General features: G+C 42.3%; 56 protein-coding genes (2 of these 56 cut by a window edge). 14 read left to right on the top strand and 42 right to left on the bottom strand.

The features are described from left to right. From PQO05_RS03165 to PQO05_RS03145, 5 genes are all read right to left on the bottom strand, one after another. Positions 1-333 carry the 5' portion of a hypothetical protein gene (locus PQO05_RS03165; RefSeq protein WP_273631206.1) on the bottom strand. It extends 159 nt beyond the left edge of the window, so the window shows 333 of its 492 coding nt (coding positions 1-333); its start codon is at positions 331-333; the stop codon falls past the left edge of the window. Positions 334-517: 184 nt separating this feature from the next. Continuing rightward, positions 518-1,225: a head GIN domain-containing protein gene (locus PQO05_RS03160; protein WP_273631205.1), complete on the bottom strand. Its 708-nt coding sequence runs from the start codon at positions 1,223-1,225 to the stop codon at positions 518-520. A gap of 160 nt (positions 1,226-1,385) precedes the next feature. Beyond that, positions 1,386-2,075 (bottom strand): response regulator transcription factor, encoded by a 690-nt coding sequence (locus PQO05_RS03155; RefSeq protein WP_273631204.1) that lies wholly within the window; start codon positions 2,073-2,075, stop codon positions 1,386-1,388. 3 nt (positions 2,076-2,078) lie between these two features. Further along, the gene (locus PQO05_RS03150) at positions 2,079-3,728 is read right to left on the bottom strand and encodes a sensor histidine kinase (protein WP_273631203.1); all 1,650 of its coding nucleotides are present in this window, start codon (positions 3,726-3,728) and stop codon (positions 2,079-2,081) included. A 10-nt stretch (positions 3,729-3,738) separates the two neighbouring features. After that, the gene (locus tag PQO05_RS03145; RefSeq protein ID WP_273631202.1) at positions 3,739-5,547 is read right to left on the bottom strand and encodes an alpha/beta hydrolase family protein; all 1,809 of its coding nucleotides are present in this window, start codon (positions 5,545-5,547) and stop codon (positions 3,739-3,741) included. Positions 5,548-5,783: 236 nt separating this feature from the next. Here PQO05_RS03145 and PQO05_RS03140 point away from each other — a divergent pair, with 236 nt between their 5' ends. From PQO05_RS03140 to PQO05_RS03125, 4 genes are read left to right on the top strand one after another with little or no spacing between them, the layout of a single operon-like run. Next, on the top strand, positions 5,784-7,598 hold the full coding sequence (locus PQO05_RS03140; protein ID WP_273631201.1) for a tetratricopeptide repeat protein: 1,815 nt from the start codon (positions 5,784-5,786) through the stop codon (positions 7,596-7,598). Between the two features lie 17 nt (positions 7,599-7,615). Beyond that, the gene (locus PQO05_RS03135; protein ID WP_273631200.1) at positions 7,616-7,915 is read left to right on the top strand and encodes a DUF4286 family protein; all 300 of its coding nucleotides are present in this window, start codon (positions 7,616-7,618) and stop codon (positions 7,913-7,915) included. Positions 7,916-7,922: 7 nt separating this feature from the next. Next, the gene (gene rfbC / locus PQO05_RS03130) at positions 7,923-8,471 is read left to right on the top strand and encodes a dTDP-4-dehydrorhamnose 3,5-epimerase (RefSeq protein ID WP_273631199.1); all 549 of its coding nucleotides are present in this window, start codon (positions 7,923-7,925) and stop codon (positions 8,469-8,471) included. 16 nt (positions 8,472-8,487) lie between these two features. Beyond that, on the top strand, positions 8,488-8,775 hold the full coding sequence (locus PQO05_RS03125) for a hypothetical protein (protein WP_273631198.1): 288 nt from the start codon (positions 8,488-8,490) through the stop codon (positions 8,773-8,775). A 133-nt stretch (positions 8,776-8,908) separates the two neighbouring features. Here the strand turns inward: PQO05_RS03125 and PQO05_RS03120 are convergent, their stop codons facing one another. The 21 genes from PQO05_RS03120 to PQO05_RS03020 form a co-directional block, all read right to left on the bottom strand. After that, entirely contained in the window at positions 8,909-9,685 is a 777-nt protein-coding gene (locus tag PQO05_RS03120) for a metallophosphoesterase family protein (protein WP_273631197.1), read from the bottom strand. Positions 9,686-9,733: 48 nt separating this feature from the next. Next, positions 9,734-10,585: an OmpA/MotB family protein gene (locus PQO05_RS03115; protein WP_273631196.1), complete on the bottom strand. Its 852-nt coding sequence runs from the start codon at positions 10,583-10,585 to the stop codon at positions 9,734-9,736. A 12-nt stretch (positions 10,586-10,597) separates the two neighbouring features. Next, positions 10,598-11,257 (bottom strand): DUF2461 domain-containing protein, encoded by a 660-nt coding sequence (locus PQO05_RS03110; protein ID WP_273631195.1) that lies wholly within the window; start codon positions 11,255-11,257, stop codon positions 10,598-10,600. Next, entirely contained in the window at positions 11,235-11,642 is a 408-nt protein-coding gene (locus tag PQO05_RS03105) for a DUF983 domain-containing protein (protein ID WP_273631194.1), read from the bottom strand. Before PQO05_RS03105 ends, PQO05_RS03110 begins: the two co-directional genes overlap by 23 nt. A 42-nt stretch (positions 11,643-11,684) precedes the next feature. Beyond that, positions 11,685-11,963 (bottom strand): hypothetical protein, encoded by a 279-nt coding sequence (locus PQO05_RS03100; protein ID WP_273631193.1) that lies wholly within the window; start codon positions 11,961-11,963, stop codon positions 11,685-11,687. Positions 11,964-11,987: 24 nt separating this feature from the next. Further along, a complete protein-coding gene (locus tag PQO05_RS03095; protein WP_273631192.1) occupies positions 11,988-12,566 on the bottom strand; it encodes a DUF420 domain-containing protein in 579 nt (192 codons plus the stop codon). Then, a complete protein-coding gene (locus PQO05_RS03090) occupies positions 12,566-13,264 on the bottom strand; it encodes an SCO family protein (RefSeq protein ID WP_273631191.1) in 699 nt (232 codons plus the stop codon). The genes PQO05_RS03095 and PQO05_RS03090 overlap by 1 nt, the downstream gene beginning before the upstream one ends. Then, positions 13,264-13,611 carry a cytochrome C oxidase subunit IV family protein gene (locus tag PQO05_RS03085; protein ID WP_273631190.1) on the bottom strand — a complete coding sequence of 116 codons (348 nt, stop codon included), beginning with the start codon at positions 13,609-13,611 and terminating at the stop codon, positions 13,264-13,266. Before PQO05_RS03085 ends, PQO05_RS03090 begins: the two co-directional genes overlap by 1 nt. 20 nt (positions 13,612-13,631) lie before the next feature. Continuing rightward, positions 13,632-14,342 (bottom strand): cytochrome c oxidase subunit 3, encoded by a 711-nt coding sequence (locus tag PQO05_RS03080; RefSeq protein ID WP_273631189.1) that lies wholly within the window; start codon positions 14,340-14,342, stop codon positions 13,632-13,634. A gap of 20 nt (positions 14,343-14,362) precedes the next feature. Beyond that, positions 14,363-14,944 carry a cytochrome c oxidase subunit 3 gene (locus tag PQO05_RS03075; RefSeq protein ID WP_337942458.1) on the bottom strand — a complete coding sequence of 194 codons (582 nt, stop codon included), beginning with the start codon at positions 14,942-14,944 and terminating at the stop codon, positions 14,363-14,365. After that, positions 14,944-15,834 carry a heme o synthase gene (cyoE, locus tag PQO05_RS03070; RefSeq protein WP_273631188.1) on the bottom strand — a complete coding sequence of 297 codons (891 nt, stop codon included), beginning with the start codon at positions 15,832-15,834 and terminating at the stop codon, positions 14,944-14,946. The genes PQO05_RS03075 and cyoE overlap by 1 nt, the downstream gene beginning before the upstream one ends. Further along, positions 15,831-16,889 carry a COX15/CtaA family protein gene (locus PQO05_RS03065; protein ID WP_273631187.1) on the bottom strand — a complete coding sequence of 353 codons (1,059 nt, stop codon included), beginning with the start codon at positions 16,887-16,889 and terminating at the stop codon, positions 15,831-15,833. Before PQO05_RS03065 ends, cyoE begins: the two co-directional genes overlap by 4 nt. A 92-nt stretch (positions 16,890-16,981) precedes the next feature. Continuing rightward, positions 16,982-18,871: a cytochrome c oxidase subunit I gene (locus tag PQO05_RS03060; protein ID WP_273631186.1), complete on the bottom strand. Its 1,890-nt coding sequence runs from the start codon at positions 18,869-18,871 to the stop codon at positions 16,982-16,984. Positions 18,872-18,889: 18 nt separating this feature from the next. Further along, entirely contained in the window at positions 18,890-20,083 is a 1,194-nt protein-coding gene (locus tag PQO05_RS03055; RefSeq protein ID WP_273631185.1) for a cytochrome c oxidase subunit II, read from the bottom strand. A gap of 50 nt (positions 20,084-20,133) precedes the next feature. Continuing rightward, the gene (locus PQO05_RS03050; RefSeq protein ID WP_273631184.1) at positions 20,134-21,399 is read right to left on the bottom strand and encodes a quinol:cytochrome C oxidoreductase; all 1,266 of its coding nucleotides are present in this window, start codon (positions 21,397-21,399) and stop codon (positions 20,134-20,136) included. A 10-nt stretch (positions 21,400-21,409) separates the two neighbouring features. Next, entirely contained in the window at positions 21,410-21,994 is a 585-nt protein-coding gene (locus PQO05_RS03045) for a c-type cytochrome (protein WP_273631183.1), read from the bottom strand. After that, entirely contained in the window at positions 21,978-22,514 is a 537-nt protein-coding gene (locus tag PQO05_RS03040; protein ID WP_273631182.1) for a DUF3341 domain-containing protein, read from the bottom strand. Before PQO05_RS03040 ends, PQO05_RS03045 begins: the two co-directional genes overlap by 17 nt. A 3-nt stretch (positions 22,515-22,517) precedes the next feature. Continuing rightward, a complete protein-coding gene (gene nrfD / locus PQO05_RS03035) occupies positions 22,518-23,990 on the bottom strand; it encodes an NrfD/PsrC family molybdoenzyme membrane anchor subunit (RefSeq protein WP_273631181.1) in 1,473 nt (490 codons plus the stop codon). Between the two features lie 24 nt (positions 23,991-24,014). Further along, entirely contained in the window at positions 24,015-27,053 is a 3,039-nt protein-coding gene (locus PQO05_RS03030; protein WP_273631180.1) for a TAT-variant-translocated molybdopterin oxidoreductase, read from the bottom strand. A gap of 38 nt (positions 27,054-27,091) precedes the next feature. Further along, on the bottom strand, positions 27,092-28,360 hold the full coding sequence (locus PQO05_RS03025; protein WP_273631179.1) for a c-type cytochrome: 1,269 nt from the start codon (positions 28,358-28,360) through the stop codon (positions 27,092-27,094). A gap of 259 nt (positions 28,361-28,619) precedes the next feature. Continuing rightward, complete coding sequence (locus PQO05_RS03020; protein ID WP_273631178.1) at positions 28,620-29,600, bottom strand: deoxyhypusine synthase family protein; 981 nt, start codon at positions 29,598-29,600, stop codon at positions 28,620-28,622. A 1,012-nt stretch (positions 29,601-30,612) separates the two neighbouring features. Between PQO05_RS03020 and PQO05_RS03015 the strand changes: the two genes are divergently transcribed. Continuing rightward, positions 30,613-31,749 carry a BamA/TamA family outer membrane protein gene (locus tag PQO05_RS03015; protein WP_273631177.1) on the top strand — a complete coding sequence of 379 codons (1,137 nt, stop codon included), beginning with the start codon at positions 30,613-30,615 and terminating at the stop codon, positions 31,747-31,749. Between the two features lie 160 nt (positions 31,750-31,909). Here the strand turns inward: PQO05_RS03015 and PQO05_RS03010 are convergent, their stop codons facing one another. Then, on the bottom strand, positions 31,910-32,695 hold the full coding sequence (locus tag PQO05_RS03010) for an O-methyltransferase (protein ID WP_273631176.1): 786 nt from the start codon (positions 32,693-32,695) through the stop codon (positions 31,910-31,912). Between the two features lie 41 nt (positions 32,696-32,736). On the opposite strand from PQO05_RS03010, the gene PQO05_RS03005 reads away from it, so the two are divergent. The 3 genes from PQO05_RS03005 to PQO05_RS02995 all read left to right on the top strand — a co-directional run bounded on the left by PQO05_RS03005 (position 32,737) and on the right by PQO05_RS02995 (position 35,182). Then, positions 32,737-33,597, top strand: coding sequence for a transglutaminase-like domain-containing protein (locus PQO05_RS03005; RefSeq protein WP_273631175.1), 861 nt, complete (start codon positions 32,737-32,739; stop codon positions 33,595-33,597). Positions 33,598-33,705: 108 nt separating this feature from the next. After that, positions 33,706-34,422, top strand: a complete 717-nt coding sequence (locus tag PQO05_RS03000; protein WP_273631174.1) for a M23 family metallopeptidase — start codon at positions 33,706-33,708, stop codon at positions 34,420-34,422. Further along, positions 34,400-35,182 (top strand): DUF4846 domain-containing protein, encoded by a 783-nt coding sequence (locus PQO05_RS02995; protein WP_273631173.1) that lies wholly within the window; start codon positions 34,400-34,402, stop codon positions 35,180-35,182. Before PQO05_RS03000 ends, PQO05_RS02995 begins: the two co-directional genes overlap by 23 nt. A gap of 147 nt (positions 35,183-35,329) precedes the next feature. Here the strand turns inward: PQO05_RS02995 and PQO05_RS02990 are convergent, their stop codons facing one another. The 4 genes from PQO05_RS02990 to PQO05_RS02975 form a co-directional block, all read right to left on the bottom strand. Beyond that, positions 35,330-36,244, bottom strand: coding sequence for an alpha/beta hydrolase (locus tag PQO05_RS02990; protein ID WP_273631172.1), 915 nt, complete (start codon positions 36,242-36,244; stop codon positions 35,330-35,332). A gap of 103 nt (positions 36,245-36,347) precedes the next feature. Continuing rightward, a complete protein-coding gene (locus PQO05_RS02985; protein ID WP_273631171.1) occupies positions 36,348-36,632 on the bottom strand; it encodes a hypothetical protein in 285 nt (94 codons plus the stop codon). 2 nt (positions 36,633-36,634) lie between these two features. Beyond that, positions 36,635-37,730 (bottom strand): peptide chain release factor 2 gene (gene prfB / locus PQO05_RS02980; RefSeq protein ID WP_273631170.1). Its coding sequence is split into 2 segments (ribosomal slippage): positions 36,635-37,669 and positions 37,671-37,730, totalling 1,095 coding nucleotides; the frame shifts between segments, so codons are not numbered across the junction. 88 nt (positions 37,731-37,818) lie between these two features. After that, complete coding sequence (locus PQO05_RS02975; RefSeq protein WP_273631168.1) at positions 37,819-38,253, bottom strand: hypothetical protein; 435 nt, start codon at positions 38,251-38,253, stop codon at positions 37,819-37,821. Between the two features lie 225 nt (positions 38,254-38,478). Between PQO05_RS02975 and pgi the strand changes: the two genes are divergently transcribed. Beyond that, entirely contained in the window at positions 38,479-40,125 is a 1,647-nt protein-coding gene (gene pgi, locus PQO05_RS02970; protein ID WP_273631167.1) for a glucose-6-phosphate isomerase, read from the top strand. A 252-nt stretch (positions 40,126-40,377) separates the two neighbouring features. On the opposite strand, the gene PQO05_RS02965 is transcribed toward pgi, so the two are convergent. From PQO05_RS02965 to dnaG, 5 genes are all read right to left on the bottom strand, one after another. Next, positions 40,378-41,001, bottom strand: a complete 624-nt coding sequence (locus PQO05_RS02965) for a hypothetical protein (protein WP_273631166.1) — start codon at positions 40,999-41,001, stop codon at positions 40,378-40,380. After that, entirely contained in the window at positions 40,988-41,497 is a 510-nt protein-coding gene (locus PQO05_RS02960) for an RNA polymerase sigma factor (protein WP_273631165.1), read from the bottom strand. The genes PQO05_RS02965 and PQO05_RS02960 overlap by 14 nt, the downstream gene beginning before the upstream one ends. 239 nt (positions 41,498-41,736) lie before the next feature. Continuing rightward, on the bottom strand, positions 41,737-42,807 hold the full coding sequence (locus tag PQO05_RS02955; protein ID WP_273631164.1) for a glutaminyl-peptide cyclotransferase: 1,071 nt from the start codon (positions 42,805-42,807) through the stop codon (positions 41,737-41,739). Between the two features lie 13 nt (positions 42,808-42,820). Next, the gene (locus tag PQO05_RS02950) at positions 42,821-43,183 is read right to left on the bottom strand and encodes a YraN family protein (RefSeq protein ID WP_273631162.1); all 363 of its coding nucleotides are present in this window, start codon (positions 43,181-43,183) and stop codon (positions 42,821-42,823) included. 2 nt (positions 43,184-43,185) lie between these two features. After that, positions 43,186-45,153 carry a DNA primase gene (dnaG, locus tag PQO05_RS02945; RefSeq protein WP_273631161.1) on the bottom strand — a complete coding sequence of 656 codons (1,968 nt, stop codon included), beginning with the start codon at positions 45,151-45,153 and terminating at the stop codon, positions 43,186-43,188. A 147-nt stretch (positions 45,154-45,300) separates the two neighbouring features. Here dnaG and PQO05_RS02940 point away from each other — a divergent pair, with 147 nt between their 5' ends. The 4 genes from PQO05_RS02940 (at position 45,301) to PQO05_RS02925 (ending at position 48,481) form a co-directional block, all read left to right on the top strand. Then, positions 45,301-45,786 carry a DUF6252 domain-containing protein gene (locus PQO05_RS02940; RefSeq protein WP_273631160.1) on the top strand — a complete coding sequence of 162 codons (486 nt, stop codon included), beginning with the start codon at positions 45,301-45,303 and terminating at the stop codon, positions 45,784-45,786. Between the two features lie 45 nt (positions 45,787-45,831). Then, positions 45,832-46,338: a DUF6252 domain-containing protein gene (locus PQO05_RS02935; RefSeq protein WP_273631159.1), complete on the top strand. Its 507-nt coding sequence runs from the start codon at positions 45,832-45,834 to the stop codon at positions 46,336-46,338. Positions 46,339-46,412: 74 nt separating this feature from the next. Further along, on the top strand, positions 46,413-47,849 hold the full coding sequence (gene asnS / locus PQO05_RS02930; RefSeq protein WP_273631158.1) for an asparagine--tRNA ligase: 1,437 nt from the start codon (positions 46,413-46,415) through the stop codon (positions 47,847-47,849). 254 nt (positions 47,850-48,103) lie between these two features. Then, positions 48,104-48,481: a VOC family protein gene (locus tag PQO05_RS02925; RefSeq protein WP_273631157.1), complete on the top strand. Its 378-nt coding sequence runs from the start codon at positions 48,104-48,106 to the stop codon at positions 48,479-48,481. Between the two features lie 191 nt (positions 48,482-48,672). Here the strand turns inward: PQO05_RS02925 and PQO05_RS02920 are convergent, their stop codons facing one another. From PQO05_RS02920 to PQO05_RS02895, 6 genes are all read right to left on the bottom strand, one after another. Then, positions 48,673-49,602, bottom strand: a complete 930-nt coding sequence (locus PQO05_RS02920) for a hypothetical protein (protein WP_273631156.1) — start codon at positions 49,600-49,602, stop codon at positions 48,673-48,675. Between the two features lie 9 nt (positions 49,603-49,611). After that, a complete protein-coding gene (locus PQO05_RS02915) occupies positions 49,612-50,796 on the bottom strand; it encodes a M20 metallopeptidase family protein (protein WP_273631155.1) in 1,185 nt (394 codons plus the stop codon). After that, positions 50,796-51,239 (bottom strand): SPOR domain-containing protein, encoded by a 444-nt coding sequence (locus PQO05_RS02910; RefSeq protein WP_273631154.1) that lies wholly within the window; start codon positions 51,237-51,239, stop codon positions 50,796-50,798. The genes PQO05_RS02915 and PQO05_RS02910 overlap by 1 nt, the downstream gene beginning before the upstream one ends. A gap of 198 nt (positions 51,240-51,437) precedes the next feature. Next, the gene (secA, locus tag PQO05_RS02905) at positions 51,438-54,743 is read right to left on the bottom strand and encodes a preprotein translocase subunit SecA (RefSeq protein WP_273631153.1); all 3,306 of its coding nucleotides are present in this window, start codon (positions 54,741-54,743) and stop codon (positions 51,438-51,440) included. A 208-nt stretch (positions 54,744-54,951) separates the two neighbouring features. Continuing rightward, the gene (locus PQO05_RS02900; protein WP_273631152.1) at positions 54,952-55,683 is read right to left on the bottom strand and encodes a hypothetical protein; all 732 of its coding nucleotides are present in this window, start codon (positions 55,681-55,683) and stop codon (positions 54,952-54,954) included. A 21-nt stretch (positions 55,684-55,704) separates the two neighbouring features. Beyond that, the gene (locus PQO05_RS02895) at positions 55,705-56,505 is read right to left on the bottom strand and encodes a hypothetical protein (protein WP_273631151.1); all 801 of its coding nucleotides are present in this window, start codon (positions 56,503-56,505) and stop codon (positions 55,705-55,707) included. 113 nt (positions 56,506-56,618) lie between these two features. Here PQO05_RS02895 and purD point away from each other — a divergent pair, with 113 nt between their 5' ends. Further along, a protein-coding gene (gene purD, locus PQO05_RS02890) for a phosphoribosylamine--glycine ligase (protein WP_273631150.1) crosses the window boundary here: on the top strand, positions 56,619-57,671 show its 5' portion. It continues 222 nt past the right edge of the window; only the first 1,053 of its 1,275 coding nucleotides appear in the window; its start codon is at positions 56,619-56,621; its stop codon lies beyond the right edge, outside the window.

Raw genomic sequence — 57,671 nt, 5'->3', positions numbered from 1 at the left:
TTCGTTATAGAAGGTAAGCGAATTATTGAAAATAAAATCCTTCATTGAGGTATTATGCATTTTTATTTGCTCGAAAACTTCCTCAACATCGTTTTCTGTTTCGCCAAAAACCACATTAAGCAACATCTTCCCTTCGTATCTTAGAAACACTTCTTTCGATTCTCTCTCGAAAGCAAAAAAAGCTATATCATTTACTAAAGTAAAACTATTATCCTTCAACACTTTCCAGTATCTGGAACCTCTCCATTTACATTTCACCGTCGAGAACCTTTTAAAAAAATTTGCGTCCACGGTATAGTCGCTTACGTATGAATAGTTGTCGATAATTTCCATAAGGGTTAGATTGATCTAAGTAGAACAAAGCTAATTTAAAACTTTCGTTTTGTCGCTGTAGGATCTCTCGAAGAGTTCTGCTAAAACTAAAAGTTAAAAAAAGAAGAAGGCCTCAAATATATGAGGCCTTCTTCTTTACAGTCAATTGCCGAATCGACAAATTAGCTAATTAACAAATTGAACATTAGTGTCCACTTATATCGCCGCTTCCTGATTTCGATTTTGAAACGCTTTTAGGGTTACCGCTATAGCGAACATCGCCCGAGCCAGATACCGATGCATCAATCTTGGTGCTTGCATTTACCGAAGCATCACCTGAGCCCGATACGCGGACTGCTGTGCTAACGGTGATCAGGTCGCCGCCTCTGAAATCGCCTGAACCTGATACGTGTACATCTGAGCTTGCAGCGCTACCGGTAACACGAACATCGCCTGAGCCTGAAACGCTGGTTTCTAATTCTTTTACCTGCACTTTACCGTTTACATCGCCAGAACCGCTTACACGTAATTTTAAGGATGGTGTGGTAATACCGCCTTTAAAAAACACATCACCAGAGCCTGAAACGCCAATTGAGTTCAGGTCTTTGGCAACAACATAGATAACTACTTTTTTATGGCTGCCGAACAGGTTAAAATTCCAGTCGGAAGAGTTGCCTTTGTTATAGATCTTCAGTACACCGCTGTTAACTTCGGTCTTAATGCGTTCTATAATATCGCCGGGCGCTTCAACCTTTACAGATTCGTTAGCGCCCTGGGTAATATACACATCAAATGATCCTTGTACGTCAACGCCTTTAAAACCTGTTAAATGGCGGTCTTGTGTATCGGCAAATGCGCTGTTAACGCCTGCTATTAGTATCAGGGCAAATAAAATTTTGGTCAGTGCTTTCATAGTGTTTTTATCTTTATATAACAATAAGACGCTTGTTTCCACAAGAGGTTACAATCCTGACAAAAAAACATCAAACACCGAACATTGCATTTCGAATAATGAAGGATAAACTTCAATATTGGATATTCAACATTCATTATTCGATATTAACTTTCTTCTATTACTCGTGCGCAAACTTATAGCCTACCCCTCTAACGGTTTGCAGGTATTGTGGCGAATCCGGGTTATCTTCAATTTTTTTACGGAGCCTTACAATGTGCATATCCAGCGTACGGGTATTAACGTCGGCGTTGTAACCCCAAACTTCCATCATCAATTCTTCGCGGTTAATAACCTTGTTGCGGTTTTTCAGGAAGTATAATAAAATGCGGTTCTCCAAAATGGTCAACTCAATTTTTTTGCCATCCTTAATTAAAAGGTGGGTGTTTGGATGGTGCTCCATATTGGCAAAACGGTAAGTCTCAGGCTTGTCATTGTTTAACGAGAATTTGATCTTGTTATCAATCATCGCCACCAGCACATCCATATTGTATGGTTTGGTAATATAGTCTGATACGCCGAAGTTATAAGCTTCAATCTTATCCACATCCTGCGCTTTGGCAGTCATCATAATCACCAGCTTATCAAAACCGTTTTTGCGGATATTTTCACAAACTTCCGATCCTTGTTTCCCGGGCAGCATCCAGTCTAACAATACAATGTCAGGGTTTTCTTCCATAATCATCTTTTCGGCATCATCACCGTTCGATGCTTCTAAAACGCGGTAACCTTCGGTCTGTAATCTTTCTGCAACCAGAAAGCGCAGGTTCTCATCATCTTCAACCAGCGCAATTTTTATCTCTTGATTCATATATTATATTTCGTATGGCAGGGTAACCGTAAACTCCGATCCCTGGTTAAGTTCGCTTTTAACAGTAATATCTCCGTTCATAAAATTAGCCAGTTCTTTACAAAATGCCAAACCCAGGCCAACACTACCGTTCTGATTGTATTTATTCTCTATCCGGTAAAACTTCTTAAATATATTTTTGATCTCGCTTTTGGGGATCCCAATGCCTTTGTCTATAAATGTAAATACAATATCCCGTTTTTCATGTATAACCCTTATGAACAATTCTTTATGCTGAGGGTGCGAATATTTATACGCATTCTCTATCAGGTTCTGAAAAATACTGCCCAGTAAAATGGGGTCTGTATAAAAGTTATAAACGTTATCTATCTGGTAATGGATGTTAAAATCGGGATATTTAATCCGGAAGGTTTCCATGTAACCCGTTACAAATTCTTCGAGGTTTACCTCTTTGCGCTTAATATTGATCGAGCGGTTTTCGATCTGGGTAAACGAAAGCAGCTTGTTCATCAGGTCATTAAGCCTATCGGCCTCCTCATCCAGTATCCGGCCGTAATGCTTACGCTGGCGTTCGGTTAGCTCTGCTTCACTACGCAGGTTCGAGCCTGCAATTTTAATTACGCTTACAGGCGTTTTAAACTCGTGGGTAAAGTTGTTAATGAAATCGTACTGTAGCCTGAACAGTTTAAGGTTGGTGCTCAGGTTACGGTAAATTAACCAACCGATAAACACCAGGAAGAAATAGATCAAAAACACAATAGCGGCAGTAGGCATAAACCGCCTGTTGATCTCGGCCTGCAAATAATCGCCCGATGACATAAAATACAACTTATAGTCGGACAATGCCCCCGGGAAAGCCAGTTCGGTAACAAACAATTGCTTGCTCTCATCATCAAGCGGGTCATATACTACAGGTTTTATGCTGATGTTCTGATACAGTTCTGGGTGGCTATTGGTAACATGCAGCGCATAAGGATCCAAGTAAAACGTCATCATGTTTTGTTTGTAAAATGATGTTGTTTCGCCTGTTTGCTGTAGTGTGCGGTAAGCCTTAATTTCCTGCCTGCGGGGTATGTTGAGGTAACTTACCTTATCCGGTTTAATGTCATAAAAAGTCTTGAATATCTCAACAGGATTGGGTGCCCTTGACGTATCGGCATTGGCAATATAATAGCTAAACTTAGCCGCCATTTGCCTGAAATCAATATCCTCCACATCCGGTTTACGAATGCCGGTTACACGGTTATTTTTGTTCAACTTATACTCGTAAATAGATTTTACGCTGATGCCCAGGCGATGCTTTTTAGACCCCGGCTCTATCGTCTCATTGCCAATACGTACATCATAAAAGATGGTGCGTTTTACAAAAGGATAATCTTTAAATACAGTAGTTGAATATTTGCCTGCCGATGCCGAATCGAGGTAGCCCTGGTAGGATGTGATCTCGTAAACCTTGTTGAGATATAGGTCATTATAGGGCTTAATGGTTTGCTCCAGCACATCTATTTTTTTGGAAGCAAACTCATTTTCTACATAACGTTCGGTAAGGTTGTATACGATAATAAGCGCCACAACAAGCGTTATCGATATCAAAACAAAGAAAGCGATAATCAGCGAGAAGTTTTTCTGGTAACCCTGTTGCTGTGGTTTCATAAGCTAACGTTTATGGTTTTCCCCGCATATTATCATCAAGGTATTTTTCTATATCAGTATACATTTGTGTCCGGTTGTGTTCACTGCGGAAATAGGTCCGCTCGTTCTCCTTTAGCACATAAGTAACGGGTACATTATGGCGTTTTAGCTCGCGCACATATTGGTTCAGCTCACTGATATTTGCCCTCGGGTCTTTCGCTCCCTGGAATATCAGCAATGGCGCTTTTATCTTATCAGCATGAAACACCGGCGATATGGCCCGCAGCTGGTCGGCATCAGTTTCGGGATTACCCACCATCTCGTAAGTCATTTTTAAATACGGTTTTAAAAACGGCGGCGCATCCTTAATATAGGTAAAAAAGTTGATTAGCCCATATTGCACCACCCCGCAATTATACAACTCGGGGTGGAACGACATGCCATACAAAGCCGAGAAACCACCAAAACCACTCCCAAATATGCCGATCTTTTTAGGGTTAGCTATTTTTTGTTTAATTAACCAATGTACACCATCGGTAATATCCTGCTGCACTTTGCCACCCACTTGCTTAAAGCCTGCACTATGGAAAGCCTTACCATACCCCACGCAGCCCCGGTAGTTAATCTGGAAAACAGCATAGCCGCGGTTGGCCAAAAACTGGGTTTCGGCATTGTAACCCCAACTGGTGCGGCTCCATAAATTATTGCGCAGCAACAATACAACTACAGGCAGGTTAGTTTTCTTCTCGCCCTGCGGCAGGGTTAAATATCCTTTAATTGTAAGCCCGTCTGATGCTTTAAAGCTTACAGGTTTCATACTGCAAAGCTCTTCGGGTTTAATGTCCGAGTTTACATCGCCCAGCTTGGTTAATTTCTGATTGTTGCTCTCGTATAAATAAAACGAGCCAGGGTTTATATCTGTACTGGTACTGATGATAAACTTTTCCTCCGCACTATCCCTGTCGGCTACCTTTACATCATTGCCGGGCAACTGCTTAATCAGGTTGTTATAAATATGCTCTGCGCTATCGTTTAAAAAGTGGATCTGCGCTTTATCATCGTTCCAGCTTACGTACTCAATCCGTCGGCTTTTTTTCGAGTAGCCCCAGTCTTCCACGTCGCCTTTATCGGTAGCAAACAGTACTTTTTCTTCGTGGCCGGTTTCTGCATTTATTTCAACCAGTGCAGCCTTGTCGCGGTTAATGTTAGAGATGGCGTAGAAATTATTTTTATCACCGGTAAATGCAATCGGCCTTACCAGATCTTTAAAATTATTTACGATGATAGGTTTAAACGGAGAGTTATCATCCTTACGGAAAAGGATGGTTTTATTTACCCCGTCAGACGATTGCACCAGCCTGATCCTTCCGTCAGCATCCGGGAACCAATCTGTTACATTACCGGGGTTAATCAAATATGGTTTTAATTCGCCGGTGCGGATATTGAGGCGGTAAACATCGGCATTGGCAGGGTCGCGCTTATTAATGCTACAGGTCAAAATATCAGGGTTAAACCTTCCCCTGTTTAGTACGGTAAACCTCACATTGGTACCAAATGAAAGCACATCGCGCAGTTTAAGCGTAGTTAAATCAAGGGCATAGATCTTCAGCTGGTCTAAGGCAATAACATCCTGGCTTATTACAATCTGGTTATTATAGGTCCACGAATAATCGCGCACGCCGTAGTCGGTAAACGAAGTGGCCATCACCTCCTTACCATCTGCTAATGTTTTAATGAATAGATTTTGCCTTTCTTTATACGGTTTTAAGTAAGAAATATACTTACCATCTGGCGATAACTTGAAGTAGGTTTCTTCGGGCGTTTTAAAGAAATCACGCACGGGTATTTGCCTAACCTGTTGTTGATGGCACGAGCTTATTGCGACAATAAATAGGCTTAGAAAAAATAATTTACAATGGTTTATCATGTTGCACTACCGGCTCTGCTCTTATTCAATTAGGTCAAATTAGGTAAATTTAATTAATCGCTGCAAAATTGTCACTACAATTTTACCCGTTTATAACGTTATTAATTACTGGTGAATGTATTGCATTTTATTAAGTATTTTTGATTGCAATGAAGCGATTTTACGCATTAATAGCCCTCAGCCTGCTTACCTGCCTAAAGGTACTTGCACAAACCGGCGATTTACAGCTGGCCCAGCAATATAACCTTAACGGCGAACAGCAAAAAGCGTTCGATATCTATCAAAAACTTTACAAACAGGATAATGAGAACTATTACAGCTATTATGTAAACAGCCTCATCAGTTTAAAAAAGTTCGACGAGGCCGAAAATATCACCAAAAAGCTTCAAAAAAAACATCCCACAGATTATCAGTACACTGTAGTGCTCGGCCGCATTTACCGCGAACAAGGTAACACTGCTAAAGCCGATGAGGTTTATGATAATCTTATTAAAAACCTGCCGCCCGACCAGTCGCTCATCAGCAGCCTTGCCGCCGAGTTTTACCAGGCCGAGAATGCGGAGTATGCCATCAAGATATTTTTACAAGGCCGTAAACTGTTGCATAATGACCAGCTGTATACGATGGAACTTATTAACCTTTACCGCTACAAACGCGATAAGGAAGGTTTAACCAATGAGTATCTCAATTTTTTACCCGCTAACCCCGGCTACTTAAACCAGGCCGAAAACATTTTTGCCACTGTTTATGAAGGTGAAGGTGATTATAATGTGCTGAAGTTCGAACTGCTGAAACGCATCCAGAAACAACCGGAGGTTACTATTTATGCCGATTTGCTTACCTGGCAATATATGCAGCAAAAGCAATATGACCAGGCGCTTAACCAGGCACTGGCGCTCAGCCGCAGGCGCGACGATAAAGGCAGCAGTATTTACGAGCTCTGCCGAACCCTTACCGGCGATGGTGCTTATGACGAGGCCATCCGTGGATATAACTTCATCATTGAGAAAGGCACTAAGGAAGACCCTTACTACATCCCATCAAAAATTGATTTGATTGATGTTAAAAACCTGAAGATAACCTCGGGCAAATACACCAATGCCGATCTGTTAGGCCTCGAACAAGATTATGCCAACCTGTTGCAAGAATTTGGACGAAACGCCAGCACTGCTTTTGCCATGCAGCGAATGGCCAACCTGCAAGCCTTTAAACTGCATAAATATAAAGATGCACAGAAGCTGCTGCAGGAAACTATTAACCTGCCTAATCTTCGCCCGCAATTGCTGTCTGCATGCAAGCTTGATCTGGGCGATATTTATCTGATGGACAACCAACCCTGGGAAGCTACATTGGTATACAGCCAGGTTGAGAAAGCTAATCCGGGCACACCAATTGGGCAGGATGCTACCTTTAGAAATGCCAAGCTTGCTTATTACACGGGCGATTTTACCTGGGCAAAAGGCCAGCTGGATGTATTAAAAGCAGCTACCTCACAGCTGATTGCCAATGATGCGCTTAACCTGTCGCTCATGATCACGGATAATACCACTTTTGATACTACAGGTAATGCCTTACGCATGTATGCCCGTGCCGATCTGTGGATTTTTAAGGAACAGCAGGAAAAAGCATTGACGACATTAGATAGCATCGATAAAAAATATTCCGGCAATTCACTGGCCGATGATATACTGATGGCCAAAGCACGGATCTACATCCAACGAAAAGATTACCCTACCGCAGTTACTGCACTCAAGCAAATTGCCGAAGACCATAAGTTTGACCTCTGGGCCGATGACGCTGTTTACATGCTGGGCGATATTTATGAAAACCAGCTGAACGATAAAGTACAGGCCAAAACTTATTATCAGAAAATTATTACCGATTACCCCGGCAGCCTGTGGATTAACGAGGCCCGTAAACGTTTCAGATTATTACGGGGAGATAAGCCCGACAGTTCGTCTTAATTTATATTTTTGTACTGATGATCATTTATAACGAAACTTTTGTGGTTGACGAAGCTGTGCATGAGCAATGGCTGGCATGGGTAAAGGCAAACCACATTGCCAACATTATTGCCACCGGCGATTTTCAATCCTTCCAGATACTTAAAGTGCTTAATTCGCCTAACGAAGGTGTAACTTATTGCATCCAATATTTAACGGATGACGTAAGTAAGTATGAGCATTTTATGCTGTACCACATGAACCCAATTCATATTGACCATAATGCGCAATTTGAAAACAAGTTTGTGCTGTTTAACACACTAATGGAAAAAATATAACCAAGCAATGAACGTTACCACTACCCACATAGAAGGTTTACTGATATTAGAACCGCGCATTTTCCCTGATGATCGCGGCTACTTTTTTGAAAGCTACAACAAAAAGAAATTTGCAGAAGCAGGTATCGATGTTGATTTTGTACAGGATAACCAATCATTCTCGCACAAAGGGGCATTACGCGGCTTGCATGGCCAGGCCAATCCATTTGCTCAAGGCAAACTGGTGCGCGTATTACAGGGCAGGGTATTGGATGTAGCGGTTGATATCCGTAAAAGCTCACCTACCTATGGCCAGCATATCACTGCCGAATTAAGTGGCGAAAACAACAAACAGTTTTGGATCCCCCCGGGCTTTCTACACGGTTTTGTAACATTGGAAGACAATACCATTTTTACCTACAAGGTAACCAACTTCTACGATAAAGCATCAGAAATAGGTGTGATCTGGAACGACCCATCATTGGGCATCGGCTGGGGTATTGCAGATACAGAGGTATTACTTTCACCAAAAGATGAGGTATTGCCGAAATTTGAGGATTTTGTGAGTCCGTTTTAAGGAGTAGCAGTGGCGAGTGGCGGTAGCAGCAACCTTTAGAGCTAATAAATCATTTAGTATTGTTGGTATTGGCTTAGTACTTACCGGCGATATTATTAATGGCGAAATTAGTGTTGGAAACCTAATCAAAGTTGTCGACAATAATATCACTGCTATTTATGAGATTGATGCTGTAGAATATGTTGACTATTCAGGCCCACAACAGTCTGAAATAGGCTTAATAATTAAAGTTATTGATCCATCTTTAGAAATCGATCTAAACTCTATTTCAGGTAAAACGATTACAGTTTTTGATAAACTTTGATTTTGTCTGCGAGGAGAGTAACAACGTGACAATGCTTTTTGATCTGCATAGCTACTAGATTGCTTCGTACCTAGCAATGACAAATTTAAAGGCATATACTGCTACTGCAACTAAACAAACTGCCACTCCTCCTCTACTTCACTCTCAAATCCTTCGGCATCCTGCCGTGCAGTAAAAACTCGGCCCAGTTAGGGTTGCCATTACTACGGGCAGTTTCTGAGGCCGTTTTCCAATCATAGGTTACGTGTACCTGTTCTATATTAACATGAGTGCCGGTTATATCAACAATAGCGTACTTAGCATGTGGCGTCATCGATTCCATGGCGAAGCGGTGCTGGTACTTCTCTGAACCTAAATAGGCCGGTAGCCCAACACTGCCCGGGTTCAGGATAATTTTATCGTTAGAGAGATAGATGGTGCGGTTTACGTGCGAGTGGCCGCATAGGATGATGCGCTCTTTAATATCTTTTACCTTCTCAATCAAATCTTCATCATTGTAAACAAATACGCCATTAGCAGTTACTTCTTCCAGCAGGTATTCGTTATCGCATTCGGGAGTGCCGTGGCAAATAAAGAAGGTACCATCACAGGTGGCAGTTAAAGGCAGTTCTTTGATCCATTCGATAGTCTGTTGAGATAACTCGCCTTTAACCCGTTGCATTTCCGGCTTATCAGACTTCATACCATCGCGTTCCAGGCTTTCCAGTATAGCACGGTCGGTATTGCCACGGATGTTGATCATCGAGTTCTCACGTAAAACCTGCGCTACACCTTCCGGCTCCAAAGCGCCATAGAAATGATCGCCCAGGTTAATAATGGTCTCAATCTCGCGCGATTTAATATCCTTTAAAACGGCCAGCAAGGCATGCAGGTTTCCGTGTATGTCTGAAATGATGGCGTATTTCTTCATAGAAATAAATATACATAAAGCCCTCCCTTCGGGGAGGGTTGGGAGGGGTTATTTTGTAATTAAATTATACAGTTCATCCAGTTTTGGTGTCAGCACAATTTCAATCCGTCGGTTACGGGCACGGGCTTCAGGTGTGTTGGCCGGATCAATCGGTTGAAACTCGCCTTTACCTGTGGCAGTAATTCGTTTCGGGTCCATGTTTTCCGTCTCTACCATATAACGGCTTACCGATGTGGCGCGCAGTACGCTCAGGTCCCAGTTATCTTTAATCTGGCCCAGGTTCAATACACGCTTATCGTCTGTATGCCCTTCAATCGCCAGGTTAATATCCGGCTCTTTATTCAGCACTGCGGCAACTTGTTTTAGGGCAGCTTTACCTTTATCATCAATCACAATACTGCCTGACGGGAACAACAATTTATCAGTCAGCGACACATAAACCTTCCCGTTACGGATATCAACCGTTAAACCACTTTGCTGGAAACCCAATAAGGCCTGTTGCAATTTGGCTTTCAAAGCATTGGTGGCTTCATCGCGGCGTTTTAAAATATCTTCCACCTCTTTCAGGCGTGCCTCACGTTGTTGCAAATCGGTTGATAGTTTGTTTACCTGAGATGAGCTTTTATGCAGTTTACTATTGGCCTCGGTATAACTTGCATTCAGCATATCATAGCCATCCTGCAGCTCATTAAACTTTCTTTTCTGCTCGCTCAATTCACCGTGTAAGCGGGCGGTATCGGCTTTTAATTGATCTACCTGTGCTTCCAATGATGTGGTACGTGTAGATAGTGAATCGCGCTCGGCTACCATTGCTTTGTAGCTTTTAGTTGAGAGTATTTTACATGAGTGCATACTTACGCACAATACGGCAGCGGCTAATAAATACTTTAGTTTTATCATAGGTTAAAAGAATTAGGCAATAGCATTATTCAGAAAATCATTCAGCGGATATATTTTGGCCAATACATCTGCAACCACTTGAGGACTGTTGGCTTTTTGTATGGCAGCATCGGTAAAAGTATGCATGCCGATAAAATCCTTTATTTTCAGCAGACTAATATCCGGGTGAGTGGGCTCATACCCTCTCGGTAGGGTTTTTAAACTATTTTCATTTCGGATGTTGCCAAATAATTTCAGATATTCCGGATTATCAACAATTCCTTTTAATTCAGCCGCATTGTAATCAATTTCCTGGCGGATGGCTTTAATATGCTCTGCTGTTGGCTGCCAGTATCCGCCCCCGGCGAAAGAACCTCCGGGCATAATATGAATATAATAACCGGTAGTGTCCTTACTGGCATTAAGTGAAGACAGCCCAATACCAAAGTGATTCTTATAAGGCGTTTTATCTTTACTGAAACGGATGTCGCGATAAATGCGCTTTACTGCTTTCTTAGGGTCGGCATCAGCAACGCCGGGATCTGTTTTGGCCAGTTCCTTAATCATGGCAGCGGTAAAGTCGAGCACGTTTTCGCGTGCAATGTCGTACCGGTCTTTATTATCCTGAAACCATTCGCGGTTATTGTTCAGGGTTACGTCTTTTAAAAAATTAAGCGTGTCCTGGCTTATCATCTGTATCTAAATAAGGCTGATAATGTACTTTTGGCGATAACCAATATAGTAAGATTATACGTGAATAGCGATAGTTAAACGGGGCCAGCAAGAAGCAGCCCCCCAGTATTGTTGCCAGATATAACCATGGCGATGTACTGTTTTGTGTGATAATATAAGTGAGCAAACCAATGGTAACTGCCTGCGATACATTGAGCGCATAGCTCACATACATGGCGGCATAAAAGTAACCTGGCTCTATCTCAAACTTCATCCCGCAATGCGGGCAGTAAATATTGGTACTATTTTTATCAAAGCCATACATGCTGCCGCTAAACATATTGCCCCGACGGCAACGCGGACATTTGCCCGCCATCATGGCTTTGTATTTGGGTGTTTGGCTCATTTAGGTTGATGTGAAATGATGAGGCAAACCTCAGACAGAAAATTAATTCAGGTGAATTTTTTGATCACGCATGTTTAGATCAACATCCTTGCGGCGATACTTTTTGTACCAGATCCAGGCGCATAAGCCTACGGCCAGGTAAGGGGCGGCCAGCAGGTACATAATACCATGGTTTAAGCCATTAGTTTCATTATGGCCGCTTTTAGAATTACTTTCAACCGTGGCAGTACACATGGCACATTGTGCTTTTGCATGCTGTGTTGTAGTTAATAAGCTTAGCGCAACAAACACAGTGGCGATCAACAATCTTAAGCTTTTCATAACGCAAATTTACGGTTAAGTATTTTAAAAATGGTAATATGGCGAAATCATCAAATAAACAATTACCCCGGTAACTGTAACGTACAACCATATAGGAAACGTCCATCTTACCAGTTTCTTGTGTTTAGCTACCTGCATTTGCAGTCCACGGTAAAAGCTCAGCAAAATTAATGGTAAAACACCAGCAGCCAATATAATGTGTGTAATCAAAATCACATAATAAACGTAACGCACGCCTCCGGCAGCAGCTTTCTCGGCAGCATCAACCACATGGTCGCCGTTTAAATCACCAAACTTGGTTTCAGGAGCCAGCCAATGGAATGTGATATACGACACCAGGAACAATGCTGATAAACAAAATGCAACGATATTGATAGTTTTATGAACCGCTACATCACCCTTGCGGATAAAGTATAACGAGAGCAGTAATAACACGCTGCAAGTACCATTTAACAAGGCATTGAGCTTGGGCAAAAAGATGGTGAAGGCAGGCAGCGGGTGCGGTACAGGGAGTATCTTCATGCTCAATATCACCACCACCACAAATACAAATATTGAGATACCGGCTACAAACCGGAAAATCAGTTTATCATTAGTAATCATTACAAATCAGGAGCTTTAATTTTTCTTAATTCTTCGGCAATCAATACTTTGATCTCATCATTCAGACGGTTCATATCAATTATGGATGTGCCCGAGTAATAGCCGCGGATACGCTTATCAGCATCAATTAACACCAGCTTATCGTCAACCACAAATTCATTATTACCGGCATGTGCGGCATTCACCAAAAAGCCCTTGGCTGCAAGGTTGTAGATGGTTGTAGTATCGCCGGTTAAAAACTGCCATTTAGCGCTTGATACCTGTTTGCCTGCATAAGCTTTTAATATAGCAGGCGAATCATGCATCGGGTCGACAGTGATCGAAACAAAGTGCAGCATTTTGTTATGCGCATAACCTTTTACCAAACTATCCAGGTTACTGTTTACCTGGTCGCAGATGGATGGGCAGTGCGTATAAAAAAATCCGGCAACGAAGATCTTGTTATCGAACGACTTCAGGGATACCGGTTGATTGTCCTGATCAACCAAGTTAAAATCGGGCAGCTTATGGTAAATGGTATCGGGGATATACTTACCGTGAAACTTATGGCCGGTTTGGGCAACCACTTTGGGTCCGTAAAATGGTAACGGCTTATAGCGGTTTTTACCCTTTGCGGTTAGCAAATAATATAAAAATCCCGGTACTGCTAGGATGAGTACCAGGATTAAAACCTTTTTAACGGTTGTATTTTTGTTCATTACGCCCTCAGATCGATCCAGTGGTGGCTTTCGTTAGTAAGTACCAGGATCAAACCGATGATGAACAGAACAGGCACAACCACTGCATATATTAAACCTACTTTCTCGAACTTTAAGTGCATAAAGTACGCGATAATGTAGAATGCTTTAAATAGCGTTAAAATGATATATACCGGGTTAGCAGCTTTAAGTGGGATAATACCGTGAGGTACCAGGTAAAGCGCTATGATAAATTCGATAGTAGTGATACCTAAAAGGATCCAGAATACTCCCCAGATTTTCTTTTTGGTCATTGATTCGTGCTCTTCGCCTTCGTGATGAGCTGCGTGTGTGTTTTCTGCTGACATATAATTGATCAGTTAATGTTTTATACTAAATAGAAGAAAGTAAATACGAATACCCAAACAAGGTCTACAAAGTGCCAGTAAAGGCCAACTTTTTCAACCATCAGGTAGCTGCCGCGTTTTTCGTAAGTACCCATTAATACGTTAACCAAAATAATGATGTTGATGATAACACCAGTAAATACGTGGAAACCGTGGAAACCAGTTATGGTAAAGAATAAGTTTGCAAACTGTTGAGAATAAGTTTTAGACAGGATATCGCCATGGTGGAAATACTCAGTCAGGTCTTTAGGGATACGTCCCCACCAGAAACCGTCCTGGTATAAGTGGTGCCACTCTAATGCCTGGCAACCTAAGAACATAAAACCACCAATTACAGTCAATACTAACCATATAGCTACTTCCTTTTTAGCACCACGATGGCCGGCTTCTACACCTAATACCATGGTTACAGAGCTCATGATGAGGATAAACGTCATGATACCCACAAATACAAGTGGAGCACCACCCTCAATAAGGCCGGGAACTGATTGGAAAACTAAATCGGGAGCCGGCCAGCTGTTTGAGCTGAAACGTAGGGCACCGTAAGCAATTAATAATGACGAGAAAGTGAAGGCATCTGATAACAGAAAAAACCACATCATTATTTTACCATATTCAACCGAGAATGGCGAGCGGCCGCCAGACCATGGTGTGGTTTTAACTTCGTCAATTGGTGATACTGCTGTACTCATGTGTACTTAAATAGAATTGTTTAACGTTGGTTCAAAAGTAAAAAAACATAGAGATAAATCCATATAATATCAAGAAAATGCCAAAATATTGATGACATGTCCATATTATACAAGTTCAGTACCTGGGGAGTATTTTTATATAATTTCACCAGGGTATTAATTAGTAACAACAAACCCGCCAAAATGTGTAGCAAATGCATGCCGGTAAACACATAAACGAAGGATTGTGAGGCATTAGGGTTGGTAAAATAGATACCGCCCTTAATTAAAAGGCTCCAGGCATAAACCTGCAACACAAAAAATATAACGCCAAGTGCTATTGTTGCCCATAAAAACAGGCGCTGCTTCTGAAACTGCAGGCGTTTAGCCGCGTTTGAAGCCAGAAATATCGTTAAGCTGCTTAGTACAATTACACCTGTACTAACTGCAAATATGTTAGGCATGTTAAAACCAAGGCCATGCCCCTTACCGCCGCTATAAACTATAAAGCCGCTGGTAAGCGCCATAAAAAACATAAACGATGTGAAAAGGAAAATCCACATGTTAAATTTTTTAGGTGCCAGGTTAAGCCTGTCTTTGTCTTGCTGTATCTGAGCCATCATTATCGCTTCCCTATAAAATCAAATAAAAACATTAACTGCACTACAGGCAGGTATAAAAATGAACCGAACATTAACGTACGTGCGGCTTTAATTTCTAAAGTGCGCATCAGGTTAAATGCCTGGTATAAAAATATTAAGCTGCATATCAATGATACACCGCCAACGTAATAACCGCCATAACCAAAATAAGTAGGTAACAGGCTCACAGGCAATAAGATCAACGCCGTAGCAAAGGTAACTATTGCACTTGTTAAATCGCGCTTTCCGGTAGGTAAAAGTCTGAACCCGCCCAGCTTATAATCATCATCCAGCACCCATGCCAAAGCATAAAAGTGAGTAAACTGCCACATAAACTGGATACCGAAAAGTATCAGGGCAATTTCATCAATTTTTGGATGCGCAGCCACGTAACCAATAAGCGGTGGCAATGCACCCGGTATAGCACCTACAAATACTGCAATTGGCGATTTACGCTTTAACGGCGTATAAGCAAAAGCATACAGGATGATTGAGAATACAGACAGGAAACCTGTCAGCAAATTCAATCTGCCCAGTAAATAAGTACCTGCTAAGGCCATAAATAAGCCTATAACCAGTGCCTGACCTGTCGTCATCCTTTCAGATGGCAGTGGACGGTCAGAAGTACGGGTCATTAACTTATCCAAGTCCTTCTCTATAATTTCGTTAAAGCAGTTGGCCGCACCTGTTACCAGGAAACCGCCAACAATCAACATCGCCCAGTTGGTCCAGTTGATATGCCCCCAGCCTATATAATGAATCTCTTCTTCATTAGTAACCCTACTACCTATTAAAAAAGATATAGAGGCCGAGAAAACCACCAGAAGAGTTAGTCTGAGTTTAACCAGGTTCTTAAAATCTTTAAAACTCATATCTTTCCTCCCTTCACCCCTGCCGCTTTTTGCAAATTAAGCAACAGATAAAATTGCGCGCCAAAAACTAGGCTCGCCAGTAAAATGTGTGCTGCCTGTGCAAATGGTGGCAACATCCAATACGATAAAACAACGCCGGTTACAATCTGCAGCAATATCATCAGAAATGTAAAACTCATCAGTTGCTGCGGCACCGAATGTCTGTTATAGTTCTTACGGATCAAACCGTATAAGATCACATTGATCACCAAAACACCGATAGCCAATGTACGGTGGTTGGCAAATACAGCACCTACACTATTAATCCAATCTTCGCGATAGCCTTGCAAATGGTTTGATACCGCGTCAATTTCTTCACGCACATCTGTACCGATCACAATCTGCACAATACTGATGATTAGTGAAATGATCGCTATTGTAATCACCAACCCATTCACCTTGTTGCTTTGCTTATTATAAGTAAGCGCCAAATGATAGGTATAAATGCTGATAGCCAAAATAGCCAGTGCTAACAGCATGTGTACAGTAACTATCCAGCTGGTTAAGTTGGTTGATACCACAATGGATCCCAACCATCCCTGAAAACCTACCAGTATCAGGTTAATAATACTTAATACAGGAATCAGCTTTACATCATTGCGGTAGCTGAACGAATAAACCAGCGTTAATATCATTGCAAAACCTGCAATTACACCAACCAAACGGTTTGCATATTCTGTCCAGGTATTGGCGGCGTTAAAATCTTCAGGTATTAAAATAGATTTGTCTTCGCGGATGCGTTTGGCCAGGTTACTGTATCCAAATACATCTAGTGTTCTGGCAAAGCGAAGGTTCTTTTTAACCCTGCCGGCTACATAAGCCTGCTTGTAATCTTTAGGTAACTGAGAAACGTCAGTAGGCGGTACGTACCGTCCAAAACATTTAGGCCAGTCGGGGCAACCCATTCCAGATCCACTACTACGCACAATGCCACCAGCCAAAATCACAGCAAAAAGCGAAACAATTGCGATCAGATTGACCCTCTTAAATTTTGTCCGCTGCGATGATTTACTCATTTATTATCTAATTCCTCAAAAAAATTAGGGTATCCGGTCCGGTAAATGTAACGGCGCAGATACCCTAATATATATTCAGATCAACGACCCGATTATTTTACTTCTTCGTTTACTTTTTGTGTTTTTAACCACTCATTGTACTGGGTTAAACCAGTAGGGTTATCTTCAAAATCATGCGGCAAGTTCGACGTCATGGTTTGAGAATAAGGAGTAGTTTGCGGAATAAAATCTTCCTCAGCACCTGGTTTGCTGTAGTCGTACGGCCAACGGTAAACAGTTGGCAATTCGCCTGGCCAGTTACCATGGATACGCTCAACCGGGGTAGTCCACTCTAAAGTTGTAGAACCCCAAGGGTTTTGAGTAGCTTTTTTACCGAAGAATATTGAATAGAAGAAATTGAACAAGAAAGCAACCTGTGCCACAGCCGACATGATAGCCGCCCACGTGATAAATGTATTAACAGATAACCATTGTTTTAATGATTCAATTTCAGTGAATGCATAGTAACGGCGAGGTACACCATCCAAGCCCATGAAGTGCATTGGGAAGAATACCAGGTAAGCACCAATGAAAGTTAACCAGAAGTGCAGGTAACCTAATTTCTCGTCCATCATACGGCCGAACATTTTAGGGAACCAGTGGTAAACACCGGCAAGCATACCAAATATAGCCGCAGAACCCATTACTAAGTGGAAGTGGGCAACTACGAAATAAGTATCGTGTAAGTTAATATCTAACGCTGCGTTACCTAAGAAGATACCAGTGATACCGCCTGAGATAAAGAATGATACTAAACCGATAGCAAACAACATCGCAGGTGTAAAGCGGATGTTACCGCGCCATAAGGTAGCTAACCAGTTAAAGGTTTTTACTGCCGATGGAACCGCGATAATCAACGTAGTGATCATAAACACACCGCCCAGGAACGGATTCATACCCGTTACAAACATGTGGTGACCCCATACGATAAATGATAATACAGTAATACCGATCAGAGAGTAAACCATTGCATGGTAACCGAAGATTGGTTTACGTGCATTTACCGACATAACCTCTGAAGAGATACCCATTGCAGGCATAATTACGATATATACCTCTGGGTGACCAAGGAACCAGAATAAGTGCTGGAACAGGATTGGGCTACCACCTTCGAAGTTCATCACCTGGCCTTGTACAACAATTTCTGATAAGTAGAAACTGGTACCGAAGCTACGGTCAAATACTAACAATACAACACCCGCAACCAGTACAGGGAATGCAAGGATACCCAGGATAGCAGTTAAGAAGAACGCCCAGATAGTTAAAGGCATTTTCCAAAGGTCCATACCTTTTGTACGCATGTTTAATACAGTACTTACGTAGTTGATACCACCCATTAACTGAGAAGCAACAAACAGCACCATACTGATTAACCACAAGGTCATACCTTCTGCCGAACCCGGCATTGCTTTAGGTAAGGCAGATAATGGAGGATAAATTGTCCAACCACCACCGGCAGGGCCTTTTTGCACAAAGAATGATGCTAACATGATCACACTGGCAGTAAAGAACATCCAGTAAGAAAGCATATTCATAAATGGTGAAGCCATATCGCGGGCACCTAACTGGAAAGGGATAAGCAAGTTACTGAAAGTACCGCTCAAGCCTGCAGTTAACACGAAGAATACCATGATGGTACCGTGTATAGTTACCAGTGAAAGGTAAAAGTTTGGATCTAAACGTCCGCCTGGTGCAAAACGGCCTAACAAAGTTTCCAGTAAAGGAAAGCTTTTGTCCGGGTATGCTAACTGGATACGGAACAGGATAGAAAGGAGCATCGCGATAACCGCCATAATAATACCTGTGATCAGGAATTGTTTGGCGATCATTTTGTGATCCTGGCTAAATATATATTTAGTTATAAAAGTTTCTTTATGGTGATGTCCATGATCGTGATCATGATGTTCAACTCCGTGATGATCGTGAACTGCTAATGTTGACATAATAGCTACTCCTGAATATTAATTATTAAATGCTAACCTGTTTTGTACTCCACTCTGTTGCGGCTGAGTTGCGTCAGCCATTTTCAGCTCTTTTTTAAGAGCATCGTTCAGATATGGTTTTTGGTGCGAAAGCCAATCCTGGTATTCTGCCTCAGTTACAACCCTTACAATTTTTTGCATATTGTAGTGACCGCCACCGCAAATTTTGTTGCAATATAAGTGATACTCAAAATCTGACTTATCAAGTCTATTACGCATATCTGCAGTAGTAATGGTTGGTGTAAATTTGAAGAAGGTTGGTAAACCAGGTACAGCGTTCATTTGCAAACGGAAGTTTGGCATGTACACACTGTGGATCACATCCTGTGCTATAATGTTTAAGCGGATTGATTTATTAACCGGTAATACGATAGTATCAGCGTTAATATCATCCAAACTGTTACGATCTTTAAAATCAAGACCTACTTTGTTTGTACCGCTAACCAGTTTATAGTTTTTCATACCCAGTTTACCATCTTTTCCAGGGTAGCGTACTTCCCATGCAAATTGGTGACCGGTTAAGTCGATGTTAATTGAAGCTGGTTCGCCTTTAGCATCAACTGTGTTAGTGATTGATCTCCAGGTGAAGAAACCAAATATTACCAATACCGTTAAAACGATAGCCGGAGCAACAGTCCATATTTTTTCGATGGTATTGTTGTGCGGCAGGTAATAAGCTCTGCGTTTATCAGAACCACGATAAATGAAGGCAAACGTAAACAGTAATATCTGTGTACCGATAAATACAACAACGGTAATACCGAAGGTAGTCCAGAACATGGTATCGATAGTTTTACCGTGCAGTGAAGCTGCTTCCGGCAAAATCATACTGCCTTGTACAGTAAACGACCAGTATACACCCACTAAGCCAACAACAAGGAATGCTATACAAAGCACCCCCATTACGTTGTTCCACTTAATGCCTGGTTTACGTTGTAATTTTAAGGTTAAATCATAAACCTGCAGTATTTTACCAATAATGCCTACAGCAAAGCATACTACTAAAAACAGTAGCACGTAGTAAGATACGCCTGTCCATACAGACGGGGCAGAATCGCTACCTGGGGCTGCTGCAGTAGTTGCATCAGCGGCCATCACCATACTGGTTCCAGATAACATCAGAACGCCGAACAGCGATAGTATTTTATTATTTATCAGTTTTTTGAATGCCATTTTAATAGATCGTGTTTGGTATTCTCAATGAATTACAAAGTTAGCAAATATTATATTTGATGATGAAGGCTCTCGTCCATAAATGGATGTTTAGCCGGTGCCAGTGATTTAAACTTGCTTAATGCGTTAAGCATCAGGAAGCTAAATAAACCTGCGAAGCCAACAAAAATACAGATCTCCTGAACACCAAATTGTCTTAGCGGGCCTACTGTACCTGGCATAATCATCAGGTAGTAATCTAACCAGTGACCGATGATCAATACGATACATACAGTTATCATACGGGTATAGTAACGTTTTGCGTCGCGAGACATCAGCATAAATAATGGTGCGCAAAAGTTCAATATAATGTTTAACCAGAACCACCATTTGTACTCAGGCTCCCATCTTTTGTAAAAGTATACACTCTCCTCAGGCATGTTAGCATACCATGTTAAGAAGAATTGTGCAAACCATACATAAGTCCAGAAAATAGAGAAACCGAAGATCAGTTTACCTAAGCTGTGGATATGGTTCTCAGTGATCCAAGGAAAATAACCGCTTTTCTTTAATAAGATTAAGGTAAGCGCCATGATAGACAAGGTTGCAACGTGTAAGGCTGCTAAGTTATACCAACCGAACATGGTAGAGTACCAGTGTGCTTCTAATGACATGATACCATCGAAAGCAAATACAGGGTAAGTAAAGCCAAATACTACTAAGAAGATCAGTGATATTTTAAAGCTTTTGCTGTAGTTGCTCATGCCGCCCATTTCATCCTCTAACTGAGAGTATTTTACCAGCATCAAACCAAAAGCGGTATATGCCACGAGGAATACAACGATAGCGCCTACGAAAGACGGGATACTTAACACAGCAGATTTACCGGCAATAATAGCATCATAGTTCTCGCTGCCAGGGGTGGTTAAACCGTGGGTAGCCCAGTGTGCATACAAATAAGGTGCAACAACCGTTTTACCTTCTTCAACAATGTTGTGGGTAGTAAATAACCCGGCTAATACAACCAATACAAAAATCAATGCTGCAATTGGTAATACACGCACAAATGCTTGCGGTATCCTTAAAAAAGCTGCAGACCAGCCTGCTTGCGCTGCATACTGATAAGCAAGGAAAAACACACCGCCTATACAGATACATACAAAGTAGTAGCTCATCAGCAATAAGTTAGAGAATGTACGCTGTACACCCATTTCGCTATGATCTAACAAAAAGCCGTACAAAATGCCAAGTACACCTATAACAATGCCTATTAAGCTCCAGGTTTTTGCCTTACCTGCAAACTCAAATCGTTCATTAAAACTATATTCAGTTTTCATCAATTAATACTTATAAGGTTTGTAAATGGTGAACATACAATACTACTTTCCAGCGCTCCTCTGGCGATAATTGCGATGCGTAAGAACCCATTGCGTTTACTCCATAAGTAATTGTATGATAAATTTTACCGTCAGTCAGGTCTTTCATTGCGCCACCGCGAGATGATTGCCCTTTTGAATATGACGGAGGAGCAGGGAAGCCGTGCGCCACAACTGTACCATCACCCTGGCCTGTTGCGCCGTGGCATGGAGAGCAGAAGTGAGAAAACAATACTTCACCTTCTTGAAAATTAGCCGGCGTGTTTTTAAGCGGGTTTTGTACCTCGCCGCTGGCCTTCTCATAACCATCACGCGTGTTCGGATAATCAAAACGTGTAAAGCCCAATGGGATGGTACCTGCCGGAGGAACCTGAGCTGTTTTACCGTCCTTAAAATTCGGATTTTTCTGATCCGGATCGTAAGCGATATGTTCGTACATATTGGGAGCATACTCCCATCCGGTACTTTTCTTGTCTTTACAAGATGTAACCAAAATGGTAGCAGCAATAGTAATAGCTGTTAAACCCAATATTCTAAATTTATTCATAGCTAACATATTTTCTGTCGTTATGCTTTACTTCAACTGCACCAGCCTCTTGTAAGATTTTGGTGATATCATCATGCGGTATATTTCCTTTGGCGTCAATGGCAATCACAAAGCGATCGTCAGTTGCACGCAGGTCCATTACACGTGGCGCACGGCCAGGGAAAAGGTGCGATGCAAAGAAGAAGGTAAATACCATACCAAAGGCGGTCCATAAAATAGTCCACTCAAAAGTAAACGGTACAAAATCCGGCATGGCAAAGTGTGGTTTACCGCCAATGTTCATTGGCCAGTCGTGCACTAAAGTGTAATAAACAATACTGAAAATTACACTACCGCCCAAGCAACCGAAGCAAAATGCAGCATAACCCAAGCGAGATTCTTTGACACCTAATTTATCCTCAATACCGTGAATTGGCATCGGGGTATACACATCATAGATCGGAACACTGTTTTTTTGCAATTTTTCGATCCCATGCATCATTTCATCCGGGTCATCGAACAGACCCAATATCATTTTAGTGTTGCTCATGGTTTATACTTTATCGTAATCGGCCAGCTCAACGCTGTCGAATTTTTGTAATGACTCTTTATAAAATTCTACTTGTTCCGGATCAAGGTGACCTTCTTTAATCAGTTTCAGTTTAGCCTGCTCGCTTGAAGTTTTCAGTAACAGTTTCACCTCGGCAATTGCCACAGAAGGTAATACGCGGATAAACAACAGGAACATGGTAAAGAATAAACCGATTGATCCCACGAAGATACCAACGTCAACCCATGTAGGGTAAAACATTACCCAGCTTGATGGCAGGTAATCACGGTGTAATGAGGTAACGATAATTACGAAACGCTCAAACCACATACCAATGTTTACAATGATTGAAAGAACCCATGATGCAGGAATGCTTAAACGGATTTTTCTGAACCAGAATAACTGTGGGGTGATAACGTTACAAGTCATCATACTCCAGTATGCCCACCAGTATGGACCGGTTGAACGGTTAATGAAAGCGTATTGCTCATATTCAACACCAGAGTACCATGCGATGAAGAACTCAGTGATATAAGCCACACCCACGATTGAACCTGTTAAGATGATGATCTTATTCATTGATTCGATGTGGAACATGGTGATATAGTTTTCCAGGCCTAAAACTTTACGGGCAATTAATAACAGGGTTTGCACCATGGCGAAACCTGAGAAGATTGCACCCGCAACGAAGTAAGGCGGGAATATGGTAGTGTGCCATCCTGGTTCCAATGACGTAGCAAAGTCAAAAGATACGATGGTGTGTACCGAAAGTACAAGTGGTGTAGAGATACCTGCCAGGATTAATGACACGGTCTCGAAACGCTGCCATGTTTTTACCGAACCAGTCCAACCAAATGATAAGATTGAATAAATACGGCGGCGAAGGCCTTTAGCACGGTCGCGGATGGCAGCGATATCTGGTAATAAACCGGTGTACCAGAATATTAACGATACAGAGAAGTATGTAGAGATCGCAAATACGTCCATCATCAAAGCTGAGTTCCAGTTCACCCATAAAGATCCGTATTGGTTTGGCAGTGGTAAAGTCCAATATGCTAACCAGGTACGGCCCATGTGACCGAAGATGTAAGTTGCCGCACAGATAACCGCAAAGATGGTCATCGCCTCAGCAGAACGGTTGATGGAGTTACGCCAGTTTTGGCGGAACAGTAACAATACCGCCGAGATCAGGGTTCCGGCGTGACCGATACCTACCCACCACACGAAACCGGTGATGTCCCAGGCCCAGCCCACTGTTTTATTTAAACCCCACTCGCCTATACCGTACCAGAATGTCCAGCTGATGGAAAATAACCAAACCATTGCACCCAGAGAGGCTACTGTAAAGCCTATCCACCATGCTTTGTTCGGTTTGTTTTCAACCGGAAACAGTACATCATTGGTAATCTGGGCATACGTGATGTTTTTACCCGTAATTAACGGTTCCCTGATTATTGATTCACTATGAGATGACATATATTAAAATCTCTTTTGTAAAAATTAAACGCCTAATTCAGTTGTATTTCTAATTTTTGCCTGGTAACCTATACCCGGTTGAACGTTAAGTTCTTCCAGTACATAATAAGTTCTTTCGCTCTTCAGTGCTTTTGACACTTCTGAGTTAGGATCATTTGCGTTACCAAATACAATGGCATTGGTTGGGCATGATTGCTGACAAGCCATTTTGATCTCGCCATCTTTCAATGAGCGTTTCTCTAATTTAGACTTCAGTTTACCTGCTTGTATACGTTGTACACACATGCTGCATTTTTCCATTACCCCACGGAAACGTGTAGTAACATCCGGGTTTAATACCAGCTCGGTGTATTCGTTTTGTACGTAGTTCTCGAAACGTGAATCGTTCCAGTAGTTAAACCAGTTGAAACGACGCACTTTGTACGGACAGTTGTTTGCGCAATAACGGGTACCTACGCAACGGTTGTAAGTCATTTGGTTTAAGCCCTCGCTTGAGTGCGTGGTGGCCAATACCGGACAAACAGTTTCGCAAGGTGCGTGATCGCAATGCTGACAAAGCATTGGCTGGTAAGTTACTGATACGTGATCAAGATCGTCAAGTTTGTTGATCTCTTTCTCTTTGGTAACAGTTTTACCATTATCGTTAAAGCTATAGTAGCGGTCGATACGAATCCAGTGCATTTCGCGACGGTTACGTACTTCTTCGCGGCCTACAACCGGAACGTTATTTTCTGCAGTACAAGCCACAACACAGGCACCGCAACCGGTACAAGCGTTAAGGTCGATAGCCATTACCCAGTTATAGGTTGGTTTCTCGTAATCGTACCATAAATCGTAAGTCTCTTTGCTTTCTGATTTACCAACTACAGAAGCCGGATTTTTAACGTATTGCGCTAAAGTAGCTTCTTTAATTACGCTACGGCCCTCGTAAGAGTGGTGGGTTTGAGTTTGTGCGAACACATATTTCAAAGCACCTGTCTTTTTAATTTCGGCAGCAGCAGTAGTTTGGAAAGTACCGTTACGGAAAGTATGGAACGGATAAGCGTTCTGACCAACATTATCGCCTACTTTACCAGCTTTGGTACGGCCGTAACCAACGGCTACAGAGATAGTACCTTGCGCCTGGCCCGGTTGTAATAATACTGGTAAATCAATTGAGTAACCGTTAGCAGTGATCGTGATATAATCACCTTCTTCGATACCTAATTTCTCAGCAGTTTTAATTGCCATGGCAGCAAAGTTATCCCAGGTTACTTTCGAAACCGGATCAGGCAACTCTTGTAACCAAGGGTTGTTTGCTTTTTTACCATCGCCAATGTTAGGGCTTTCAAAAATTTGAAGCTCTAAGCCATTACCACCTGCAACTTGTGAGCTGTGGGTTAAAATAGTTTGTGCAACAGCATTCAGGTCGCGGTTAAAGGTGTAAGAACCTGCCGCTTTAGCCGGTGCCTGGATAAAACCGGTTTGCAATAATTTTTCCCAACCGCTTTGGCCAGATAAGCCTGCGATAGGTAAAATTGATTTTTCCCAGGTATTACGGATGTAAGTGTAATATTCTTTAACCGGGCTATCAGACCAGGTAAGCAAGCTTTGTTCTGCCTGGCGGGTGTTATAAACCGGGTTAATGGTTGGCTGTACAATAGTGTAGTAACCTGTTACAGCGTTTTCATCACCCCATGATTCAAGGTAGTGGCTGTTAGGTGCAACTATATTGCTCAATGCAGCAGTTTCATCATTATATGGTGCAAATGATACTTTCAGTTTCACTTTAGATAGTGAAGCAGCAAAGTCTTTTGCATTGTAGAAATCGTAAACAGGGTTAGCATTCAGGAAGAACACGGCATCAACCTCACCGCGTTTTACTTCGTTTGCAAATTCAACAAACTCAGCATCGTTACCAGCGTATTGTAATGATGGGTTATCTAAATCGATAGTAGTACCGTAGCTACCTAATAAAGAGTTGATCGCGTTAACTAATACTTGTGTAGCAACATCATTGCTGCCTGCTACTACTAAAGCACGGCCTTTGTTCGCTAATAATTCTTTAGCTGCAAGGGTAATTGCTTTATCGGTATTTGCATCGCTTACTTTTTTAGAACCTGGTAAGGTTGTAGCAGATAATGCATTGTATAAGCTCATGATAGCCAAACCTTCTTCAGACGGTTTGATTGGCATGCGCACGTCAGCATTACTACCGGTTAAACTCATACCGCTTTCGAACTGGATGTGGCGCGACATTTTTTTCGCTTCCAGTGCTTTAGCTGTACGGCCTGCTGCATACTGGCGGTTAAACTCAGTATGAGAGATCCAGCTGCCTAAAAAGTCGGCTCCAAAGCTTACAATGATATCGGCTTTATCAAAGTTATAGTGCGGCAATACTGCTTTACCAAAACTGTTTTGATTGGCCTGGATGATACCGGTATAAGATACCGCATCATAAGTAACATGTTTAGCTGTTGGGTATGCTGCAATAAAATCTGCAATAACAGCCAGTGTTGATGGGCTGTTAACTGTAGATGATACTAAGCGTATTTTTTTACCACCTGCTTTGATACCTGCTAACTGGCCTTTAACAAAGCTGTCAATCTGGTTCCAGCCGCTTTCGCTGCCGTCTTGCAGTGGGTTTTTTAAACGGCTCGAATCGTAAAGATCTAACACCGAAGCTTGTGCGCTTGCAGATGTACCACCTTTACCAAAAAAGTCGTTAGGGTTACCTTCTATTTTAATAGGGCGGCCTTCGCGGGTTTTAACCATGATGGCGTTTCCTTCGTAACTTGATACGTAGAAGTTGGCGATACCCGGGGTTACCTCCTCTGGTTTAATCAGGTAAGGGATTGATTTGTGAACCGGCACTTTCTGACATGCAGCCAATGATACAGCTCCAACACCAAAGCCCAACGCCTTTAAAAAGTCGCGACGAGGAGTTTTAGATTTTAGTCCGTCACCACTCAATATTTCTTCGATAGGAATAGGCTCAGCAAACTCGTGTTTATTTTTTTCAACAAACTCCGGCGTTCTGTTCAGCTCCTCTATACCCTTCCAGTATTTTTTATTGCTTTCCATTTAAGCTATATAAACTGTAATTGCTAAGTTTTAATTTATTAATAGTGACACTTACCGCACTCTAAACCACCCATTTCGGCTTCAGTAACTTTGTCGCCTTTTTTAATGCGGTCGTGAATTTTAACCATGTTTTCATAGTAAGCATTACCCTTACCATTAACACCGGTACGTTTGTGACACTGGATACACCATTTCATAGTAAGTGGTGAGTATTGGTAAACTTGTTTCATGGTTTGAATAGGGCCATGGCAACGTTGACACTCAATACCCGCAACCTTAGTATGTTGTGAGTGGTTAAAGTAAGCGAAATCTGGCAGGTTGTGGATACGTACCCACTGGATTGGCTTAGCTTTAGTACTATCATATTTCTGAGTAGCCGGATCGTAACCCAATGCATCATAAATTTTATGAATTTCTGGCGATTCGGTTTTAACTACCTTGTGGCAGTTCATACACACGTTAAGTGATGGGATCGAAGCATTCTTGCTCTTGTATGCACCGCTGTGGCAGTACTGGCAATTGATCTTCATTACACCGGCGTGTAACTCGTGCGAGTATTTAATAGGTTGCTCTGGCTGATAACCCTGGTGAACGTTAGTGTTCCACATGGTAACCCAGCTCCAGCTGCCCATTGCAATTGTACCGCAAAGGATGATAAAGAATACCAGCTTTTTGTTTTTAGCGATCTTTTTAACAGTAGCTAAACGATCAACCTTAACAGCTTCTTCTTCTGTTTCTTCCTCTACAGGTAAGTTTTGTTTTTTAAGTAACAGTTTTTCCAGTGTACCGATAACCCTGTTTAATACCAGGATAACGATAAAGGCAATTATAATAACGCCAATTAGACCGAAAATAACCATGTCGCTTGGTCCGCTATCTGCAGCCGCAGCGCCTGTTGCAGCACCCGGAGCAGGAGCAGCCTGCATTTTTTTCCAGTCGTCGCGTACATAAGCTAAGATGTTGGCCACATCGCCGTCAGATAAACTGGCGAATACAGTCATACCTTGCTGGTTGTATTCGTTGTAGATCTTTAGTGCCTGAGGATCTTTAGCTGCAATAAGCGCCTGATTGTTCTGGATCCATTTGGTTAACCATTTGTCATCTGTGTTTGACGAGATGGTCGGGCCTAAAGCCGGACCAGTCATGCGCACATCGATCTTATGGCACGCGGTACAATTAGCCTTAAATAAAGCCTCACCCTTAGCTACATCACCTTGAGCATGAGCCGTAAAACCCATAGCAGCAAAGCCAGCAACCAGTAAAACCGCCCTGGAAAATTGTTTAAAAATCAATGAGATATTTCTCATACAGTGTATTTGTGCTTAATAATTCTATTTTATATTAATGCAATAGCTTGCAGATGTACGCTGATAAGCATTTTTTGCAGTCCACAAAAGTATAACTTATTACATTATCGCTGACAAAGTAATGACACATAATTCCAATTTATAATCTTTCTAAATAAATCACAAAAACCCCTTTAACATCATGCTAAAGGGGTTTTGCTATATTACACTACTGTGTTAATACTCAATTGTAAATTGCAACAATTTGCATTTTTAATGGTTACTGCTTAAGCACCCATGCAAAAATAAGTGGTGCAACAATTGTTGCGTCAGACTCAACAATAAACTTTGGCGTATTGATATCCAGCTTACCCCAGGTAATTTTCTCGTTTGGCACAGCGCCCGAGTATGAACCATAAGAGGTAGTTGAATCAGAGATCTGGCAGAAATAGCTCCAGAACGGAATTTCAGGCATTTCCATATCCTGGTAAAGCATCGGCACAACACAAATTGGGAAATCGCCGGCAATACCACCACCAATCTGGAAAAAACCAATACCCTTGCCATCTGAGTTTTTAGGGTACCAATCAGCCAACCAGGCCATGTATTCGATACCGCTTTTCATGGTGGTAGCTTTAACTTCACCTTTAATTACGTACGATGCAAAGATGTTACCCATGGTTGAATCTTCCCAACCTGGTACAACAATCGGCAGGTTTCTTTCGGCAGCAGCCAGCATCCACGAGTTTTTAGGGTCAATCTCATAGTATTGCTCCAGCTCGCCGCTTAATAATATTTTGTACATGTACTCATGCGGAAAGTAACGCTCGCCTGCGGTATCAGCATCTTTCCATATTTTGTAAATATGTTTCTGCAAACGGCGGAAAGCTTCTTCCTCAGGGATACAAGTATCGGTAACACGGTTATAGTGGTTCTCTAATAAATCCCACTCATCCTGCGGGCTCAGGTCGCGGTAGTTAGGTACACGTTTGTAGTGCGAGTGCGCAACCAGGTTCATGATATCCTCTTCGAGGTTGGCGCCGGTACACGAAATAATGTCAACCTTACCCTGGCGAATCATTTCGGCAAGCGAAATACCCAGCTCAGCAGTGCTCATGGCACCACCCAAAGTAATCATCATTTTACCACCTTCTAACAGGTGGGTTTCGTATCCTTTGGCTGCATCAACCAAAGCCGCTGCATTAAAATGCAGGTAATTGCGCTCAATAAATTGAGATATAGGGCCTCTTGTAGTACTCATTATCAATTAAATAAATGGAGAGCAAAGGTAGCACCTCTATTTAAGAAACAACAACAGTATTTTAATAATTAATAAATGTTTAACCCTAAGTGCATGGAATTGATGAGTTTGGTGGGGTTTTGAATCAGAATTTTCAGAATTGTCTTGAACCAGAATTTTCAGAATTTAAGAATTATTAAGCTAAAGCCCATTTGTCATCTCGAACGATAGTGAGAGATCTTATGTAATTTGCAAATCAAGTGCAGAAGATTTCTCCTATCGTCGAAATGACATAATGGGAATATTGAGGGGAGTTTTATTCTATCATTCACTCCTTCTATCCTTCACTCATTATCTTCCGTAAAGCAAGTTTCGTGCTCATCGGCTCCGGCAGCCCCGCTTTCCGCTTATACGCCTGCAGGCCTTAGGCGCGGGCCGGTATCCGCTGCAATCGGGTTTAGGGATTTACTTCACTCTTGTTATATTGAGCGATAGCGAAATATCTTCTTCGCCCTGTGTTGCCAATCTGCATTTACGCAGAAGATTCTTCGCTATCGCTCTGAATGACAAAATTTAAAAATGCCGTGACAGACCATTAATACCCTAACAATTGTGGCATCTTAATTTTCGGATAGCACAGAATTGGCCACACCACACCCTTTAATAGAAAATTGAGCAGCCACGAGTTCTTTCTTGGTACTTCTTTCTTGCGAAAGAAAGAAGTACATCCACTGACGTTTCATAAATCCCTCTTACCCTACCTAATGGAAAACGGATATGCAAGCGATGCCAGCCACACCATACTTCGAGAGCCTCAGCATGACTGCATACGCGCTAATGGAAAACAGATTGTACGTTATTTAAGTCTGTGCTAATCGGTCGGAGATTGCTTCGTACCTCGCAATGACGTGCTTTATTAAAGCATTCAACGCTTAAAACTTTTTACTATTAATCTTGTCTTGTCTCCTGGCTCTTGATTCCTGGTTCTGTTCCTCAAACTATTTTCCTTTTCTTTGTACATTCAACCATCTAAATGAAACGAATACTTACGCTCCTTATACTTTTTGTTACCCTTACCCCTGCTATTGCTCAAAAGAACCTGCTGCCTGGCTTTGTGAGGCGAATGCTTTTTGAGAAAGATACTACCCGTAAAAGCAGCTTCTTTCTGCTGCCTGTGTTAAGTTCGGCACCGGAGACAGGGGTAGAAATAGGCGGATCTGCTCTATATTCTTTTTATACAGATACCGGCCGTACCAATACACGGGTATCTAATATATTCGGCTATGCCACAATTACTACCAAGGGGCAAGAGCGAACCAGCCTGAGCACCAGTTACTGGGCACCTAACAATGCCTGGCATTATATAGGTGCGGTTAGCTTTATCAATTTCCCGGCTGATTTTTACGGCATTGGCGATAACACCCTTAAAGCCAACCAGGATCATATTGGCCAAAAACGATTTAAGGTAAACTTTGAAGCCGATAAAAATTTGGGCAACGGTATATACCTGGGTGTAGTTGCCGGTGGTTTTAACTATAGCTTTAACGACAAAGAGCCCGGCGGCATATTTGATACCGACCCGCGTGTTGAATTTAAGAACGGCGGCGCAACGGCCTTTATCGGCCCAAGTTTAATTTATGACACCCGGAATAATAATACCTATACCACCAAGGGTATCATTGTTACCAGCTACTTTAATTTAATGAAGGGCATGTTTGGTAACAACAATTACCAGGGTGGTTTCTTTAATATCGAATATTCACAGTTCTTTAAACTGAACAAACGTTTTGTACTGGGCCTCGATGTGCAGGACCAGAACCTCACAGGTGCACAATCGCCCTTCTATTTATTACCGGCTTTGGGTAGTGATGAAATGATGCGTGGTTACTATAACGGCCGTTACCGCGACCGCAACCTTATAGCCGGACAAACCGAACTGCGCTACCGCCTAAGCGACCGCATTGGCATGGTGGGTTTTGTAGGTACAGGTACAGTATTCAATAAATCATTCAGTTTCAACAACCTGAAGCCTAATTATGGCGGAGGGCTACGCTATTTCTTCGATGTACAAAAAGGCTTATCTGTACGTGTAGATTACGGCTTCGGCGAAAAACCTGCAGGTGAGCAAAGACAGAGCGGGTTGTATGTGGGATTGGGGGAATCTTTCTAACAATTTGTCAATTCGGCAATTTGTTAATTTGTCAATGGAGAACGAATTTGTCAATTTGTTCATGAGGTAATTTGTCAATGCTAAGCAAAGCATTAACTAATCGACAAATTACCAAATTGGCTTTTGTATTGACAAATTACCGAATTGACAAATCGACAAATTAAAACCTTATCTTAAAGTCTTCCTTCGGCTTTCCTTTTCTAAAGAATACTAACCCAATCCAAAACAAATCAACCGTGATGGTAACATCTGGGTGGGCTTTAATTTCGGCCCAGGCTTGTTTCATGCCTTCGCTCCAGTAAATATCGTCGAAGATGAGCATGGTGTTTTCATGCACTTTGGGTAGCGCCCAGTGGAAATAATCAAGCGTAGCCTGCTTTTGATGGTTACCGTCGATGAATACAAAATCCAGCTTGGGGAGTTTATCTATTAGGCCCGGCAGGGTGTCGTTAAAGTTGCCCACCATCAGCGTAATATCTTTGGCACCGGCATTGTTAAAACCTTGCTGGGCAACACCTGCAGTTTCGGGGCAGCCTTCCAGGGTATAAATTTTAGCTTGCGGGGCAGCATATTGCAGGTAGAGCGAAGTGATGCCTAAACAAGTACCGAGTTCAATAATGGTTTCAGGCTTGGCATCAGCCGCCAGTCGATATAATAACTGCGCCAGTTTGGGTGGTTTCAGTGCGTTTTTGGCAATCTGGGCTACCTGTTTTTGTTTGTTATTATTAACGTGCGAACCTGCGCCCAGGTCAGTTACGGTAATACTTCTATCGTCATTTAAAAGTTGTTTTCTGAAATTTTCGATTTCGGAGTATACTTTTTTAGGTTGAAAATCGTAAATTACTTCATCAACCAAACGGTAAACAAAGGGCGAATGCAGGCCGTGCCTGGTTTTAGCGCTGACGCGGTGCAGCAGGTAGTCTTTCGCGAATTGCCATCTAAACATGGTGGTAAAATTATATAAAGGATTAATATTTTATGTCATCAATGATTAAGCCTTCAGAAATTAACTCACTCATAAAATTACTGGACGACCCGGATAACGGAATCTTCAACCACGTACATGATAAATTGTTTGAATACGGCGACACTGCGATCTCTTACCTCGAATCGGCCTGGGAAGAAGCATTTGACCCTATTTTGCAGGAACGCATTGCCAACCTGGTGCACGAGATCCAGTTCAGCAATGTAAAAACCGATCTGATGCTCTGGTATCAAAGCGGCAGTTTTGATCTGTTGCAGGGCGCACTTATTATCAACAAATACCAGTACCCCGACCTCGATGAGCAAAAGATCATCAACCAAATTGAGGCTATTAAGCGTGATATATGGCTGCAACTCCACAACGAAGCCAGCCCGGTTGAACAGATAAAACTGATGAACCATGTGTTTTACAACATGCACGGTTTCAGCGGTAATAAAACCAGCCACCAGGATCCGCAGAATAGTTATTTGAGCCAGGTGCTCGAATCGCACAAAGGGAACCAGATTTCGCTGGCCATTATTTATTCAATCGTGGCCCAAAAGTTGGATATCCCGGTTTACGGTGTAAACCTGCCCCAACATTTTATATTGGCCTACGTAGACGAAAGCAAGGACACCGAATTTGAAAGCGGCATACTCTTTTATATCAACGCCTTTAACAAAGGCTTCGTTTTCGGTCGCCGCGATGTAGATATGTTTCTGAAACAGCTGGGTGTAAAACCCGACAAGCAGTTCTATGAGCCATGTAGCAATGCGGATATAGTTCGCCGAATACTGCGCAACCTCATCAGTGCTTATGAAACTTTAGGATCAACCGATAAGGTGAATGAGTTGACCGCATTACTAGAGATAGTTTTAGAATAATGGGTGAATGATAGAGGGAGTGAATGAGAGAATATCGCTGCTTCAATAAATTTCAATCAGCGTAAGTTTTTAAATCTTAATACCTAACTTTAGGCATATACCTAACCAATGCCTAAAGTTTCTCTGCTCTTTTTTCTGCTTATTTCATTTGTCCATTTATCGGCGCAAACACCCGAATTACGGTCCGCCTGTAAAGAACTCGATCAATTAAATACTGCTATTATCAATGGCTCTGTTAATAAACAACAGGCAGCGGTAAAGTTCAATCAACTTATCCTCAGCATAAAAAATACCGGTGCTATCTCGGGTAACGATACCTGGGTATTCCCTTTGGCTGGCTATCACGCTAATGCGATAGGTGGCACACATGGTAATGGCTACAGCGACAAGGGTTACAAATACCTTGACGGCAACAAGCACCTGGCACACCCCGCCCATGATATATTTATCACCGACCGTAACCAGGACGGCTTAGACGACCGCACCCTAAAACCCGTTAACGTTTTGGCCGTAACAGATGGTATTGTAATAGCCTGTACCAATGAGTGGCCAACAGCAAGCGCCTTGCGCGGTGGCAAGTACATCTGGATCTATCATCCCCAACTCAATATGCTCACTTATTATGCCCATAATAAAGCCATTTTTGTTGAGCCGGGTGATGTTGTAAAACAGGGACAAAGAATTGCCGAGGTTGGCCGCACAGGTTATAATGCTTATAAGAAACGGTCGCCAACGCATTTGCATTTCTCGGCATTCCATTTCATTAATGGGCTTCCTGCCCCGTTCAACTGTTATCAAAACCTTGTTAAAGCCCAAGCCTTATGAAGTTGTAACTTTAATATTGGCTGTAGTATGCATCTCGTTTACAAAGCCAGCCGAAACCGTTACCACAAGGTTTCATACACCGGCAGGATATCAGCAAATCACTACTTCGCCTGGCAGCTTTGGTGCCTGGTTGCAACAACTTTCGCTTAAACCAGCCGGTACACATACGCTTACCTACCGCGGCACTATTGCCAATACTGATAAATATACCGCAGCCGTTATTGATATGAGTGTTGGCAACCAGGATTTGCAGCAATGTGCAGATGCCGTAATGCGGCTGAGGGGCGAATACCTGTTTCAGAAAAAAGCTTATGATAAAATCAGCTTTAAATTTACCAGTGGCTTTAATTGCGATTTTGTACACTTTGCAGATGGCTACCGTTACCAACAATCGGGCAAATGGAGATTAGCTGCAAAGAAAGATTATAGCTATGCCAATTTCTTACGTTATATGAACCTCGTGTTTTCGTACGCAGGCACATTATCGCTGGATAAAGAATTAAAGAAGGTTGAAAGTGAAAACGACTTAAAAACCGGCGATATATTTATTAAAGGTGGTTCGCCGGGGCATTGCTTTATTATTATGGATGTAGCTAAAAACAAAGCGGGCAAAAAATGTTTCCTTTTAGCGCAAAGCTTTATGCCTGCACAAAACATACAGATATTGCAAAGTGGTGGGCCGTGGTTTAGGTTAGATGAACCGGCTAATATCCCTTATGGCAATTTAGTGCAGCTTATGTATTTGAAGCGGTTTGAATGAGGGTTGGTATTCCCGATGAAAAGGATTTGTATTGGATTAAAGCATAGAGCAAGTGCAGAAGATTTCTCCTATCGTCGAAATGACAAAAAGGAGAAACCATGCTGTTTCCGTCTCGATTCTTGATTCCCGATTCTTGATTCTCTTAAATTACTTCACCAATCCTTTTGCTTGAAACCAACCCGTTAAATCAATAAACCAGTCCTCGTGCGAGCGTGGGTTATGCAGTCCAAAACCGTGACCACCACTTTGATAAACATGGATTTCGGCATTGACATGATTATCTGTTAAGGCCTGGTAAAACATCAACGAGTTTTGAATAGGCACCACATCATCATCCTGGCAATGAACGATAAAGGTTGGCGGGATATCTTTGGTTACGTGTTTTTCATTCGAGTACAGGTCGATCATTTCTTGTGATGGTGTTTTGCCAAGCAAATTTTCTTTAGAGCCCTTGTGGCTAACCTCGGTCATGGTGATTACAGGGTATATCAATATCGCAAAATCGGGACGCAGGTTAGTGTTATCAGTATTGGCAATCACTGCTTTGCCATAGTGTGTAGCTTCTGTTGATGCCAGGTGCCCGCCTGCCGAGAAACCCATAATGCCAACCTTTGTTGGGTCTATTCCCCACTTGGCTGCATTTTGCCTTACCATTTGTATAGCTCGTTGGGCATCCTGCAACGGGCCGATGGTTTTATCAACCATAATATAATCACTCGGTAAACGGTATTTGAGTACAAAGGCGGTTATGCCCAACTCGTTCAGCTTTTCGGCAATTTTGTATCCTTCTTTATCCATTGACAAGTGTTGATACCCACCACCCGGACAAATTACAACTGCCGTACCATTAGCTTTATCTTTAGCCGGAAAAAACGGTATCAACTGCGGATCTGTTACATAACCAATACCACCGTTACTGTCTGTCGATCTTTCCCGATATACACCCGGTGCCGGTTTGCTGTTAGGCACACCGTTAGGATATAGTGCAATTGGGGTGCTTTGCTGTGCGTATGTAAATGTTGCGGTGGTTAATAACATCAGGGCGGCTAATAGTTTTCTCATAACAAGGCCTTATAATAAAAAATGTCTGTTGCCAAGATAACGAATTTAGATTCGTCCTGACAACAGACATTTTATCTACTTCTACAGTCTTTACGTTATCTCATCACGTATGTTTCAATAACAGGGATCCTATTATCAAATAACCCCACCAGCCTAATGCTGCAATAGAATTAATAATAAGCATTGATTTATTAGGCTCTTTTGCAACCAACTTTATCAAACTTATTAAGAATAACAAAGTTGCCGCCGCCCCAAATAAAAAGAAGGAAAAAAAATCCAGATTTGGCGTACACGGGCCACTTTTAAAACTTGGGGAATGATTGAAATAAACAATCATTCCCAGTGATAGCAAATAAAACCCAGACAGGTAAGATGCTTTCTTATCCATTTTTACTTGCCCCGGCCTCCGCCAAACTCCATCAGGTAAGCTTTCAGGAATTCATCCAGATCACCATCGAGCACTGCTGCTGCATTTGATGTTTCGTAGTCGGTACGTAAATCTTTTACCAGTTTATATGGATGTAAAACGTAGTTGCGGATCTGCGAGCCCCACTCAATCTTTTTCTTGTTGCCTTCAATGGCGTTGCTGGTTTCCTGGCGTTTGCGCATCTCGATCTCGTACAACTGTGATTTCAATAAACGGATAGCGTTTTCCTTATTCTGCAATTGCGAGCGCGACTCCTGGTTTTTGATAATAATACCAGAAGGTTTGTGATATAAACGTACCGCGGTTTCTACCTTGTTCACGTTCTGCCCACCTGCACCGCCCGAACGGAAGGTTTCGAACTCGATCTCAGACGGGTTAACATCAATCTCGATGGTATCATCAACCAATGGGTACACATATACCGATGCAAACGAGGTATGGCGCTTGGCATTGGCATCAAACGGAGATACACGCACCAAACGGTGTACGCCATTCTCGCCTTTCAGGTATCCGTAAGCAAAATCGCCTTCAAACTGCAGCGTTACGGTTTTTATACCCGCCACGTCGCCCTCCTGCGAATCCTGTTCGGTAACCTTATAGCCATTCTTTTCGCCCCACATAATGTACATACGCATCAGCATGCTGGCCCAGTCGCAGCTTTCGGTACCACCGGCACCTGCTGTAATTTGTAGTACGGCATTCAGCTGATCCTCTTCGCTCGAGAGCATATTCTTAAACTCCAGCTCTTCCATAGCTTTGGTGGCCAGGTTAAACTGCTCGTCAAGTTCAGCCTCGGTAGCGTCGCCGCTCTGATAAAATTCAAAGAGTACGCCGGTATCCTCAACAACAGACTCTACTTTCTTAAAAGCGTCTGTCCATACTTTCTTGGTTTTGATTGAAGCGAGTACCTTCTCAGCTTCTTTAGGATGGTCCCAAAAATGCGGGCCGATGGTTATTTCCTGCTCTGCGTCGAGCTCGGCTAATTTCTTGTCGATGTCAAAGATGCCTCCTCAGGGAAGCTGTTCTATCCCTTAAATCCTGAATCTGTTCTTTAGTCATAATAGCAAAGATATAAAATGTAAACGCAGCAATAACAAAAAAGGCCCGCCTAATGGCAAGCCCTTTTCAATATTATGTTGCGGTTGGCTTATGCGGCCAGGTAGTTGTTTACTAACAGGCTTAAATCGGCGCCACCGCTTAATTTGGATACAAAGTTTTGCACACCAAACTCACCATTTTTATCGGCGTTTGATTGTTGTACCATTTGCTGCATTACCGGCATAATTAAATTAGTGGCGGTAGTGAACGCAGCTTTAGGATCTATGCTGTAAAACTTATTGAGCTTATTGGCAAACCTGTTGATAATGCTGGTCACCAATGCGCTGTTTTTAATATCCGGAAACTGGAACATTTTTACAAGGTCTTTAAGCTTGCCGTTTTCCAGCTGGCCTTTAAGTACCTCGATGATTGAACTTGAAGCTTCGTTAATAACGGCTTCGCTTTTACCGGCTGGTATAACCGGGTTGTTGATAACGGCTGTGCCGGCGTTACTTTTTACAAGTAAGAATAATTTTTCGAACATAATATTAAGTGTTAACTGGTTACAAAAGCGTAATCGGTAAAGTAAATGTCGGCACTTTTTAGCGGCGATAACAGGGCTAAAAACAGCCTGTTATAAATAATTGCATTGAAATGAATTTTTAGGCCGCACAAGTTGCGTAATTGCGTGTTCTTTGTGCAAAACAGTAACGTTATTTAAACGCTGTTTTAAACATTTACTTCTATTTTTGATAAAAATTATTCAAATATGTTGCCAAACGTAAATTTCACCGAAACCAACGCTTACAAATACTTAGCAGACCATTACATTGATATTACTGCTACGCATTTAAAAGATTTATTTAAATCTGATAATCAAAGATTTGAGAATTTTTCGATCAGGTTTAACGATATTTTATTCGACTACTCGAAGAACCGTGTAGACGAAAAAACTATCGCTTTACTGATTCAATTAGCAAACGAGTGTAGCCTAAACAAGGCAATTGAAGCCATGTTTGCAGGCGAAAAAATTAACGTTACCGAAGACCGCTCGGTACTGCACACTGCCCTGCGCAACGTAAGCAATACGCCAGTTTACTCAGACGGTAAAGACGTAATGCCCGAAGTTAACGCGGTATTAGACCACATGAAAACCTTTAGCGAAGCCGTAATTAGCGGTGAGTGGAAAGGTTATACCGGCAAAGAAATTACAGACGTAGTAAACATCGGCATCGGTGGTTCTGACTTAGGCCCGGTGATGGTTACCGAAGCTTTAAAGGCTTATAAAACCCGTTTGAACGCCCACTTCGTTTCTAACGTTGACGGTACACATATTGTTGAAACTTTAAAACACCTCGATCCCGAAACTACCCTGTTTCTGATCGCTTCTAAAACCTTTACCACGCAGGAAACCATGGCGAACGCGCACAGCGCCCGCGACTGGTTCATTAAATCTGGCGCTAAGGATGCTGATGTGGCTAAACACTTCGCAGCTTTATCAACCAACTCAAAAGGTGTATCAGAATTTGGGATCGATACAGCCAACATGTTTGAGTTTTGGGATTGGGTTGGCGGCCGTTACTCTTTATGGAGTGCCATTGGTTTATCAATTGTGTTAAATATTGGCTTTGATAACTTTAAGGCTTTATTAACCGGTGCACATAAAATGGATGAGCATTTCCGCACCACACCATTTGAGCAAAATATCCCGGTTATTATGGGCTTGATCGGCGTTTGGTATAACAACTTCTTTGAGGCCGAAACCAATGTTATCTTACCTTACGACCAATACATGAGCCGCTTTGCTGCCTACTTCCAGCAGGGAGATATGGAAAGTAACGGTAAATCTGTAGATCGTAATGGTAATGCGATAGACTACTCAACTGGTCCGATCATCTGGGGCGAGCCAGGCACTAACGGTCAGCACGCATTTTACCAGTTGATTCACCAGGGTACCAAAATGATCCCTGCCGATTTTATCGCGCCAGCTATTTCGCATAACCCACTGGGCGAGCACCATCAAATGCTGCTATCGAACTTCTTTGCACAAACCCAAGCTCTAATGAATGGCAAAACGCTGGAAGAAGCAACTGCTGAACTGAAGAAAGCAGGTAAAACAGATGAGGAGATTGCCAAAATTGCACCGTTTAAAGTGTTTGAAGGTAACCGCCCTACAAACTCTTTCTTGCTGAAAGAAATTACGCCGGAAAGCTTAGGGTCATTAATTGCAGCTTACGAGCACAAAATATTTACACAGGGTATTATCTGGAACATCTACAGCTTTGACCAATGGGGTGTTGAGTTGGGCAAGCAATTGGCCGGCAACATTTTACCTGAGCTTAGAAACGACGATAAAATCACTTCTCATGATTCATCAACCAACGGTTTGATCAATCAATATAAAGAGTGGAAGTAATCTTAAGAGAGTCAAGAATCGAGAAACAAGAATCAAGACAGAAAATAAGAAAGGCGATTGCTGTGCAATCGCCTTTCTTATTAAACATAACCGTCATTGCGAGGTACGAAGACAACCGACCGGGAGCTCATTAATACCTTTATAAACAAAACTCAAATTAATAATCGCGAACTATGCAGAGCGGCTCTGTAAGTCGGGGATTGCTTCGTTCCTCGCAATGACGGTGTTTATTGTCTCGATTCCTGTTTCCTTTTATGCTTCTAAATCACAAATAATAGCTTTCAGCTCTTTGAGGTATTTCCCATATTTAAGCCTGATATGCAGGTTGATAAAAATAAAAGCCCCTATAAAACTGATCAATAAAATACCGAACATAATTAATAGATGAGAAGTAGCGCTGTGTGATGAATCGGTTAAACCTTGTAATATATAAGCTGATGTTTGTTTACCACAGAGCAAGCCAATGGCTATCATAATTGCAATGGGTGTAATGCAAAAACTATGTGCTTTATATATCTCGGTATTAAGTTCTAACTCATAAGCAACCTTGGTAATGCTACTTTTCATACTCACATCATAATTGCTTATAGAACGGTAGAATACATAGAATTTAAAAAAGTAATAAGCATTTAAAATTGCCATGCTAAAAAACAGTAAACTGGTGATATTAAATAAAAATGGATCTGTTTGTCTAAAAAATAAGAACCAGATAAAAATAGGGTAAGAGCATAATGTACCAATAAACTCAGATTTCATGTTTTTACGAATACGGGTAACAGCCGATGTGGTTTTACCCTGCATAGCAACACTTATTGGTGAATGGGTAAACGCCCGATCATCATTTTTCCAGGCATCTTTTAAATCATCTATATTCATAATTAATGCTTTTAATAATGTCCTTTAATTTGTTTTTTGTGCGGTTGAGGCGTACCCGCACATTCACCTCGCTAATGCCCAGGTTAAGCGCTATATCCTCGTAAGGCTGGTCTTCCATGTATAGAAATATCAAAGCCTTCTCTACTTTATTTAATTGCTTAAGGGCTTTATAAAACAGCGCCAGTTGTTCGTCCTTTTCAGTGTCGAGTTCCTGTGCTTCTAAATATTCAAGCTGATCTGGCAATTGCTCACTATCGGGCCTGCGTTTCTGTTTTTTGAAGAACAGGATCGCCGTGTTTAAAGCCACTCTGTACATCCATGAACTGAATTTGCTTTTCCCCTGAAATGAATCGAAAGCCAGCCATAGTTGTAAAATCATTTCCTGCATCAGGTCGTCGCGGTCGGCATTATCATCCTGGTAAATACGGCAGATCTTAAAGAGCATGCCTTTGTGCTCTTCAATCAATTGCATAAACCGGGTTTCTTTATTTTCCAATCGCTTAATGGTTATTACACACAGTTAGTATCGGTAATGGAGATTTGTTACAAGGGAAGTTAGGAAAATATTGCTAGGATTATTAGTTGAGCTCCCAAACAAAAGCGGCTGCATTTTCATGCAGCCGCTTTTCGATCTTACCGTCATTGCGAGGAACGAAGCAATCGCGCACTATACAGAGCCGCTCTGTAAGTCGGGGATTGCTTCGTTCCTCGCAATGACGGGCTTTATATCTATTCTTACTTAATCGGAACAAACTTCACCTGGAATAATTTATCCCATTTCTTACCGGTAACAAACAGGCGCTTACCTTCTGCATCCCAGGCAATACCGTTTAATACTTCGGCGCTTTGGTTATGATCTTTTCTGTCAGGATAAAGATTTTTTAAATCAATACGTTGTGTAACTGCGCCGGTTTTAGGGTCAATTACTACAATGGTATCCGTTGTATAAACGTTAGCATATATTTTGCCGTCGATGTATTCCAGCTCATTGATCTGGTTAACCGGGCCTTTATCATCATATACATCAACATAACCAATTTGCTGGTAGGTGTGAGGGTCTAAAAACCATAGGCGATTGGTACTATCATCCATGTAAATCTTTTTACCATCATAAGTTACACCCCAACCTTCAACACCTACATTGTTTTGGAAGGTTTTTAATAATTTGAACGAGTTCAGATCATATACATAACCTATTTTCTCGGTCCAGGTTAGTTGCATAATTTTATCATCTACAATGGCTATACCTTCTGCAAATATCTTAGGGTCAACATCTACTTTTTGCAATACTTTACCGTTAATATCGGTTTTACGCAAGCTCGATTGCCCTTCCTCATCAGCAACCCTGCCACCATCACTTTCATAGAAATATCCGTTGTGGTAAATTAACCCCTCAGTATAACTACTCGTATCATGAGGAAACGATTTTTCAACCTTAAAAGTTAAAGCTTCTGGTTCTTTAGGCGCCAGCACAACTATATTAGTTGCTGCATCCTCATCCTTACCACCCTGATAAACCTTTACCGTAATGGCTTTAATACCCATTTTCAACGTATCAGTTTTAAGGGTTACTACCGACGAATCTTTCTTTACTGCCAGGTGTTTATCATCCAACATATAAACCACTGAATCGGGTTTTACATCAGCACTATAGCTTACTTTAATGGGCACATCGGTACCGGCTTTGTAGCTTGCTCCAGCTTCGGGACTAACATGTACATTAAAGCCGCTTTCGGCAGTCTTATTTTTACAGCTTACTATTACAGATACCGCTGCAGCAAGTATTAAAGTTTTGTGGAATTTCATAAGGTGTAATTGTTCAGGCCGTGGGCCAGAATGCATCTTCTATATGTTTTAAAGTATATTGCTCACCACGGAAAAGTACCGATATGATATCGAACCTCACTTCGCCCTGGTGATTCATCAGGTAAATATATTCATCTGCGGCATCAGCCAGTAATTTTTGTTTACGATTATCAACAAAATCTTCGGGCTGGCCAAAACCGGTGCCGCTACGGGCCTTCACTTCGGTAAATACAATAACGCTGTTTTTGTATGCGATGATATCTACCTCGGCTTTTCCGTAGGTCCAGTTCTCGTCCAGAATTTCATAACCCAAATTAAGCAAATGTGTTTTGGCGATGAGCTCACCTTTTCGGCCTAAATCGAGGTGTTTGGCCATGCTTATTTGATGATAACAGAGCCTAAATAATCGGAGATGTGTTTTTCTACCTTTTTCAGTTGCAGGTAGCGGGTCATCAGGATGTCCTGGTCAACCGGGCTTTCGGTGGTTTGGAGTTCCTTACGTAAACCTTCCAATATCTTACCCACTTTTTGTTTTTTAAGGTGGAAGATGGCACCGAGTATAGCTGCACGTAAATGATCCAGCTCGTCGGTGATCAAAATTTTATGCATCTCGTACCAGTTCTCGCTCAGCGTGTATTTGGTAGCCAGCATGTCAACCGCAAGATTTACTATTTCTTTATCGTCATAATGGATAAAGAATTTATCATCCGGCAGGTCGCCGTTCTCTACCTGGGTACGGTAAATATCAGTAAAGCGTTTGCACACCGGGTTATCGAAGGTAACGTCACTCAGCTCGGCAATCATAAACGGACCGATATAAGTGTTGGTGATGCCATCCCAGTCGATCATCCGGTTGCCATACAATAACAGCAAACGTATAATTTCGCGCTCCTGGTTAAGGCCAGATTCTGATTCTTTTGCAGTTTCAACTGCCGCCTCCGCCGCTTCTATCGAATAATAATCAAAATCGGGCGGCGGCCCTTCGCTGTATTGTTGCTGCTGCTGATGATTTCGGTCCGATTGCTGATTATTCTTTTTGGCCTTAGTAAGGCGCATTTTATTCAGCTCAGAAAGCAGTACCCGCTCCTCGATCTGCATCTGGTAGCTACACTCTTTAATAAAGACGGAAGCTTTAATGTGATCGGGAATTTTGGCGATACTTTCTACCACCTCGCGGATCACCTCTGCACGGCGCAGCGGATCGTTACCGGCATCTTGTAACAGGATGCTGGTTTTATAGAGAATAAAGTCTTTTTTATTTTGCTCGATGTGCTGCTTAAAGGCAGTACTGCCCACCTTGCGCACATACGAATCGGGATCGTCTCCGTTAGGAAAAGATACCACCTTTACGTTAAGGCCTTCTTCGAGGATCAAATCCAATCCACGCAATGAAGCTTTGATACCTGCAGCATCACCATCGTACAAAATGGTAATGTTTTGGGTAAGGCGACCGATCAACCTGATCTGTTCTACCGTTAACGAAGTACCTGATGAGGCCACCACGTTTTCAATCCCTGCCTGGTGAACCGAGAGTACATCGGCATAACCTTCTACCAGGAAACAGTTATCCAGGTCGCGGATAGCCTTTTTGGCGAAGAACAAACCATAAAGCACGTTCGATTTATGGTAAATCTCCGACTCGGGCGAGTTTACATACTTGGGTACATTTTTATCACTCTTTAATGTACGTCCGCCAAAGGCAATTACCCGGCCCGTATAATTATGGATCGGGAACATTACCCGGCCACGGTAACGGTCGTATAAGTTTCCGTTATCGCGTTTTACGGATAAACCGCTTTCTACCAGAAATTCTTCCTGATAACCTGCTGTAAGTGCTGCTCCGGTAAAGGCCTCCCATTGATCGGGCGAGTAACCGAGCTCGAACTTGCGCATAATCTCGGGCGTAAAACCACGCTCTTTAAAATAGCTAAGGCCAATGCTTTTCCCCTCGTCGGTATCCCACATGCTCTCCTGGAAAAACTTGGCCGCAAAGCCCGACACGATCATTAAACTCTCGCGGCGGCTGTCGGCTTCCTTGTTCTCGCTGCTTTCTACCGTTTCTTCAACATCGATGCCGTACTTTTTAGCCAGCCATTTCAGTGCTTCCGGATAAGTAAACTTCTCCAGCTCCATAATGAAGGTAACGGCCGAGCCACCTTTGCCTGATGAGAAGTCTTTAAAGATTCCTTTGGCAGGTGATACGGTAAACGAAGGTGTCTTCTCGTTCACAAAAGGCGACAGACCAACGTAGTTGGCACCACGTTTTTTCAAATTTACAAACTCACCAACTACTTCGACAATGTCGGTAGCCTCCATAATTTTATCAACGGTGAGTTTGGTGATCATGCTTTAATTAGAAACGCTTATTTTAAGGGACAACAAAAATAGACAATTACAGATTGATACCCTGCGTACAATTTAACAAAAATTTGCCTACTGTAGCAAACGGTTAACTGCTAACGTATTGTATTTAGTAACCTTACTTATACACCGATGAAAAACCTAACCGTTAGCCTTTTGGCTTTGTTTGCTGTTTTAATGTTTAGCTGTAAAAAAGATAAACAAGCCGACACGCCAAATATTTACTACATCAAAGCCAGTAAAAATGGGGTGTCGTGGAGCACCAAATCGTATTCTATTTTTAATGCTCAAAAAACTAAGCCAGATACCATAGTTGTTGGCGGTTCCCTGGGCGAAGAGCATATCAGCATTCTTGCTAAATTAAACAGCCAGGGCAATTATATACCCGACCCTGCCAAAACAACATTTTATACCACTATTGGGCAGGATGTAATTATGAGTACATATACTTTAGATACCACAAAAGACAATACAATTAGTGTAACCAAACCCAGCAGCAGCGAAATACAAGGCACCTTTACCCTAACTTTTAAAAAGACGGGCGTAGCCGACTCTAACCCTGCTACAGTAACTTTTAACCAGGGCGAATTTAAATCGGCTTTAAGTATTGCTTTATAAATTACAGCAATCTGGTAACGCTAATTAAAATCTAAATTACCTATCATGAAAAAACTCATTTTGCTACCATTAGTGCTGATATACGTGTTAGGTGCCTGCAAAAAAGATGATTCGCCGGCCGAAGCAGCATATACCGTTTCTGCAAAGAAAAATGGTGTGATGTGGATAGGCACAAATCCTTTACCGCTTTCTACAGATAACAACCCAAATGATGCTATTTTAATTAATGCCCAAAATGGCGGCGAAACTTTAAACTTTATATTTAAAAGCAAAGGGGTTGGCAAATATAAACAGAGCGATTTAACTACCTATTATGGCAATAGCGGCACAACTCTAAATAAGCCTTTCAGTTCATACAGGTTAAGTAATGATGCCACAAACCAATTAACTATTACCCGTTACGATGAAGGTAAAAACATCATGACCGGTAATTTTGACCTTACTTTCGAAAAATATCCTGCTGATAACAATAGCACACCCAATAAAATAGTGTTTACTTACGGTGCTTTTAAAGCCCCGATTAACCACGTCGGCGTATACATAGTTAATTAGTGCATGTTTAATAATGTATTGATTGCCTCCGTATTTAATAAATTGTATTTTTGCCATTCACATTTTTATTGGATATGAGTAAGCGCATTAAAATTAAAGCACTGCTGGAAAGCACAGAAACAAACATTGAGGTTACAGTTAAGGGTTGGGTACGTACATTCCGTAACAACCAGTTTATCGCTTTAAATGACGGCTCTACCAATAATAATATCCAGATTGTAGTTGATTTTCAGAACACCGACGAAGCTCTGCTTAAACGCATTACCACCGGTGCTGCGCTTAGCGTTACCGGTACGTTGGTAGAATCATTGGGCAAAGGCCAGAAATTCGACATCAAAGCAACTGCGATTGAAATACTGGGTGATAGCGATCCTGAAAAATACCCGCTGCAACCTAAAAAGCATAGCCTGGAGTTTTTACGCGAGATTGCGCACCTGCGTTTCCGCACCAATACTTTCGGCGCTATTTTCCGTGTGCGTAATAGTTTATCTTTTGCTGTTCACAAGTTCTTCCAGGAGCGTGGGTTTGTTTACCTGCACACACCGGTAATTACACAGTCGGATGCTGAGGGTGCCGGTGAAGCATTTCGTGTAACAAACCTTGACCTGAACAACCTGCCACGTACAGAAGAAGGCGAGATCGACTTTAAACAGGATTTCTTCGGAAAATCGACCAACTTAACCGTATCTGGTCAGCTGGAAGGCGAGCTGGGTGCAATGGCCCTAAGCGATATTTATACTTTCGGCCCAACTTTCCGTGCCGAAAACTCAAACACAACCCGCCACCTGGCCGAGTTCTGGATGATTGAGCCGGAAATGGCTTTCTATGATCTGGCAGATAACATGGATTTGGCCGAAGCTTTACTGAAATATGTAATTAGCTACGCTCTTGAAAATAACAGAGAAGACCTCGAGTTTTTAACTCAGCGTTTAGAGGATGAAGACAAGCAAAAACCGCAGAACGAACGGGCTGAAATGAGCTTGTTGGATAAACTGCAATTTTGCCTGGATAACGATTTCCAACGCCTGACTTATACTGAAGCTATCGAGATCTTAAAGGAATCGACTCCGAATAAGAAGAAAAAGTTTGCCTACCCGGTAGAAGGTTGGGGAACAGATTTACAATCGGAGCATGAGCGTTACCTGGTTGAGAAACACTTTAAAAAACCGGTTATCCTTACTGATTACCCGAAAGAGATTAAATCTTTCTACATGCGCCAGAACGACGATGGCAAAACCGTTGCCGCTATGGACATCCTGTTCCCGGGCATTGGTGAAATTATCGGTGGTTCGCAACGTGAGGAACGTTTGGATAAACTGGAGCAACGCATGGACGAGATCGGCATCCCTAAAGATGAGCTTTGGTGGTACCTGGATACCCGCCGTTTCGGTGCTTGTCCGCATGCTGGTTTTGGTTTAGGTTTCGAGCGTTTGGTACTGTTTGTTACCGGTATGGGTAACATCCGCGACGTGATCCCTTTCCCAAGGTTCCCTAAAAACGCAGAGTTTTAATACCCCTTTGGGTTAATAATAGTATTCAAGGCTTTCCATTAGGAAAGCCTTTTTGCTTTACACCATAACCGTCATTGCGAGTCCCAACTACTGTCGGGATGGCAATCCCCGACTATGCAATTCAGCTATACAGAACGGCTCTGTATAGTTCGCGATTGCTTCGTACCTCGCAATGACGTGGTAAACGTAAGTACCGCGGATCTCATTCAATGACATTTTTTTACTAATTTTAAGCATATAAACCATCCAACATCATGCTCAACACTTCTCCACTCCACGCATTTATCCCTACCTTAAACCCAACACGCGCTAAAGAATTTTACGGCGAAACATTAGGCTTAACGCAAGTATCAGAAAGCCCCTTTGCTTTAGAATTTGATGCCAACGGAACGTTACTGCGCGTAACCACGGTACAGGCATTAATACCACATCCATTTACGGTATTGGGCTGGGGTGTAAATAATATTGAAGACATGATTGTCAAAATGACCGCCAAAGGAATCTATTTCGAAATCTTCGGCTTTTTTGAGCAGGATGACCTGGGTATCTGGTTAGCCCCAGACGGCACTAAGGTAGCCTGGTTTAAAGACCCGGATGGGAATTTATTGTCGCTGGCGGAAAGTAAGAAGTAGCAGGAGTTAGTGGCAGTAGCAGTCGTTCCTCGTAGCTTCAAGAGAAGAGGGCTGTCATACTGAGGCACTCGAAGCATGGTGGGCAGGCCTCTGCGCGCGACACTTCGAGTGCCTCAGTGTGACAGGGCACGTTTAACAATCCAATTAAACAAAAAGAGACACAAAGTATTGTGTCTCCTTACGACGTGCCTCTACTCTTTCTTATATTCCTTATGCAATATCAAAAACGCAGCACGCTCCTCTTTATGGAAAGGTACGTTCCAGTTACCCTGGTAGCTTATTTTGGCGGGTAGCAGCGTACCGTTGTAGTTGTTGAGTTCAATGTTCATTTGCACGTTAAAGTCGAAGAACATATTGCTGTATTTCATATCGATGTAGCGCCCCAGTATCTGAAAGGTGCGGGTATCAAAGATGGTGGTCATCTCGTTAATCATTACATCGCCATCACTGGTGCTGGGCTTGCGGATCACTTTAAAACGGTATACGGGGATCGAATCCAGGTATGTGCCGCGGGCAAACTGGTACAGGTAAAACTCGCGCATGTCTTTACCAAAGATCTCCGTTTTGCTACTAATGAAAGGTATGCCCGTAACCTTAGTACCCGGGCGGAAGATCAGCGTTTTCAGCTTATCCTTGTAGGTTTCATTTTTGCCTCCACCTGGCAGGTCTTCAATCGAAGAAAAATCTGAATTATAGGCGTTCTGAAAAATGTAATCAAACATCTCAACCGTATACAACTGATATTTCCCATTGCTTTTGTACAGGTTACCGCTATCGCGTTTAGCCAGGGTTTCAATAGTATGTTTTCCGTTTACATCACCATGGTGCAGCTTACGGTAAATCTTGCCATTAACCTTATTCTTTTTGTCGAAGGTATAGATACGGTTTTCGGCAATAAAATCGTAGCCTTTCATATTGTGAAAAGCTTTGTAAAAACTGGTGTCGGCAACAACAGCATCAATAAAATCCTGCACGTTTAGTTTGTGCGATTTGATGTTGACGATGTTAGAGTCGATCACCACCGACTTAATGGTATCCGGGTTAAACCTGTTGATCTGCTGGGCATGCAGGGCGCAAAAGCCCATCAGCACAAAGGTAATACTTAGAATAAATTTCTTCATCAGCCGGGCTTAGTTGCCTAATTGTTTAAGAGCAATGTAAGCCATTAAACCGGTACTGCCCATCAATGCCGACTCTTCAATATCAAACGTTGGTGTATGTACCGATGATGTAATACCGCGACTTTCGTTACGGGTACCCAGGCGGTAAAAACAGCTATCGGCAGCGTGCGAGTAGTAAGCAAAATCTTCACCAGCCATCCAGATATCAAGGTCGAGTACGTTTTCCTCGCCAAGGTAATCAACTGCAAAGCCTTTTACATTGGCAGTCAGTTTCTCTTCGTTAATGAGGTATGGATAGCCCTTCATGATGGTAAACTCGCATTTAGCGCCCATGCTTTCGCATAAACCTTCGGCCAGTTTTTTCATGCGGATATGTGCATCCGCACGCCATTTCTCGTCCATCGTACGGAAGGTACCTTCGAGGTATACCTCATTAGGGATTACGTTGGTAGCGCCATTAGCAATTACTTTACCAAATGATAATACCGACGGGTTCTTCGGATCTGCAAAACGACTGATCACCTGCTGTAATGCAGTAAGCATGTGCGCCGTAATAATAACCGGGTCTATATTTTGCTGAGGCTGGGCACCGTGGCCACCTTTACCAATTACTCTAACATAAATTTCATCTGTAGAGGCCATGTATTTACCTGCACGGAAACCAACTTTACCGGCATCAATAAAAGGCATTACGTGCTGGCCGATAACCGCCTGTGGTTTCGGATTTTCCAGCACGCCTTCCTGTATCATCAGGTTGGCACCACCGGGCAATTTTTCTTCAGCCGGTTGAAAGATTAATTTCACCGTACCGGCAAAATCATTCTTCATGCGCGACAGAATGGTAGCTGTACCCAACAATGATGATGTGTGCGCATCGTGACCGCAAGCATGCATTACACCCACATTTTGCGATTTGTAAGGCACATCATTGGTTTCGGTAATAGGCAATGCGTCCATATCGGCACGCAGGGCAACTACTCTGTCAGATGGTTTATTGCCAACTATTAATCCTACCAATCCGTTATCTGCCATGCGCACATAAGGGATTTCAAGTTCATCTAACTTTGAGGCCACAAACGCCGAGGTTGCCACTTCGTGAAAAGACAGCTCGGGGTTGGTGTGCAAGTGGCGGCGATTGCCAACCACATCATTAAAAATTTCTTCAGCTATCAGCTGTATACGTTCTTTAATCATTAGTTCTGTGTATCTGAATCCAGTTTTGGTGGATTAATTTTTTCCGGGATAATAAACATCAGCGGGAACCAGGGCTTCAGTTGCTCCATCATTTTGGTTGCCTCTAACCTGGTCCTGAAATCGCCCACGCGAACCTTAAAATTGGGCTCATTGTAGGTAACATAGGTACGAATATCGGGATAGTTTTGTTGAAATTTAGCTTCGGCCTTGTAGGCTGCGGTGCGATTGGCCCCGTTGTACACCTGTACCCGGTAACCTAAAGAGGAAAGCCCACCTGAGCCGCCACCGTTAAGCTTGCGGTTAATCAGCGTATCAACACGGGGATCTTTAATAACTTCTACTTTGCCGCGGGTTTGGGCTTGAGATACCAAACTGCAAAGCATAAAAAAACAGCATCCGGTGATATACAAAAGGGTTTTGTAAGGGGATGCTGTGTTTTTCATTGAATGTAATAATGTCTGTTAAACTATAACGTCATTGCGAGGTACGAAGCAATCCCCGATTTACAGAGCGGCTCTGTATAGTTTGGGATTGCTTCGTACCTCGCAATGACGGTGTTATTTGAATTGCCTCACTCGTTAGGCAATGACAAATTTATATTTCCTAAAGTCTCCCCTTTCAGGGGGAGATTTAGAGGGGGTTTAATTCTCGCCTACGCCGTGGCAGTTTTTATATTTTTTACCGCTACCGCAAGGGCAAGGATCGTTACGGCCAATTTTTGGATCAACGCGTATCGGGGTTGCTTTTGGCGCATCCGGCATGTCGGCCAGTTCAATGCCGCTGCCATCCTGCATCAGCTCTGGTTTAGATGTACGCATCTGGCGCATATCTGTTTTAGGCTGAGGGCGTGCTTCCTGAATTTCATCAGGCTCCTGCTGTTGCGGGATACCGCCTCTGAACAGGAAGCTAACCATTTCTTTATTCACGTTGGCCAGCATCGAGCGGAACAGTTCAAACGCTTCGAACTTGTAAACCAATAGTGGGTCTTTTTGTTCGTAAACGGCGTTTTGTACCGATTGCTTTAACTCGTCCATTTCGCGCAGGTGCTCTTTCCAGGCATCATCGATCAGCGATAAGGTTACGTTTTTCTCGAAAGATTTAAACACTTCCAAACCGTGGTTTTCAACTGCCTTTTTAAGCGGCACTGCTACCTGTATACCGTGGATACCATCTGTAAACGGTACCACAATATTTTCTACATACTCACCGCGAGTATCAAATACATCCTTTAGTACCGGGTAAGCCTGGTCAGCAATAGCCTGTTGCTTACGATGGTAGAAATCTGTTACCTCGGCAAAAATCTTGTCAGTTAATTTAACAACTGTGCTGCCTGCAAACTCATCCTGGCTTAACTCAACATCGAAAGAGAACAAGCGGATAATTTCCAACTGTAAACCTTCGTAGTTATTTGATTCTTTATACTCGGTAACCACATCTTCAATTACATCAAAAATGGTGTTGCTCAAATCAACATCCAAACGCTCGCCAAACAGGGCGTTTTTACGTTTAGCATAAATTACAGTACGTTGTGAGTTCATCACGTCATCATACTCTAACAAACGCTTACGGATACCGAAGTTATTTTCTTCTACTTTTTTCTGTGCACGCTCGATAGACTTGGTGATCATGGAGTGTTGAATTACTTCGCCCTCTTCGATACCCATACGTACCATCAGGTTAGAGATACGCTCTGACCCGAATAAACGCATCAGGTTATCCTCTAACGATACGAAGAACTGTGAAGAACCCGGATCGCCCTGACGACCAGCACGACCACGTAACTGGCGATCGACACGACGAGACTCATGGCGTTCGGTGCCTACAATGGCTAAACCACCGGCTTCCTTAACACCTTCGCCCAATTTAATATCCGTACCACGGCCAGCCATGTTGGTAGCAATGGTTACAGTTCCAGCTTTACCGGCTTCGGCCACAATATCAGCCTCTTTCTGGTGCAGTTTAGCGTTCAGTACGTTGTGTTTAATACCGCGCAGTTTCAGCATACGGCTTACCAGTTCCGAAATTTCTACAGATGTTGTACCTACCAGTACCGGGCGACCGGCTTGTGTAAGTTTAACAATCTCATCGGCAACGGCATTATATTTTTCGCGCATGGTACGATATACCAGATCCTGGCGATCATCGCGCTGGATGCCTTTATTGGCAGGAATTTCTACCACATCCAGTTTATAGATTTCCCATAACTCGCCGGCTTCGGTAACGGCAGTACCCGTCATACCGCAAAGCTTGTGGTACATACGGAAATAGTTCTGCAGCGTTACGGTAGCAAAAGTTTGGGTTGCATCTTCAACCTTTACGTTTTCTTTAGCCTCGATAGCCTGGTGTAAACCATCAGAATAACGGCGGCCATCCAGTACACGGCCTGTTTGCTCATCTACAATTTTAACCTTGCCTTCATCCAAAATGTACTCTGTATCTTTTTCGAACAAAGTATAAGCCTTCAACAATTGGTTAACCGAGTGGATACGCTCAGATTTGATTGAGAAATCGCGCATCAGCTCATCCTTGCGGTGTACTTTTTCTTCGGCGCTCAGGGTCGATTTTTCGATCTCAGCAACTTCACCGCCTACATCAGGCATTACAAAGAAGTGAGGGTCTTCGCCCGAAGCAGTGATCAGTTCTATACCTTTTTCGGTCAGTTCAACCGAGTTGTTTTTTTCGTCGATTACAAAGAACAGGTCAGCATCAACCAAAGGCATTTCTTTACCCTGATCCTGCATGTAATAGTTCTCTGTTTTTTGCAATAAGCTTCTGTTGCTGCCATCGCTCAAAAACTTAATTAAAGCTTTGCTCTTAGGCAAACCACGGTGTGCACGTAATAAAGCCAGGCCACCTTCGTCGGTTCCGCTTTTACCTTCACCAATTTGTTTTTTGGCTTCGTTTAATGCGCCGTTGATATATGCTTTTTGTGCATCCACCAAACGTTGGATACGTGGTTTCAACTGGTAAAACTCATGCTCATCACCACGAGGGATCGGACCGCTAATAATTAACGGGGTACGGGCATCATCCACCAATACCGAATCCACCTCATCCACCATCGCAAAGTGCAGCTTGCGCTGTACCAGTTCTTCCGGTGTGCGGGTCATGTTATCGCGCAGGTAATCGAAACCAAACTCGTTATTGGTACCAAAAGTAATATCGGCACCATAAGCTTTGCGACGGGCTTCAGAATTAGGCTCGTGTTTATCAATACAATCAACACTTAAACCATGAAACTCGTACAACGGGCCCATCCACTCCGAGTCACGGCGCGCCAGGTAATCATTCACGGTTACAATGTGTACACCCTGGCCGGCAAGCGCGTTAAGGTAAGCAGGCAAGGTAGCCACTAAGGTTTTACCCTCACCCGTGGTCATCTCGGCAATTTTACCCTGGTGCAATACAATACCACCAATCAGCTGCACATCATAGTGTACCATATCCCAGGTAACTTCGTTTCCGGCAGCTAACCAGGTATTATGGTGTATGGCTTTATCGCCTTTAATAACAACGTTTGCTTTCTTTGCAGCCAGCTCACGGTCGCTATCCCAGGCAGTAACCTCAATAGTTTTATTTTCTTTTAATCGACGGGCTGTTTCTTTAACCACGGCAAAAGCTTCGGGCAGGATATTCATTAATATCTCTTCAAGCGCTTTGTTGCGGTCTTTCTCCAGCTTATCGATGCGGGTGTATAGGTCAACTTTCTCGTCAACGCTAATTTCAGGACTTTCTGCCTGCTCTTTTGCTGACTGAATGTCATTATCGATGTCTGCAAGCCCCTGTGCAATCCTTTCTTTAAAGTCAAGCGTTAAGGCACGCAGCTCGTCATTACTAATGTTTTCGAGCTTTGCGAACTCCGCTTTAATCTTTTCTACTAAAGGCTGTATGCTTTTTAAGTCTCTTTCTGATTTATTACCGAAGAGCTTACTGATAAATCCTAACATGCTTTGTTTATAATATAATCTCTATCACTTCAACAATTACGCCACACGAATGTAAAAGTCATTATGGCAGGTAAAGTTAGGAAAATTTTCTGTTGTCGGTTGCCGGTTGTCGGTTTTCAGTATCAAACCTTTCTCAAAATCCCTTGATTATATGCTAAAAACTCTCTTTTATCAGCGACTGACAATAGATAACTGACAACAGACAACCTTACTTGTAGTAGATTATCACCCGTTCGGTAATCCGGTTATTACCTCCCGGTTCATCCATCGATAGCCAGTTATATTGTTTATCGTAGTTAAAATAATGGTATACGGATGCTCTTACTTTACCTTTTGCATCAGGAACAGTTTCGCTCATTTTATTGTCCATTGCATCATAAGCCATAGTAATTGTAGTTGTTTCCCCGTTAACGGGCTTCCGCTCCTCGCTCACTAAATTACCGTGGTTATACTTATACCAGGTTTCCATAGCCACGTGGTTGTGCCCATCATAGGTAGTAAGCCTGGTGATATTTCCGGCTTCGTCATACCTGGATACGAAACTTCCGAGTAGGATATTATCACGAAAAGTATAATCGCGCTGTTCCACTTCATTTTCTAAAGTATGGTACGAATAGGTTGATCTAACCGCCGATTTTTTAACCGTATGGTACCGAACAGATTCTACGAGCCGATGGTTTCTGTATTCGTAATTTATCCTCGTACTGGCAGTATCGCCCTTAAAAAGGGAATCATATCTGATGTTCGATACCAGGTTACCATCATTATTATAAGTTGCGATTTCTTTATTAATTATTTTGGCTGAAACTGTATCCCGTCGGGTAGTGGTTACCGATAAGACGTTGCCTTTTAAGTTTTCTTTCTCCAGGTCGCTTTTTATTTTTTGGGCGAAGCAGGTATTAGTAAAACAGAGGATAGCAATTAGATACAGAATTTTCATGACGATGGTAATTTACCGGGATTATTTGGTCCTATACACAATCCGTCTAAGTGTCTTCTCCCCAATATTGCCATTATCTTTACTATCTCCCATAATTGTCCAGTTACCCGCGTCATCATACTTTTTATAATTGTAAACGTGTGTTTCTGTCTCACCGATATCATGAACAATTTTTGAAGTTAATTTATTGCCGAATTTATCATACAATGATTTGGTAGTGGTTATTTGTATCATCTTTCCGCCATCCTCGTCTTCGTGAAACTCATCTTCCTCTACCTGGTTCCCATCACTATCATAATGATATCTGAATATAGAAAGCGGTTTATTCCTTTGTACAATAATGGCCATTTCAATTAATCTGCCTTCATCATCATATTTATATGATATGTAATCAGTATTAATAGAATTATCCCCCGAGAAAAAGTCTTTTGATTTTCTTTCCCTTTTTAATTCGTTATATACATATACCGTTTTTTGGTAAGGTGTTTTTTGACGTTTGCGATAAACATCGCGCTCAATAAGCCTTTGCTTATTATCATATTTAAAAATGGATTTTAACGTATCTATATTATCACCCAATACCGGCATGTGATAATAGCTGGTTTGAGTAACCAGATTACCGTAAGAATTATATTTCGAAATTATTTCATTCGCTAAGTCGCTCTCGAAGGTCTTGCCATTTTTAAAATAGTTAAATCGCTTCTCAATTACATAATCAACATTACCTTTTAAATTATTTGTTTCTAAATCGTTTTTTATCTTTTGAGCAAAGCAACTGAAGACAGCAAGGCTTAGTATTATAGTGGTGAATAAGGTTTTCATAAGTAGAGGCAATTTACTGATGTTAGAAAACTTTGGCAAAATACTTTCTGTCTTTCGGACTTCCCGACTTACGGACTTCCTGACTCCCAACTAAAACTCTATCTTTGCCCCCCATGAACATCCTGCTCATTGGTTCTGGCGGTAGGGAAAGCGCCTTCGCCTGGAAATTAACTCAGAGTCCATTATGCCAGCAATTATTTATTGCACCGGGCAACCCCGGCACGGCCCAGTTTGGCACCAACGTAAACATTAAGGTTACCGATTTTGAAGCCCACAAAGCTTTTGCCTTAGCCAATAATATCGATATGATTGTGGTTGGCCCCGAAGAACCACTGGTTAAAGGCATCCACGATTTCTTTTTGAATGATGAGCAGGTGCACCATATCCCCGTGATTGGCCCGCAGCAAGAAGGTGCGCAATTAGAAGGCAGCAAGGATTTCTCTAAGCAGTTTATGAACCGCCACAACATCCCTACTGCAGCTTCTGAAACTTTTACTGCCGAAACTTTACAGAATGGGTTAGCTTATCTTGAAACAACTGGTTTACCCATCGTATTAAAAGCCGATGGACTGGCAGCAGGTAAAGGTGTATTAATTTGCACCACACTGGAAGAGGCTAAACAGGAACTAACCGAAATGCTGACCATGGCCAAATTTGGCAATGCAAGCTCTAAAGTGGTTATCGAACAATTTTTACAGGGAATTGAGCTTTCGGTATTTGTACTGAGCGATGGCACCAACTATAAAGTACTGCCCGAAGCCAAAGATTACAAACGCATTGGCGAAGGCGATACCGGCTTAAATACCGGCGGCATGGGTTCGGTTTCGCCGGTACCTTTTGCAGGTAAGGATTTTATGGATAAAGTACACGAGCGTGTGATTATCCCTACTGTTGAAGGTTTAAAGAAAGATAACATCCCATACAAAGGCTTCATCTTTATCGGACTGATGAATTGCGGCGGCGAACCCTACGTAATTGAATACAACTGCCGCATGGGCGACCCGGAAACCGAAAGCGTATTACCCCGCATTGAATCTGACCTGGCCGACCTGTTTAAAGGAGTAGCCGAAGGCAACCTCGACACCAAAGAACTCATCATATCCAACAAAGTTGCCGCTACGGTAGTATGTGTAGCGGGCGGATATCCCGGCGATTACATGAAAAAC

Source organism: Mucilaginibacter jinjuensis (genome assembly GCF_028596025.1).
Lineage (GTDB): Bacteria > Bacteroidota > Bacteroidia > Sphingobacteriales > Sphingobacteriaceae > Mucilaginibacter > Mucilaginibacter jinjuensis.
The sequence above is the reverse complement of the archived record's forward strand: the minus strand, read 5'-3'. Positions and strand labels throughout refer to the sequence as shown.

What these genes read in the sequence shown, in the direction of transcription:
- PQO05_RS03050 (WP_273631184.1), bottom strand. Translation starts at nt 21,399, where the DNA reads ATGAAAACTGAATATAGTTTTAATGAACGATTTGAGTTTGCAGGTAAG.
- PQO05_RS03015 (WP_273631177.1), top strand. Translation starts at nt 30,613, where the DNA reads ATGAAACGAATACTTACGCTCCTTATACTTTTTGTTACCCTTACCCCT.
- PQO05_RS02965 (WP_273631166.1), bottom strand. Translation starts at nt 41,001, where the DNA reads ATGAATATAGATGATTTAAAAGATGCCTGGAAAAATGATGATCGGGCG.
- nrfD (WP_273631181.1), bottom strand. Translation starts at nt 23,990, where the DNA reads ATGTCATCTCATAGTGAATCAATAATCAGGGAACCGTTAATTACGGGT.
- PQO05_RS03140 (WP_273631201.1), top strand. Translation starts at nt 5,784, where the DNA reads ATGAAGCGATTTTACGCATTAATAGCCCTCAGCCTGCTTACCTGCCTA.
- PQO05_RS02910 (WP_273631154.1), bottom strand. Translation starts at nt 51,239, where the DNA reads ATGAAAAACACAGCATCCCCTTACAAAACCCTTTTGTATATCACCGGA.
- PQO05_RS03065 (WP_273631187.1), bottom strand. Translation starts at nt 16,889, where the DNA reads ATGAGTAAATCATCGCAGCGGACAAAATTTAAGAGGGTCAATCTGATC.
- PQO05_RS03095 (WP_273631192.1), bottom strand. Translation starts at nt 12,566, where the DNA reads ATGATTACTAATGATAAACTGATTTTCCGGTTTGTAGCCGGTATCTCA.
- PQO05_RS03010 (WP_273631176.1), bottom strand. Translation starts at nt 32,695, where the DNA reads ATGTTTAGATGGCAATTCGCGAAAGACTACCTGCTGCACCGCGTCAGC.
- PQO05_RS03105 (WP_273631194.1), bottom strand. Translation starts at nt 11,642, where the DNA reads ATGAGCCAAACACCCAAATACAAAGCCATGATGGCGGGCAAATGTCCG.
- PQO05_RS02925 (WP_273631157.1), top strand. Translation starts at nt 48,104, where the DNA reads ATGCTCAACACTTCTCCACTCCACGCATTTATCCCTACCTTAAACCCA.
- PQO05_RS03115 (WP_273631196.1), bottom strand. Translation starts at nt 10,585, where the DNA reads ATGATAAAACTAAAGTATTTATTAGCCGCTGCCGTATTGTGCGTAAGT.
- PQO05_RS02940 (WP_273631160.1), top strand. Translation starts at nt 45,301, where the DNA reads ATGAAAAACCTAACCGTTAGCCTTTTGGCTTTGTTTGCTGTTTTAATG.
- PQO05_RS03120 (WP_273631197.1), bottom strand. Translation starts at nt 9,685, where the DNA reads ATGAAGAAATACGCCATCATTTCAGACATACACGGAAACCTGCATGCC.
- PQO05_RS02935 (WP_273631159.1), top strand. Translation starts at nt 45,832, where the DNA reads ATGAAAAAACTCATTTTGCTACCATTAGTGCTGATATACGTGTTAGGT.
- PQO05_RS03025 (WP_273631179.1), bottom strand. Translation starts at nt 28,360, where the DNA reads ATGAGAAATATCTCATTGATTTTTAAACAATTTTCCAGGGCGGTTTTA.
- PQO05_RS03155 (WP_273631204.1), bottom strand. Translation starts at nt 2,075, where the DNA reads ATGAATCAAGAGATAAAAATTGCGCTGGTTGAAGATGATGAGAACCTG.
- secA (WP_273631153.1), bottom strand. Translation starts at nt 54,743, where the DNA reads ATGTTAGGATTTATCAGTAAGCTCTTCGGTAATAAATCAGAAAGAGAC.
- PQO05_RS03040 (WP_273631182.1), bottom strand. Translation starts at nt 22,514, where the DNA reads ATGAGCAACACTAAAATGATATTGGGTCTGTTCGATGACCCGGATGAA.
- PQO05_RS02950 (WP_273631162.1), bottom strand. Translation starts at nt 43,183, where the DNA reads ATGGCCAAACACCTCGATTTAGGCCGAAAAGGTGAGCTCATCGCCAAA.
- rfbC (WP_273631199.1), top strand. Translation starts at nt 7,923, where the DNA reads ATGAACGTTACCACTACCCACATAGAAGGTTTACTGATATTAGAACCG.
- PQO05_RS03080 (WP_273631189.1), bottom strand. Translation starts at nt 14,342, where the DNA reads ATGAGTACAGCAGTATCACCAATTGACGAAGTTAAAACCACACCATGG.
- PQO05_RS03110 (WP_273631195.1), bottom strand. Translation starts at nt 11,257, where the DNA reads ATGATAAGCCAGGACACGCTTAATTTTTTAAAAGACGTAACCCTGAAC.
- PQO05_RS02900 (WP_273631152.1), bottom strand. Translation starts at nt 55,683, where the DNA reads ATGAAAATTCTGTATCTAATTGCTATCCTCTGTTTTACTAATACCTGC.
- PQO05_RS02955 (WP_273631164.1), bottom strand. Translation starts at nt 42,807, where the DNA reads ATGAAATTCCACAAAACTTTAATACTTGCTGCAGCGGTATCTGTAATA.
- PQO05_RS02920 (WP_273631156.1), bottom strand. Translation starts at nt 49,602, where the DNA reads ATGAAGAAATTTATTCTAAGTATTACCTTTGTGCTGATGGGCTTTTGC.
- pgi (WP_273631167.1), top strand. Translation starts at nt 38,479, where the DNA reads ATGTTGCCAAACGTAAATTTCACCGAAACCAACGCTTACAAATACTTA.
- asnS (WP_273631158.1), top strand. Translation starts at nt 46,413, where the DNA reads ATGAGTAAGCGCATTAAAATTAAAGCACTGCTGGAAAGCACAGAAACA.
- PQO05_RS03100 (WP_273631193.1), bottom strand. Translation starts at nt 11,963, where the DNA reads ATGAAAAGCTTAAGATTGTTGATCGCCACTGTGTTTGTTGCGCTAAGC.
- PQO05_RS02895 (WP_273631151.1), bottom strand. Translation starts at nt 56,505, where the DNA reads ATGAAAACCTTATTCACCACTATAATACTAAGCCTTGCTGTCTTCAGT.
- dnaG (WP_273631161.1), bottom strand. Translation starts at nt 45,153, where the DNA reads ATGATCACCAAACTCACCGTTGATAAAATTATGGAGGCTACCGACATT.
- PQO05_RS03160 (WP_273631205.1), bottom strand. Translation starts at nt 1,225, where the DNA reads ATGAAAGCACTGACCAAAATTTTATTTGCCCTGATACTAATAGCAGGC.
- PQO05_RS03090 (WP_273631191.1), bottom strand. Translation starts at nt 13,264, where the DNA reads ATGAACAAAAATACAACCGTTAAAAAGGTTTTAATCCTGGTACTCATC.
- PQO05_RS03085 (WP_273631190.1), bottom strand. Translation starts at nt 13,611, where the DNA reads ATGTCAGCAGAAAACACACACGCAGCTCATCACGAAGGCGAAGAGCAC.
- PQO05_RS03000 (WP_273631174.1), top strand. Translation starts at nt 33,706, where the DNA reads ATGCCTAAAGTTTCTCTGCTCTTTTTTCTGCTTATTTCATTTGTCCAT.
- cyoE (WP_273631188.1), bottom strand. Translation starts at nt 15,834, where the DNA reads ATGAGTTTTAAAGATTTTAAGAACCTGGTTAAACTCAGACTAACTCTT.
- PQO05_RS03005 (WP_273631175.1), top strand. Translation starts at nt 32,737, where the DNA reads ATGATTAAGCCTTCAGAAATTAACTCACTCATAAAATTACTGGACGAC.
- PQO05_RS02975 (WP_273631168.1), bottom strand. Translation starts at nt 38,253, where the DNA reads ATGTTCGAAAAATTATTCTTACTTGTAAAAAGTAACGCCGGCACAGCC.
- PQO05_RS03075 (WP_337942458.1), bottom strand. Translation starts at nt 14,944, where the DNA reads ATGATGGCTCAGATACAGCAAGACAAAGACAGGCTTAACCTGGCACCT.
- PQO05_RS03150 (WP_273631203.1), bottom strand. Translation starts at nt 3,728, where the DNA reads ATGAAACCACAGCAACAGGGTTACCAGAAAAACTTCTCGCTGATTATC.
- PQO05_RS03135 (WP_273631200.1), top strand. Translation starts at nt 7,616, where the DNA reads ATGATCATTTATAACGAAACTTTTGTGGTTGACGAAGCTGTGCATGAG.
- PQO05_RS03030 (WP_273631180.1), bottom strand. Translation starts at nt 27,053, where the DNA reads ATGGAAAGCAATAAAAAATACTGGAAGGGTATAGAGGAGCTGAACAGA.
- PQO05_RS02915 (WP_273631155.1), bottom strand. Translation starts at nt 50,796, where the DNA reads ATGATTAAAGAACGTATACAGCTGATAGCTGAAGAAATTTTTAATGAT.
- PQO05_RS03055 (WP_273631185.1), bottom strand. Translation starts at nt 20,083, where the DNA reads ATGGCATTCAAAAAACTGATAAATAATAAAATACTATCGCTGTTCGGC.
- PQO05_RS02990 (WP_273631172.1), bottom strand. Translation starts at nt 36,244, where the DNA reads ATGAGAAAACTATTAGCCGCCCTGATGTTATTAACCACCGCAACATTT.
- PQO05_RS02985 (WP_273631171.1), bottom strand. Translation starts at nt 36,632, where the DNA reads ATGGATAAGAAAGCATCTTACCTGTCTGGGTTTTATTTGCTATCACTG.
- PQO05_RS03045 (WP_273631183.1), bottom strand. Translation starts at nt 21,994, where the DNA reads ATGTTAGCTATGAATAAATTTAGAATATTGGGTTTAACAGCTATTACT.
- PQO05_RS03060 (WP_273631186.1), bottom strand. Translation starts at nt 18,871, where the DNA reads ATGTCAACATTAGCAGTTCACGATCATCACGGAGTTGAACATCATGAT.
- PQO05_RS03020 (WP_273631178.1), bottom strand. Translation starts at nt 29,600, where the DNA reads ATGAGTACTACAAGAGGCCCTATATCTCAATTTATTGAGCGCAATTAC.